General features: G+C 42.8%; 52 protein-coding genes, 2 pseudogenes and 2 riboswitches. Of the genes and pseudogenes, 45 read left to right on the top strand and 9 right to left on the bottom strand.

Annotated elements, in window-relative coordinates; genetic code table 11:
- Nucleotides 1-317: 317 nt before the first annotated feature.
- From OCV99_RS14860 to OCV99_RS14815, 10 genes are all read left to right on the top strand, one after another.
- Nucleotides 318-1598, top strand: coding sequence for an ABC transporter substrate-binding protein (locus tag OCV99_RS14860; RefSeq protein WP_158371623.1), 1281 nt, complete (start codon nucleotides 318-320; stop codon nucleotides 1596-1598).
- Entirely contained in the window at nucleotides 1595-2440 is an 846-nt protein-coding gene (locus OCV99_RS14855) for a response regulator transcription factor (protein WP_158371621.1), read from the top strand. The genes OCV99_RS14860 and OCV99_RS14855 overlap by 4 nt, the downstream gene beginning before the upstream one ends.
- Before the next feature lie 140 nt (nucleotides 2441-2580).
- Complete coding sequence (locus tag OCV99_RS14850; RefSeq protein WP_227191744.1) at nucleotides 2581-4194, top strand: sensor histidine kinase; 1614 nt, start codon at nucleotides 2581-2583, stop codon at nucleotides 4192-4194.
- A gap of 93 nt (nucleotides 4195-4287) precedes the next feature.
- Nucleotides 4288-8427, top strand: a complete 4140-nt coding sequence (locus OCV99_RS14845) for a glycoside hydrolase family 2 TIM barrel-domain containing protein (protein ID WP_158371617.1) — start codon at nucleotides 4288-4290, stop codon at nucleotides 8425-8427.
- 175 nt (nucleotides 8428-8602) lie between these two features.
- A complete protein-coding gene (locus OCV99_RS14840) occupies nucleotides 8603-9190 on the top strand; it encodes a 50S ribosomal protein L25 (protein ID WP_158371615.1) in 588 nt (195 codons plus the stop codon).
- A gap of 139 nt (nucleotides 9191-9329) precedes the next feature.
- Entirely contained in the window at nucleotides 9330-9866 is a 537-nt protein-coding gene (locus OCV99_RS14835; RefSeq protein WP_158371613.1) for a methylated-DNA--[protein]-cysteine S-methyltransferase, read from the top strand.
- A gap of 5 nt (nucleotides 9867-9871) precedes the next feature.
- Nucleotides 9872-10549, top strand: a complete 678-nt coding sequence (locus tag OCV99_RS14830) for a response regulator transcription factor (protein WP_158371611.1) — start codon at nucleotides 9872-9874, stop codon at nucleotides 10547-10549.
- An 83-nt stretch (nucleotides 10550-10632) separates the two neighbouring features.
- Nucleotides 10633-11547 carry an ABC transporter ATP-binding protein gene (locus OCV99_RS14825; RefSeq protein ID WP_158371609.1) on the top strand — a complete coding sequence of 305 codons (915 nt, stop codon included), beginning with the start codon at nucleotides 10633-10635 and terminating at the stop codon, nucleotides 11545-11547.
- Nucleotides 11540-12400, top strand: a complete 861-nt coding sequence (locus OCV99_RS14820) for an ABC-2 family transporter permease (RefSeq protein ID WP_158371607.1) — start codon at nucleotides 11540-11542, stop codon at nucleotides 12398-12400. The genes OCV99_RS14825 and OCV99_RS14820 overlap by 8 nt, the downstream gene beginning before the upstream one ends.
- Nucleotides 12401-12412: 12 nt before the next feature.
- Entirely contained in the window at nucleotides 12413-13309 is an 897-nt protein-coding gene (locus OCV99_RS14815) for a sensor histidine kinase (RefSeq protein ID WP_158371605.1), read from the top strand.
- Nucleotides 13310-13333: 24 nt separating this feature from the next.
- Here the strand turns inward: OCV99_RS14815 and OCV99_RS14810 are convergent, their stop codons facing one another.
- The 3 genes from OCV99_RS14810 to OCV99_RS14800 all read right to left on the bottom strand — a co-directional run bounded on the left by OCV99_RS14810 (nucleotide 13334) and on the right by OCV99_RS14800 (nucleotide 16292).
- Nucleotides 13334-14707 (bottom strand): MATE family efflux transporter, encoded by a 1374-nt coding sequence (locus tag OCV99_RS14810; protein ID WP_158371603.1) that lies wholly within the window; start codon nucleotides 14705-14707, stop codon nucleotides 13334-13336.
- Between the two features lie 81 nt (nucleotides 14708-14788).
- Nucleotides 14789-15217, bottom strand: a complete 429-nt coding sequence (locus OCV99_RS14805; protein WP_158371601.1) for a MarR family winged helix-turn-helix transcriptional regulator — start codon at nucleotides 15215-15217, stop codon at nucleotides 14789-14791.
- A gap of 187 nt (nucleotides 15218-15404) precedes the next feature.
- Nucleotides 15405-16292, bottom strand: coding sequence for a LysR family transcriptional regulator (locus OCV99_RS14800; RefSeq protein WP_158371599.1), 888 nt, complete (start codon nucleotides 16290-16292; stop codon nucleotides 15405-15407).
- Nucleotides 16293-16412: 120 nt separating this feature from the next.
- Here OCV99_RS14800 and OCV99_RS14795 point away from each other — a divergent pair, with 120 nt between their 5' ends.
- From OCV99_RS14795 to OCV99_RS14735, 15 genes are all read left to right on the top strand, one after another.
- Nucleotides 16413-16967 (top strand): flavodoxin, encoded by a 555-nt coding sequence (locus OCV99_RS14795; protein WP_158371633.1) that lies wholly within the window; start codon nucleotides 16413-16415, stop codon nucleotides 16965-16967.
- On the top strand, nucleotides 16933-17688 hold the full coding sequence (locus tag OCV99_RS14790; protein ID WP_158371597.1) for a carboxymuconolactone decarboxylase family protein: 756 nt from the start codon (nucleotides 16933-16935) through the stop codon (nucleotides 17686-17688). The genes OCV99_RS14795 and OCV99_RS14790 overlap by 35 nt, the downstream gene beginning before the upstream one ends.
- 19 nt (nucleotides 17689-17707) lie before the next feature.
- Entirely contained in the window at nucleotides 17708-18547 is an 840-nt protein-coding gene (locus tag OCV99_RS14785; RefSeq protein WP_158371595.1) for an SDR family oxidoreductase, read from the top strand.
- 22 nt (nucleotides 18548-18569) lie between these two features.
- Nucleotides 18570-18728 carry a hypothetical protein gene (locus OCV99_RS14780; RefSeq protein ID WP_227191748.1) on the top strand — a complete coding sequence of 53 codons (159 nt, stop codon included), beginning with the start codon at nucleotides 18570-18572 and terminating at the stop codon, nucleotides 18726-18728.
- A 6-nt stretch (nucleotides 18729-18734) separates the two neighbouring features.
- Entirely contained in the window at nucleotides 18735-19139 is a 405-nt protein-coding gene (locus tag OCV99_RS14775) for a cupin domain-containing protein (protein ID WP_158371593.1), read from the top strand.
- 250 nt (nucleotides 19140-19389) lie between these two features.
- Nucleotides 19390-20625: an iron-containing alcohol dehydrogenase gene (locus tag OCV99_RS14770; RefSeq protein WP_331490759.1), complete on the top strand. Its 1236-nt coding sequence runs from the start codon at nucleotides 19390-19392 to the stop codon at nucleotides 20623-20625.
- 69 nt (nucleotides 20626-20694) lie between these two features.
- Entirely contained in the window at nucleotides 20695-21108 is a 414-nt protein-coding gene (locus tag OCV99_RS14765; protein ID WP_158371591.1) for a cupin domain-containing protein, read from the top strand.
- A gap of 14 nt (nucleotides 21109-21122) precedes the next feature.
- Nucleotides 21123-21413 (top strand): DUF4405 domain-containing protein, encoded by a 291-nt coding sequence (locus tag OCV99_RS14760; protein WP_158371589.1) that lies wholly within the window; start codon nucleotides 21123-21125, stop codon nucleotides 21411-21413.
- A 3-nt stretch (nucleotides 21414-21416) separates the two neighbouring features.
- The gene (locus OCV99_RS14755; RefSeq protein ID WP_158371587.1) at nucleotides 21417-22760 is read left to right on the top strand and encodes an MATE family efflux transporter; all 1344 of its coding nucleotides are present in this window, start codon (nucleotides 21417-21419) and stop codon (nucleotides 22758-22760) included.
- Nucleotides 22761-22788: 28 nt separating this feature from the next.
- Nucleotides 22789-22890, top strand: coding sequence for a flavodoxin (locus OCV99_RS18415; RefSeq protein WP_158371585.1), 102 nt, complete (start codon nucleotides 22789-22791; stop codon nucleotides 22888-22890).
- Nucleotides 22866-22991: a flavodoxin gene (locus OCV99_RS18410; protein WP_416810597.1), complete on the top strand. Its 126-nt coding sequence runs from the start codon at nucleotides 22866-22868 to the stop codon at nucleotides 22989-22991. The genes OCV99_RS18415 and OCV99_RS18410 overlap by 25 nt, the downstream gene beginning before the upstream one ends.
- 112 nt (nucleotides 22992-23103) lie before the next feature.
- Nucleotides 23104-24231, top strand: coding sequence for an ROK family transcriptional regulator (locus OCV99_RS14750; RefSeq protein ID WP_158371583.1), 1128 nt, complete (start codon nucleotides 23104-23106; stop codon nucleotides 24229-24231).
- Nucleotides 24232-24451: 220 nt separating this feature from the next.
- Complete coding sequence (locus tag OCV99_RS14745; protein ID WP_158371581.1) at nucleotides 24452-25501, top strand: NAD(P)-dependent alcohol dehydrogenase; 1050 nt, start codon at nucleotides 24452-24454, stop codon at nucleotides 25499-25501.
- A 56-nt stretch (nucleotides 25502-25557) separates the two neighbouring features.
- On the top strand, nucleotides 25558-26934 hold the full coding sequence (locus OCV99_RS14740) for an MFS transporter (RefSeq protein ID WP_158371629.1): 1377 nt from the start codon (nucleotides 25558-25560) through the stop codon (nucleotides 26932-26934).
- Nucleotides 26927-27886 (top strand): carbohydrate kinase family protein, encoded by a 960-nt coding sequence (locus OCV99_RS14735; protein ID WP_158371579.1) that lies wholly within the window; start codon nucleotides 26927-26929, stop codon nucleotides 27884-27886. The genes OCV99_RS14740 and OCV99_RS14735 overlap by 8 nt, the downstream gene beginning before the upstream one ends.
- A gap of 139 nt (nucleotides 27887-28025) precedes the next feature.
- Here the strand turns inward: OCV99_RS14735 and OCV99_RS14730 are convergent, their stop codons facing one another.
- Nucleotides 28026-28379 (bottom strand): winged helix-turn-helix transcriptional regulator, encoded by a 354-nt coding sequence (locus tag OCV99_RS14730; protein WP_158371577.1) that lies wholly within the window; start codon nucleotides 28377-28379, stop codon nucleotides 28026-28028.
- Nucleotides 28380-28523: 144 nt separating this feature from the next.
- On the opposite strand from OCV99_RS14730, the gene OCV99_RS14725 reads away from it, so the two are divergent.
- The 7 genes from OCV99_RS14725 (at nucleotide 28524) to OCV99_RS14695 (ending at nucleotide 31902) form a co-directional block, all read left to right on the top strand.
- Complete coding sequence (locus OCV99_RS14725) at nucleotides 28524-28919, top strand: pyridoxamine 5'-phosphate oxidase family protein (protein WP_158371575.1); 396 nt, start codon at nucleotides 28524-28526, stop codon at nucleotides 28917-28919.
- A gap of 30 nt (nucleotides 28920-28949) precedes the next feature.
- A riboswitch (FMN riboswitch) is annotated at nucleotides 28950-29070 on the top strand.
- Nucleotides 29071-29145: 75 nt separating this feature from the next.
- A complete protein-coding gene (locus OCV99_RS14720; RefSeq protein WP_158371573.1) occupies nucleotides 29146-29361 on the top strand; it encodes a hypothetical protein in 216 nt (71 codons plus the stop codon).
- Complete coding sequence (locus OCV99_RS14715) at nucleotides 29309-29662, top strand: hypothetical protein (protein WP_262575832.1); 354 nt, start codon at nucleotides 29309-29311, stop codon at nucleotides 29660-29662. Before OCV99_RS14720 ends, OCV99_RS14715 begins: the two co-directional genes overlap by 53 nt.
- A 5-nt stretch (nucleotides 29663-29667) precedes the next feature.
- The gene (locus tag OCV99_RS14710) at nucleotides 29668-29964 is read left to right on the top strand and encodes a 4Fe-4S dicluster domain-containing protein (protein ID WP_262575831.1); all 297 of its coding nucleotides are present in this window, start codon (nucleotides 29668-29670) and stop codon (nucleotides 29962-29964) included.
- A gap of 327 nt (nucleotides 29965-30291) precedes the next feature.
- The gene (locus OCV99_RS14705) at nucleotides 30292-30744 is read left to right on the top strand and encodes a flavodoxin (RefSeq protein ID WP_158371567.1); all 453 of its coding nucleotides are present in this window, start codon (nucleotides 30292-30294) and stop codon (nucleotides 30742-30744) included.
- 132 nt (nucleotides 30745-30876) lie between these two features.
- Nucleotides 30877-31356 (top strand): flavodoxin, encoded by a 480-nt coding sequence (locus tag OCV99_RS14700; RefSeq protein WP_158371565.1) that lies wholly within the window; start codon nucleotides 30877-30879, stop codon nucleotides 31354-31356.
- A 126-nt stretch (nucleotides 31357-31482) separates the two neighbouring features.
- On the top strand, nucleotides 31483-31902 hold the full coding sequence (locus tag OCV99_RS14695; protein WP_158371563.1) for a hypothetical protein: 420 nt from the start codon (nucleotides 31483-31485) through the stop codon (nucleotides 31900-31902).
- Nucleotides 31903-31985: 83 nt separating this feature from the next.
- Here OCV99_RS14695 and OCV99_RS14690 read toward each other — a convergent pair whose 3' ends face one another.
- The 4 genes from OCV99_RS14690 to OCV99_RS14675 all read right to left on the bottom strand — a co-directional run bounded on the left by OCV99_RS14690 (nucleotide 31986) and on the right by OCV99_RS14675 (nucleotide 35052).
- Complete coding sequence (locus OCV99_RS14690) at nucleotides 31986-32690, bottom strand: riboflavin kinase (protein WP_158371561.1); 705 nt, start codon at nucleotides 32688-32690, stop codon at nucleotides 31986-31988.
- An 11-nt stretch (nucleotides 32691-32701) separates the two neighbouring features.
- Entirely contained in the window at nucleotides 32702-33346 is a 645-nt protein-coding gene (locus OCV99_RS14685) for an ECF transporter S component (protein ID WP_158371559.1), read from the bottom strand.
- A gap of 99 nt (nucleotides 33347-33445) precedes the next feature.
- A riboswitch (FMN riboswitch) is annotated at nucleotides 33446-33595 on the bottom strand.
- Between the two features lie 148 nt (nucleotides 33596-33743).
- Entirely contained in the window at nucleotides 33744-34166 is a 423-nt protein-coding gene (locus tag OCV99_RS14680) for a DUF2000 domain-containing protein (protein WP_158371557.1), read from the bottom strand.
- Nucleotide 34167: 1 nt separating this feature from the next.
- Nucleotides 34168-35052 carry a MerR family transcriptional regulator gene (locus OCV99_RS14675; protein ID WP_158371555.1) on the bottom strand — a complete coding sequence of 295 codons (885 nt, stop codon included), beginning with the start codon at nucleotides 35050-35052 and terminating at the stop codon, nucleotides 34168-34170.
- Nucleotides 35053-35443: 391 nt separating this feature from the next.
- Between OCV99_RS14675 and OCV99_RS14670 the strand changes: the two genes are divergently transcribed.
- The 12 genes and pseudogenes from OCV99_RS14670 to OCV99_RS18290 all read left to right on the top strand — a co-directional run.
- The gene (locus OCV99_RS14670) at nucleotides 35444-36127 is read left to right on the top strand and encodes a response regulator transcription factor (protein ID WP_158371553.1); all 684 of its coding nucleotides are present in this window, start codon (nucleotides 35444-35446) and stop codon (nucleotides 36125-36127) included.
- Nucleotides 36124-37155: a sensor histidine kinase gene (locus tag OCV99_RS14665; RefSeq protein ID WP_158371551.1), complete on the top strand. Its 1032-nt coding sequence runs from the start codon at nucleotides 36124-36126 to the stop codon at nucleotides 37153-37155. Before OCV99_RS14670 ends, OCV99_RS14665 begins: the two co-directional genes overlap by 4 nt.
- 108 nt (nucleotides 37156-37263) lie before the next feature.
- On the top strand, nucleotides 37264-37929 hold the full coding sequence (locus tag OCV99_RS14660) for an ABC transporter ATP-binding protein (protein ID WP_158371549.1): 666 nt from the start codon (nucleotides 37264-37266) through the stop codon (nucleotides 37927-37929).
- A gap of 15 nt (nucleotides 37930-37944) precedes the next feature.
- Nucleotides 37945-40362 carry an ABC transporter permease gene (locus OCV99_RS14655; RefSeq protein ID WP_331490757.1) on the top strand — a complete coding sequence of 806 codons (2418 nt, stop codon included), beginning with the start codon at nucleotides 37945-37947 and terminating at the stop codon, nucleotides 40360-40362.
- 100 nt (nucleotides 40363-40462) lie between these two features.
- Nucleotides 40463-40819 (top strand): winged helix-turn-helix domain-containing protein, encoded by a 357-nt coding sequence (locus OCV99_RS14650; protein ID WP_158371547.1) that lies wholly within the window; start codon nucleotides 40463-40465, stop codon nucleotides 40817-40819.
- A gap of 222 nt (nucleotides 40820-41041) precedes the next feature.
- On the top strand, nucleotides 41042-41716 hold the full coding sequence (locus tag OCV99_RS14645; RefSeq protein ID WP_158371545.1) for a response regulator transcription factor: 675 nt from the start codon (nucleotides 41042-41044) through the stop codon (nucleotides 41714-41716).
- Nucleotides 41713-42900: a sensor histidine kinase gene (locus tag OCV99_RS14640; protein ID WP_158371543.1), complete on the top strand. Its 1188-nt coding sequence runs from the start codon at nucleotides 41713-41715 to the stop codon at nucleotides 42898-42900. Before OCV99_RS14645 ends, OCV99_RS14640 begins: the two co-directional genes overlap by 4 nt.
- A gap of 145 nt (nucleotides 42901-43045) precedes the next feature.
- Nucleotides 43046-43726: an ABC transporter ATP-binding protein gene (locus OCV99_RS14635; protein WP_158371541.1), complete on the top strand. Its 681-nt coding sequence runs from the start codon at nucleotides 43046-43048 to the stop codon at nucleotides 43724-43726.
- A gap of 5 nt (nucleotides 43727-43731) precedes the next feature.
- Nucleotides 43732-45933: an ABC transporter permease gene (locus OCV99_RS14630; RefSeq protein WP_158371539.1), complete on the top strand. Its 2202-nt coding sequence runs from the start codon at nucleotides 43732-43734 to the stop codon at nucleotides 45931-45933.
- 77 nt (nucleotides 45934-46010) lie between these two features.
- Nucleotides 46011-46370 (top strand): winged helix-turn-helix domain-containing protein, encoded by a 360-nt coding sequence (locus OCV99_RS14625; protein ID WP_262575822.1) that lies wholly within the window; start codon nucleotides 46011-46013, stop codon nucleotides 46368-46370.
- A gap of 65 nt (nucleotides 46371-46435) precedes the next feature.
- Entirely contained in the window at nucleotides 46436-46858 is a 423-nt protein-coding gene (locus tag OCV99_RS14620) for a hypothetical protein (protein WP_158371535.1), read from the top strand.
- Between the two features lie 20 nt (nucleotides 46859-46878).
- Nucleotides 46879-47031 (top strand): annotated as a pseudogene (locus tag OCV99_RS18290) (winged helix-turn-helix domain-containing protein); the annotation flags it as partial.
- 240 nt (nucleotides 47032-47271) lie between these two features.
- Here OCV99_RS18290 and OCV99_RS14610 read toward each other — a convergent pair.
- A complete protein-coding gene (locus OCV99_RS14610; RefSeq protein WP_158371533.1) occupies nucleotides 47272-47802 on the bottom strand; it encodes a PadR family transcriptional regulator in 531 nt (176 codons plus the stop codon).
- A gap of 212 nt (nucleotides 47803-48014) precedes the next feature.
- Here OCV99_RS14610 and OCV99_RS14605 point away from each other — a divergent pair.
- Nucleotides 48015-48233 (top strand): annotated as a pseudogene (locus tag OCV99_RS14605) (MATE family efflux transporter); the annotation flags it as partial.
- Nucleotides 48234-48308: the final 75 nt, after the last annotated feature.

The following is a 48308-nucleotide window of genomic DNA, read 5'->3' as shown; positions in this document are numbered from 1 at the left end:
CTCTTTTTATTGCAGATTTCCCTAAAAATCAAGGTTTTTATTAGATTTTAGTACAAAAAAACAGGTAGTTTTTGACACTACCACGAAATCATTGAAGGAAAAGAAAATGAAGACGGTACCTGGCGCCTGGATCCGCAGGGTAATACGAGCCGCGCAGAATGTGCAATTATTATTATGAGATTTTTAGAGAAATATAAATAGAAAGACTGAAGGAAAAGAGCATGTTTACACGCATGCTTTTTTCTGTTTATTCTAGTCTGTAAGAAATTGGTGTGTTATACTTAAAAAAGATATATTATGGGAAAAGAGAAAATGAAATGAAGAGAAAAATATGGATTGGGTTGGCGGGCATCCTGTGTGCGGGATTGCTTGCAGGCTGCGGAAAAGAAGGAGAAAATTCCGGAAGCAAAGATGCAGGAGAAGAGGAAAAGAAGGTATTAACTGTATTGCTGAATGGAACGGCTTCAGATGCTTTTGTTGACGATTATCAGGAAATTATAGATAGATTTAATGAAGAAAATAATTATGATGTAACGATTGAACCTGAATTTGTCGGCAATGCGGAGTATAAAGCAAGGCTTGCAACTATGATGGCGACAGATACCCAGCCGGATATTATTTATACATGGGAGTTGGGGTATCTGGAGAATTTTGTAAATGCCGGGAAAATTGTAAGCCTTCAGGAATATCTGGATGCCGACCCGGATTGGAAGAAAAGCTTTCAGGCAGGAACACTTGAGCTGGAGACTTATGGAGGGGAAGCGTATGGGATACCGACAGCCCGCTGTATTGCCGTTATGTATTATAATAAGGAGATTTTTGAGAAATATTCGCTGGAAGTCCCTGAGACGTATGAGGAATACTGTCAGGTCTGTGAAACATTGCTTGCCAATGGCGTCACGCCGGTTGCTATGGCGGCGGCTGCCGATGATGCGTGGATGGTATCCCAGTATATCCAGCAGTTGAGTAATGGAATCGCCGGGGTGGAATTGTATGAAGGAATTAAAAACGGGACGCGCGGATGGAACGATGAAGGCATGGAAGAGGCCGCAAAACTTTTTCAGGAAGAGGCCGCAAAGGGATATTTTGCGGATGGATTCGCGGAACTCAGTTCAGGTGGAGCGAAGTGGCTTTTTCAAGAAGAGAAGGCAGCGATGTATTTTAATGGTTCCTGGGATGCTTCTAATCTTGATAATCCAAATATCGGCTGTTTTATACTGCCAGCTGTGAAGGAAGAATACCAGAATATAGTAGTAGGGGCTCTCGATAATTCTTATGCGGTTACATCCAATTGTGAAGATGTAGAGGCGGCAGTTGCTTTTTTGAAGTTCTGGTCAAATGAGGAAAATGCTTCGATGCTTTTATATGAATGCGGACGGATTCCCGCTACTGATATTCGGATGGACGAAGGCAGGCTTTCTTCCTTGTGTCAGGATGTGCTTGCCTGTTTTGAACAACAGAAGGTATTGACTCCATGGTTTGACCGCGTAGATGCCGGCAGCGGAAATCGTTTTAATCAAAGCTGCGTAGAAATTGGGCAGGGGAAAGATGTGAAAACGGTACTGGATGCTTTGCAGAAGGAGGATGTAAGAGAATGAGATTATTAATAGCAGATGACGAAAGCGTAATTCGTAAAGGGCTGCTCAGCCTGGATTGGAAGTCCATTGGGATAGAAGAGGTGCTTTCAGCCAGTAATGGGGCGGAAGCTAAGAGAATTCTTTTATCTCAGCCGGTTGATATTGGTATCTTCGATATTCGTATGCCGGGAATGACGGGGATTGAACTGGCACAGATGCACAAAAAGTATTCTCTTGATATGGCAATTGTGATTTTGTCAGGCTTTTCGGAATTTGAATATGCCCGTGAGGCAATCCGCAGCGGCGTATATGAATATTTATTGAAACCGGTAAGCCCAAGAGAAATCCTGCAGACCATTGCAGAAGTAAAGAACAGACTGGAACAGGAACGCTATCAGAAGCAGCTTGTAAGAGAACACGAGAGAAGTGAAGGAACCTTTGATACCGTGACACAGGTGCGGAATCGTTTTCCAAGGGTGTCGAAGGTTGTTATGGAAATGCTTACGGATATGGCGCAAGAATTTGCAGAGCCCATTACTCTGAATGAATTATCCGAAAAGTATTATTTTACAACCAGCTATGTATCGAAGAAGATAAAGCAGGAGACGGGCTATTCTTTTGTGAATATCCTAAACGCTATCCGTTTGATGAACGCGGCAAAACTTCTTCAGGAAGGCGAAAGAATCAATATTGTATGTGAAAAATCAGGATTTCGCGATCAGAGGTATTTTTCCCAGGTGTTTAAAAAGGCATTCGGATGCAGCCCATCTGAGTATAAAAAGGCAGACCAGAAGCTTTCCGATATTCGCTTTCCAGTTATATTAGAAAATGCAGCAGGCGGGCAGGTGGGGTTGTCTCTATGAAATGGAAGAAGCAATCCGGCAGTATTTCGGCAAAATTATTTTATATATATATGGTGTTGTTCCTGGTGACTGGCATTGTACTTTTTTCCTCTTTTTTTCTCAGGTTTGATCATATATACAGACAGCAGGCGGATTCACATATGGCAGATATTACGGATATGTCTGCTGAGAATATTCGTAATATGGAGGAACAGATTGATCAGTTTTCTGTGTCGGTTCTGACAGACCGGGTGGTGCAGGAAAACCTGAAAATAATCAATGAAAAAAATGCTGTCCCAGATGCCGTGTCCGAGGAAGGGAGTATTTTTAATTACGAGACGGAAATCTCCCAGCAGGTCCGAGGAAATGTTTTTAATATGGAGGGCATCATTTCCTTCCGAATCTACCCCAGAGAAGGAGGCGAAATTTTTGTCGGAACAACCAACCGTGAGTATCTGGAGTATTCTATGACAGAGGAGGCGATTTATGAGGCAAATGGAGCTTCATTATGGGGGATGGCGGGAGAAGAGCATTGTATTTGTATGGGGCGGGCAATTTTAAATCTGGAGAACATGGAACCGCTGGGATACATGGTGATTATCTGTAAAAATGGATATCTGGGCAATCAGCTGTCAGCAGTTTCGGACACTTATTCAGGGAAGATTTATCTTGTCAACGATAAAAACGCAATTGTGACATCTAATGAAGAGAATGTTCTAGGAAAAACCTTTCCGTACGACCTGCGTGAACTCTTGAGAGAGGCTCCGCAAACAATTAAGGATCCTGTTTCCGGGGAAAAAAGCTATTATTATATAGAAGATGCAATGGAGAACGGTTGGGCCTTGGTTACAACTGTCAGCAGCAGTCAGTTTTGGAACAGTATTCTTACGGTTGCCTGGCAGATGGCGCTGATGTTGTGTATCGTGCTGGTGGTGTCATTGATTCTGATTGTGGTAGCAATACAGAAACTTTTGAAACCTGTGGGTGAACTGCTGGAGAGCATGTCTCAGTTTGGAGCCGGGAAACTGGATTCCCGTGTGGAGGTGCAGACAGAGGATGAGATTGGACAGATTGGAGAAGCATACAATCACATGGCTGATAGTATCCAGAAGCTTATGGAGCAGGTATATCTGCTGGAATTGGAGAATAAGGAGGCAGAGATTAGTTTCCTGAAAATGCAGATTAATCCTCATTTCCTTTATAATAGCCTGGATACGATAAGCTGGCTGGGATTTGCTGCCGGAAATGAAAAAATATCAGAGATTTCTGTGGCTTTGGCAAAGATACTCCGCGCCAGCATCAAACGTGCGGACATGGTTACGATTGAGGAAGAGATGCAGATTGTAAAGAACTATCTGTTTATCCAGGAAAGCCGTTTCGAAGATAAAATCAGGGTTGTATACCAGGTGGATGAAGAGACGAGAGGCTTTTATATGCCAGGCTTTTTACTGCAGCCTCTTGTGGAGAATAGTATCATACACGGGATGGAACAGGAGATTAAAGGGAGCTGCCTTACCATTTCGATTTCCCGGGAAGGAGAATGGGTGTACTTCCAGGTTAGTGATGACGGCAAGGGAATGGAGAAAGAACAGTTGGAGTTGTTAAAGCAGCAGTGTCAGGGAGAGCAGGGAGAAAAAGGGATTGGCCTGAAAAATGTATACCGGCGGCTTCAGCTTTTATATGGAGAGTCCTGTGAATTTCAGATTATTAGCGAGCCGGGGCAGGGAACCAGCATTTCCTTCCGTATTCCTGTCATAAAGAAACAAGAAAGATGACAAAAAAACAAACAAAACCATCCCAAAAACCATCTTAAAACTTTTGCGGAAATTTTATAGAATGTAGAAGTATGAGAAAGGAGGAGAGAAATTATGAAACAAAGAAGATGGCTGGCTCTGCTGCTTGGCATATTGATGGCAGTGACTTGTATTCCTGTAAGCGGAATGCAGAAAGTAAGTGCGGCAGAAGCCTCCGGGAGAGAAGTGCTGAACTTTGATACGAACTGGCTGTACAGTAGTGTCGACTATTCAAACGGAGAGAGTGTGAATCTGGACGACTCCGGATTTGAACAGGTTTCCGTTCCCCACGCTAACACCATTTTACAGGGACATAAGGGAAATGATTTTCAGAAAGAGATTGACTCTTACCGTTTTGTTTCCTGGTATCGGAGACATTTTACACTTTCCGAGGAGTATGCGGGAAGAAATATTATGGTGGAGTTTGAAGGGGTAGCGACCGTTGCGGAAGTTTATCTGAACGGACAGCTTCTTGCAGAGCATGATGGGGCATATACCGGCTTTACCGTTGATATTTCTGATGCGGTATATACAGACGGGAAGGATAATGTGCTGGCGGTTCGTGTGGATTCGCAGAAACAGACGCAGATTCCGCCGGAAGGAGGCAATGTGGATTACTGTCTGTTTGGCGGAATTGTCAGAGATGTCCATATGACAATTACCGAACCGGTTTATGTAGAACGGACATTTGTGACAACACCGGGACTGGAAGACGGCAGCGGTGTTGTGAATACCCAGGTAGATATTTCCAATAAGCTGGCGCAAGACAAGACTTATACGATTGAAACTACAGTGAAGGATAAAGAGGATAAGACTGTAGCAACGGCACCTGTGAAGGAAGAGCTGGCTGCAGGAAAAGAGACGACCGTGACAGTTGAGACGGATAAAATTGCGAATCCCCATCTCTGGGATGTAGATGATCCATATCTGTACACTTTAGTAACTACTGTGAAAGACGGCGATGCGGTCATTGATACCTATGATACTGTTTTTGGTATGCGTTATTTTGAGTTTAAGGAAGAGACGGATAACAGAAGCTTCTATCTGAACGGAGAGAAGCTGGAGATTGTGGGAATTAACCGTCATGAACAGTGGCCATGGATTGGACGGGCAGTGCCGGACAAATTGCAGGAACAGGATGCCGATCTGATTAAGGCAAATGGAATCAATGCGGTGCGCTGTTCGCATTATCCGCAGGATCCGGCCTTTATGAACCGTTGTGATGAGATAGGGCTTCTTGTATTTACTGAACCGCCGGGATGGCAGCATGTGGGAGACTCTGAGTGGAAGGAGAATTTCAAGACGAATTTGCGGGAACTGATTTTGCGTGACCGGAATCACCCTTCCGTTATCAGCTGGGGCGTGGTGCCGAATGAATCAGAGGCACAGACTGCTGATGTCCAGGAATTCAATCAGGAATGTCAGGCAATTGCGAAAGAGCTGGATCCTACACGGCCTACCCATGGCGTGCGCTGGGAATACTTTTTCGATAATCATGTAAAGAATGGAAAGCTGGAGGATATTGCTACAGACCTTCTGACGGTGAATTATCGTTATCCCGGAATGAACAACAACAGAGATGAGAATCTTTTGTCAACATTCAGCAAGTCCTATCTGGTAACAGAGCATTCCAATGAGTGCTGGTTTAACGGCGGCGGGGTTGCGGGAACTTCTGATGCCCTGGCACAGCAGTTTGTAGATTCTTTCATGAAATACGTAGATTACTTTTATGCAAATGATACGGTAGCCGGTGGCTTTGGCTGGAGCATGTTTGACTATAATAATGAAGTAAATTATACCAGAACAGGGCACGTATTCTACAGTGGATTATATGATATTTTCCGTCATGAAAAGCCGGTTGCATGGGCGTACCGTACGCAGCAGGATGCAGAGGAAGTCGGACCGATGGTCTATATTGCGAACAACTGGACGAAGGATACGACTTCAACCGTCTATGTATTCAGCAATTGTGATGAAGTAGAATTGTTTGTAAATGGCGTTTCCAAAGGAAGAATTACGCCGAATAAATACACGAATCTGCCGCATCCGATTTATGAATTTAAAAATGTTTCCTATGAAGAGGGAGAGATTAAGGCAGTTGGTTATATTGACGGCGAAGCAGTGGAAGAACAGGTAAAGAAGACACCGGGTGAAGCTGTCAGATTGGTTGCAAAGGCAGATTACAGTACATTGACGGCAGACGGAACGGATATGACGAGTGTGACAGTGACAGCGTTGGACGCAGAAGGAAATGAAGTCCCGTTTGCAGATAATGTGGTAAATGTGGTACAAAAGTCAGGAACAGAGACTACTTTGATTTCTGAAAAAGACGTAAAGCTGGAAGGCGGAAAGATTGCATTCCTGGTGCAGTCCGTATATGGAAAGACCGGAACGGCAGAATTTGAAGTGGTTTCCGATGGCCTGGAATCTGCTGCGTGCAGTGTAGAAATCAAGGCATTTGAAGCAGATAACCTGGTTCCTGCTTCCACAGGTTCCGGATATGAGCAGCCGGAACTTCCGTCGCAGTACAATATTAACGACAGCATGGCAGGCAGCGGATTGTATCAGTTTAATTTCCAGGGAACCGGCTGGGAATATGGAACAGAGTCAACTGCATATAAGGGAGATAACCACTGGACGAATGTGGCAGGAGATACCTGCGAAATCCGTTTTGAAGGACCGAACATCCAGTATTACGGAGCAAAGGCTCCGGCGCACGGAATTGCGGCATTTTCCATTGATGGCGGCGAAGAAGTGCTGGTAGATTGTTATTCAGCTTCCAGACAGGGTTCTGTGCTGCTCTTTGATTCAGGACTTCTGAAGGACGACGGGGAACATGTGCTGAAGGTACGTGTAACCGGAGAGAAGAATGCAAGTGCTTCCGGATATTATGTGAATGCTGACCGGGTAGTGATTGATTTTGATTATACGGCGCCTAAAAAGGTAGTAAATGATTCAGATATGGGAACCGGCGAATTCCAAATCAATTATGCAAGCAGAGAGTGGGATACTACATTGACGGAAGGATGCTATCAGGGAGATGAAAAATGGTCTGATGTGCAGGATGAATATCTGACCTTTGCTTTTACAGGCACTTCTGTGAAGTACTATGCTTCTGTGGCGGCTCATCACGGTATCGGGGCATTTTCCATTGACGATGGCGAAGAGACGATGGTAGATTTTTACAGCGCTTCCAGAGCGAATCAGGTTCTCCTTTACGATTCGGGAAATCTGGAAAACGGTAAACATGTGTTAAAGGTGCGTGTAACCGGAACCAAACCGATTACGGTAGATAAGATTGAAGTTTACGAGAAAATTCCGGCGGACAAGACATCTTTGATGGAAGCTATTAAAAATGCAGTTCCGACATCCGACAAGGATAAATATACGGAAGAAAGCTGGAGCGCATATGAAAAAGCACTTGAGGCAGCAGTCGAAGTAAATGGCCGGGAGGATGCAACGCAGAAAGAAGTGAACAGAGTGTTGCAAGTACTGACAGAGGCACAGTCTGCCTTGGAAGAGAAACCTGTTACTCCGCCGGATCCAACACCAGATCCAACACCAGATCCAACACCAGATCCAACACCAGATCCAACACCAGATCCAACACCAGATCCAACACCAGATCTTGAACCGGATGTTAAAGAACGGGTAAAAGACATATTCGATGATGTAAGGGAAGGCGACTGGTTTGAGGATGCGGTACAGTATGTCTATGATAATAGGATTATGACCGGCCTTACAGGCACACATTTTGGACCGAATGATACGCTGGCGCGCGCCCAGTTTGCAACGACACTTTATAGAATAAACGGTACACCGGCAGTAGAGTACAAAAATGTCTTTCCGGATGTTCTGAAGACGGACTGGTTTGCAAATGCAGTCTTATGGGCGGCGGATACAGGCGTTGTAAAGGGGTACGATGACACCAAATTGTTCGGACCTTCTGATAGAATTAACCGTGAACAGATGGCAGTTATGATGTACCGTTATGCAAATTACAAAGAGTATGACACCAGTATAAAAGCAGATTTCAGCAAGTTCCAGGATGCGTCAGCAGTCAGTGAATTTGCAAAAGAAGCAATGCGGTGGGCTGTAGGCAACGGTATTATCGTCGGAAAATATAACGAAACGCAGATTGACCCGCAGGGAAATGCAAACCGTGCAGAATGCGCTACAATTATTCAGCGTTTTATGAAGTTGTATGATAATTAGATTTTTTATGAAAAGATACTTAAATTTCCCGTAAAAAAGATGCAAGTTTGTGCAGTATTTTCTTGTTTGCGGTGTTATAATACATATGTAACAAAAAAGGAAATACTTAACTGGACCTGCTGTATAAGAGATGGAACAGGCCCGCTAAGCATTCAGTTTTAGGAGGAAAAGATAAATGAATACTTTAAAAGCTGAAAAAAGAAACTTGGAAACGAAAGCAAAAAGACTTAGACGGGAAGGATTTGTTACAGGAAATTTATTTGGAAAGAAAATTGAAAAATCTATACCGCTGAAATTGGACAAAAAAGAAGTTGATAAACTTCTGAAAGAGCACGGCAAAGGCAGTCAGATTATGCTGGATGTAGAAGGTGAAAAGTATGATGTATTACTTAAGGATATCCAGTTTAATGCGCTGAAGGGCCAGGTAGATGAAATTGATTTTCAGGCTCTGGTCAAGGGTGAAAAGGTACATTCTGTTGCCGAGGTTGTCCTTCTGCATCATGACAAAGTGACGACAGGCGTTTTACAACAGTTATTGCATGAGATTGAGTACAAGGCAGCTCCTGACGCATTGGTTGAAAAAGTAGAAGTCGATGTAAGCAATATGCGTGTGGGTGATACGATTTTTGTGAAGGATCTGGCAATTGCTTCTGACAAAGATGTTGATTTACACACAGATTTGGAGACTGTAGTAGCCACTGTGTATGAGGTTCACAATGCGTCTGCAGAAGAACCGGAAGAGAGTGCCGATGCAGCAGAATAATACAGGCAGATAGAGAAATAAAAAGAAGAAGCCATGGCTTTCGTAAAAGGGAGCCATGGCTTTTGTATGTTGATAATATTTTTTCGCGGGCGTATAATTGAGACATGCGGCAGTAGAAAACAGGAATTGAGGGACGGATATGTATTATCAGGAAGTGTATGATTCCCCTGTGGGAAAAATGATCATGGTAAGCGACGGAGAACATTTGAACGGATTATGGATAGAAGGACAGAGTGGATTTACAGATGCTGTGAAGGAAGGAATGCAGCCAAAGGAGGAGCTTTCGGTTTTTATTATGACGAAGGAGTGGCTGGATCGCTATTTTGCGGGGGATAAGCCGAAGATTTCCGAACTTCCGCTGCAGCTTTCCGGCACAGAATTCAGGAAGGAAGTCTGGAAACTGCTCTGTGAGATTCCTTATGGAGAAACAACTACTTATGGAGAAATTGCAAAGAAAATGGCAAAAAAGCGGAATAAGGCGAAGATGTCTGCACAGGCAGTCGGAAACGCAGTGGGGCACAACCCTGTATCAATCATTGTTCCCTGCCATCGTGTGATCGGTTCAGATGGCGGCATGACAGGATACGGTGGAGGGATTGCGAAGAAGGTGTGGCTTCTGAATCATGAAGGGGTGTCAGTGGAAGAGAAGCGTTGTGTCGGGATGAAAAGGAGATGATGAAAATGAGAAAGATACTGGTGATAGAAGATGACACGGACATCAATCATGTGATAGCGAGGGCTTTGCAAAAGTCCGGATATAGCTGTACGCAGGCTTTTTCCGGTACGGAAGGACTGTTGTATATGGAAAGGGAAGCATTTGCGCTGGTAATTCTTGATTTGATGCTTCCTGGGATGAACGGAGAAATGCTGCTGCCTAAAATCAAAGAAAAACAGCAGATTCCTGTTATAATTGTTTCTGCAAAAGACAGCCTGGACAGCAAAGTAAATCTTCTGACGCTGGGGGCGGAAGATTATATGACGAAACCTTTTGAAATCCAGGAGCTGGTTGCAAGAGTCGGCGTACAAATCCGGCGTTTTTCCGATAAGGAAGGGCAGCCGAAACAGATGCTCCGCTATAAAGATCTGGTTCTGGATCAAGATTCTTTTTCTGCCTTTGTGAACGAGACGGAAATTGTTCTTACAAAACAGGAATTTAAAATACTGGAACTTTTGCTTACGTACCCGAATAGGGTATATTCAAAACAGGATATTTATGATTATGCATGGGACGGTATTTATATAGGAGAGGATAAGACGATAAATGTGCATATTAGCAATATCCGCAAAAAGCTGAAAGCGGTGAGCCCGGAAGAATATATTGAGACGGTGTGGGGGATTGGATTCCGGCTGGCAAAATAACTTTAACTTTTCTTTAACTTTACTTTGCGTTTCATTAGTAGCTTCCTTATAAACTAAGAGCATAAAGTAAAGGAGGTTATGAAATGGAGTACTTACTTACTACAAATGGACTGACAAAACAGTATGGCAGGCATAAAGCGGTTAACGCAGTGAATCTTCATATCCGTCAGGGGGACATCTATGGTCTGATAGGACGCAACGGTGCAGGCAAGACAACCATTTTGAAAATGCTCAGCGGACTTGCTGCGCCTACGGAGGGAGAGTTTTCATTATTTGGCAAAACAGGCAGGGATTCATATGAATATATGTCCCGTGTAGGAACGCTCATTGAAGAACCGGGGATTTATCCGAATATGTCTGCGGCAGAAAATCTCAGGCTGAAATGTCTGGCAGTGGGTGTACGGAAGAAAGGAACAGTTGATGAGCTTCTGAGAACAGTCGGACTCGCAGATGTCGGCAAAAAGAAGGTGAAGAAATTTTCCCTGGGCATGAAGCAGCGGCTGGGCATTGCGCTGGCGTTGGCTGGTAATCCGGATTTGGTTATTCTGGATGAACCGATTAATGGTTTGGATCCGCAGGGGATTGCGGAAATAAGAGAAACACTTTTGAGACTCAATAAGGAGAAAAATATTACCTTTATTATTTCCAGTCATATTCTGGAAGAGTTATCAAAGATTGCATCAAATTACGGCATGATTCATGACGGCGTGCTACTGCAGGAAATGACTCGTGAGGAACTGCTTTCAAAATGCAGTGAGCGTATTGAACTGAAAACAAATGATACCCGGAAAGCTTGTACGGTATTGGAAGGTATGGGGATTGAAAAATACAAGGTTGTTGATGCTGATACCATTCAAATTTTCGAGCGGCTGAATGATGGTGGTGATATTACCATGGCACTTGCCGGGAATGGAGTGAAGACAATGGGAATCACTGTAAAGAATGAAGCACTTGAAGATTATTATCTGAACTTAACGGGAGGTACTGCAAATGTTTAATTTATTAAAAATGGAAATACACCGTCTCATACATTCGATGTTTGCGTGGGTAATTCTTCTTTTTACTGTTGCTGCTGCAATCTTCAGTATTGTGATGACAAATCTTGATATTCAGGCATCAAAGGAGGAACCGCCGGTGGGGCTTGTGATTGAGGAACAAACGGATGAATCGCAGACAGGGCTGGAGGCCGGCATTTATGTAACAGGAAATGAGGAATGGGCAGATGGAAAAATTGAGCTTGGAGATTTAATCAGTGTAGAAATGCAAAGTGGGCTTATGGCAATCTTGTGCGTAATATTTGCCGCATTGTTTGCAAATGCTGATCAAAAGAATGGGTTTATCAAAAATATTGCAGGGCAGTTTCCGTGGCGGGGAAAGTTGATTTTGTCAAAGTTTATAGCAATTGCTGCCTGGATTTTTGTTTTGATGGCTGTTTTCTCTGTGGTAATTGTAACCGCAGGTCTGCTTTTTTGGAGTGATAAAGTATATCTGGCGTCTATGTTTCCTTTGGTGAAGCTTTTAAGCGTTCAATATTTGCTCCACTTAGGGCTTGCTGCGCTGACGATGTTTTTTACCGTACTTACGCGGAGTACAGCGTTCAGTATGGCCGCCGGTATTATGATATGTTCAGGCTTGACTGCCATCCCGTATTCCGGTGTAAATCAATTGATTTCGAATGTGAAGCCGCACTGGAATTTTGATATAAACAATTATGTGATGGAGAGCAATATAAGGATGATTGACGTGGCTTCCGCCCAGGAGGTCCTGGTGCGCGCTGCTGTTGTGGGAATAGTATTTGTCATCTTTTCTATTGTATTGGCGATGGTAACGATGAAGAAAAGAGATATTTGATAGGAGTCTGTTATGGCTGTATGGACGATAATTGCTGCAGTCGCAGCAATTGTTACAATTTTGATATTTATGGCTTATCGGCGACAGGTCAGAAAGACCTGCCGCCAGTTGGCGTTTCTGAAAGAGCACCAGACAAACCTTCGTCTTACCACGGACTTCCCGTTTAAGGAGTTAGGTGATTTGGCTGATGGTATCAACGATATTCTGGATTTATCCTCTGAAGTACAGAAGGCTTCCAGACAGAGTGAAGAAAGCCTGAAAGAAACGATCACAAATTTATCGCATGATATCCGAACACCATTGACTTCTATGGATGGTTATTTTCAGCTGCTTGCCCAGAGTAATTCTGAAGAAGAGCGGCAGCATTATATTGCTGTCATTCAAAGCCGTATAGCCAGTCTTAAGGATATGCTGGAGGAGCTTTTTACTTATACAAAACTTCAGAATGAAATCTATGAGCTGAAGATGGAGCCATTAGATTTTGGAAAATGTGTGTATAGTACAGTGTTTTCTTTTTATGATGAATTTCAGAAAAAAGGCATTGAACCCAGGATTGATTTTTGCGAAGGTTATTTATTGATGAATGGAAATTATGAGGCAGTTCGCAGGACGCTCCAGAACATTATTAAAAATGCTCTGGAACATGGATACACCCGGATTGAACTAGAACTGCTGAAGCAGGATGGAAACATTGTTTTTCGGTGTTTCAATGATGTCCAATACCCGGGTGAGATTGATATCGGCCAAATTTTTACCCGGTTTTATAAAGCAGATTCCGCCAGAACCCATGCATCTACAGGTCTTGGCCTCTCAATTGCAAAGGGGCTGACCGAGAGGATGAATGGCTCGATATCTGCAAAATTAGAGGGCTCTTTGTTTTCCATTGAAATTCAATTCATAGCAATATGATTTTTCCGTGTCATAATACATTTTTCATTCCGTGATAAGAGTATTTTCAGGCGAAACATCCGCCATTTGGTAAAGCTGCCGTTTTTCCCGAATGACGAGAACAACGGAAAGTATCAGCGCCAATGCGTCGCTGACAGGCTGCGCTGCAAAAATGCCGTTAATATCCCAAAACATTGGGAAAAGATAGATGAACGGTATTAAGAATAGAATTTGCCTTAAAAATGTAATTATGATTGAGGGGATTGGCTTTGCAATAGACTGAAAGAACGTCGTTACAAGCATTACAAATCCCAGGATCGGTGTAATACAAAAGTTTGTTCGCAGTCCGGTAACGCCAATTTCCAGCATTTTTTCAGAAGCGCCGAAAGTTAACAGGATTGCTTCCGGAAACAACATAACAATGAGCCAGATTATACAGGTAATACCAACTGAGAGGGCAGAGGCCTGATATAAGACCGCCATAACTCTTTTATAATTCCCTGCGCCGAAGTTATTGCCGACAATCGGTTGAATTCCCTGGCTGATACCGCTTGCAGGCATGATTACGAAAGTCATAATACTTGCAACCACAGCATACACGCTGATAGCGGTATCTCCGCCATATTTACCCAATTGACTGTTATAGACAAGACTGATTAGTCCCATAGCCATTTGTGCAATCCAAAAGGCAAAACCACAGGAAATAATTTTTTTGGAAAGTCCCCAATCAAAAGAAAAGGTTTCTTTTTTGATTCCTGCTTTTGTGTAACCTTTCAAAACAAGGAAGGCACCAAATAGAGCGGAAAGAATTTGCCCTATTACCGTTGCCCAGGCCGCTCCTGTAACGCCCCAGCCTAAAACGGCTACGAACACTGCGTCAAGGATAATATTTGTTATGGCACCGATGCTTGTGACACACATACCAAGAACAGGCCTTCCGGAAACACGTACATAATCACAAAAAACCTGTGTAAGTCCCTGAAACAGACAGCCTAGTGTAACAATTCGATAATATGCGAGCGCATACTCGTATGCCGTTTCTGTTACTCCGAATATTTTGAGGATAGGATTTGAAAAAATAAGCAAAAATACAGACAGAAAAACCTCAAAAACAACAACTAATAGCAACGCATTTCCAAAGGAACGGTTCATATTTTTCTGTTCGCCTTTTCCTGCAAATAAGCTGAACAGAGAAGAACCGCCGGCACTGCAGGTAAGCCCGAAAGCCATCATCATGTAGGAAAGAGGAAAGCAGATTGATAATCCGGCCAATGCGGAGGTGCCGTTAAAATTCCCCACAAAAATTCGGTCAACGATGTTATAGATTGCTGTAATCAAAAGCGAAATAGCTGCCGGAATAGAATACTTTAAAATCATAGGAAATAATTTTCCCGTTGAAAAATCATTTGTTTCATTCATTTGGTGTACCTCTCTTTCATTCTTTGTAAGTTAGTTTCCTAAGTATTTGTGCAAAAATAAGGGATAACGCATCTAAAATTTTCATTCAGACAGGTTATCCATCATTTTTTCAGTTACTCTAAAAAAGACCTGCAAATCCGTTTCCGAAATCCCCTTTATAAGCGTTTCCTCTAATGTTGTCAAATCTTCTATAACCTGCTGTTTATACAGCAAGGCTTTATCTGTTACAACAATCTTTTTCAATCGGTTGTCATAAGCTTCCGGTTCGCGGATGATAAGCCCGTTTTTTTCCATTTGCTTTAACAATTGCGTTGCGGTAGACGGACGTATACTGTATTCTTCTTCAATATCTTTTTGGTAGATATCTTCTGTTTGAGAAAGCAAAAAGCGAAGTGTTCTGCCTTGTGATCCGCTAAATTCCTTCCGTGAAGAAAGCATATCAAATTTTCTGCGCAGTTTGTTGGATAATTTGCTAATATATCTTGTCGCATTTTGGGTAAAGGAAATCATAAGGCCCTCCTTTCTTAGGTTCCTAAGCAATTCTAAGCCTAATTTTCTTATTTGTCAAGTGGTTATTATGATGGTGCAGGTGGATGAAATAACAATATAGAAAGAGTAGCGAATGTATGCGGGAAATCGCATTATTTGCTACTCTTTTATAGTGTTCTCCTGAAAATATAAGTATGATATCTTGCGCTTAACTTAAGATTTTTACCGCATTTACAAATTTTGCCACATCTTCCGGTGGTTCCAGCGCATACAGAAGTCCATAGGGAGAACTGTAATTCCAATTTACCGGAATAGTTACAAGTGCGGGATGGACGTCTTTCCAACATTCCAGAATTAAAAGGACATTCCCGGTTTCCGCGCAGCGGTTAAAAACAGAAATATCATAAAAATGCGGTGTGTCCTCAATCTGAATCGCAGGATGATTGTGGGTTAAATCTTCACGGATGCGGTCGTTCACTTCGGAATCTCCCTGCTTTACCATCATCAAGGTTTCGCCATACAGATCGGAAATTTCAAGTTGCTTTTTCTGTGCCAGTGGATGTTCTCTGGAGACTGCACACATTTTTCTGTATCTTCCCAAAGGCAGCATATTGCATTTGTCGAGCCAGAGCTTGGAATCACAGACGCCCAGAAGAAAATCAAATTTTTCTCCAAGCTGTGCGATTTCGGAAAGGATGCCTTCATGGTCATCCTCGAAAGGAACCAGATGCAGCTTGTAATTCGCAAATTCTTTATTGACGCGGTACCATAAATCCATAAAAGGTTTTGCCGGATTCAGCAGAGAAGTTCCGACACAGAAGGTAGTGTCGCAGACATTCATGGCCTGTCTTGCGTTTTCTATGGAACGCCTGGAATAGTCAAAGAGAAATTTGGCGTCCCGGTAAATCACATCGCCCGCAGGGGTTAAAAGGATTCCGCGGGGTGTTCTTTCTATCAATTTTAAGTTCAAATGCTTCTCCAAAGAATTAATCTGTTTCATCACGGCAGTGGCGGAGATAAACAGCTTTTCCGCTGCTTTTGAAAAGCTGCCGCAGTCTGCAACACAGACAAAAACCGTTAGCTGGCTGTTATACATACAGGTTACCTCACAAGATACTTTAAACTTTAAGTTAAAACTATGGTAACATACCGGAGATTCTCAGTCAAGAAAAAAGAGCTTATAATAGAGACAGAAGAAAAGAAAGGAGCTGGTGAGATGGCAGAGATTATTGTGTACTTCTCGCGCAAGGATGAAAATTATGTGAGCGGTACGATCAAAAAACTGGACATAGGCAATACAGAGGTTGCAGCGGGGTTCCTTCAAAAACTGACTGGTGCGGAATTGTTTAAGCTGGAGCCGATGCAGGAATATTCTAAAAATTATAATGAATGTATTGCACAGGCACAGGCCGATCAGCGGAGAGATGCAAGACCGGAACTGAAAACCTATCCGGAAAATCTGACACAGTACGATACCATATATCTGGGTTATCCCAACTATTGGGGGACAATGCCGATGGCGATGTTTACCTTCTTGGAGCATTTTGATTTTACAGGAAAGACGATTTTCCCATTCTGTACCCATGAGGGCAGCGGTATGGGAAACAGCGAGGCAGATATTAAGAGGCTGTGTCCGGGGGCGCAGATTGGAAAAGGACTTGCACTAAAGGGCGGAAGCGTGAACTATGCGCAGCCGGAAATCAAAGAGTGGTTAGAAGAAATAAGGAGGGAAAGAAATGGCAATTACAGAATTTGCAAAGAAGTATCATAACAAAATGTTCCCGGAGCGGCAATCCTCTTTGCAGGAGACTGACCCGGAATTTGTGGAGAGATTTGACAATTTTGCGTTTGATGAAGTAGTGCGTCAGGATGATCTGGATGATAAGACACGCTTTATGGCAATCCTGGCAGCGCTCATTGGATGCCAGGGAAGCGATGAATTTCGGGTTATGCTTCCAGCGGCGCTGAATTTTGGTGTTAAGCCGGAAGAAGTCAAGGAAATTGTCTATCAGGCGGTGGCTTATCTTGGAATCGGCAGAGCATTTCCTTTTTTGAAGATTACCAATGAAGTGTTTCAGAAACTGGGGATTGCACTGCCGCTTCCCCCGCAGGCCACTACGACAACGGAGAACCGCAGAGAGGCAGGAACGCAGGCGCAGGTAGATATTTTCGGGGAGAATATGCGGGATTTCTGGAAATCCGGCCCGGAAGAAAGCAGACATATCAACTGCTGGCTGGCGGATAACTGTTTTGGAGATTACTATACTCGGAAAGGGCTTGATTACAGGCAGAGAGAAATGATTACCTTTTGCTTTCTGGCAGCACAGGGCGGATGCGAGCCGCAGCTTACCAGCCATGCGGCGGCTAATATGAAGATTGGAAATGACAAATCCTACTTGATTAAAATTATTTCTCAATGCTTGCCGTATATCGGTTATCCCAGAAGTCTGAACGCTTTGCAGTGTGTGAACAATGCAATAAAAAATAAGTAAAAATAGGAGGTACAGTATAATGAAAGATGTCATGATCTTAACCGGAGCCGGACAGATTGGTATGGCGATTGCCAGAAGAATGGGCTACGGGATGAAAATTGTGGTTGGTGATAAGAAACTGGAAAACGCAGAGGTGATTTCCAAAACCATGAACGATGCGGGATTTGATACAGTCCCGGTGGAAATGGATTTATCTTCCCGTGAATCTATTCTGAACTTGATTGCGAAAGCACAAGAATATGGGGAAATATCCATGCTGGTTAATGCGGCAGGCGTTTCTCCCAGTCAGGCGCCGATTGAAGCGATTTTGAAAGTGGATCTGTACGGTACAGCGGTACTGCTTGAAGAAGTCGGAAAAGTGATTAAAAAAGGCGGCGTTGGCGTGACGATTTCCAGCCAGTCCGGGTGGCGTATGCCTGCGCTGACAGCCGAGGAAGATGAACTTCTGGCTACTACGCCAACGGAAGAATTGCTGAATCTTCCCCTGTTGCAGCCAGAAAACATCCGGGATACGCTGCACGCTTATCAGATGGCGAAACGCTGCAATGAGAAGCGGGTAATGGCAGAAGCTGTTAAGTGGGGCAAGCGGGGCGCCCGTATCAATGCTATTGCCCCCGGCATTATTGTGACGCCGCTGGCGATTGACGAATTTAACGGTCCACGCGGAGACTTCTATAAAAATATGTTTGCAAACTGCCCGGCGGGACGTCCGGGAACCGCAGATGAAGTGGCAAATGTGGCGGAGCTGTTAATGAGCGACAAGGGAGCCTTTATTACCGGTTCCACCTTCCTGATTGACGGCGGGGCAACGTCCAGCTATTTCTACGGCCCGTTAAAGCCGCAGGCGCAAAAAGAATAAGTTAGATGAAAGGATTCAGAAAATGAACAGACCTTATATTTTTTGTCATATGATGACTTCCCTGGACGGGAAAATCATGGGAAAATACATGGAAACGCCGGTCAGCTTTGCGCTGCAGAGCGCGAAGGTCAAGGACGGCGGAAGCGTATGGCTGCGTTATCTTGTGAAAGGAAAGGAATAAAAAATCATGGAAAAAATAACAAGTGTATTCCCTATGGGAGATAAGAACGAAGCGTTTGCAAAATATTTTATCGGGCAGAGCTATCTGAATATGCTCTCCACCGAGCAGGTAATGATTGGTAATGTGACCTTTGAGCCGGGCTGCCGCAATAACTGGCATATCCACCATGCAAAATCCGGCGGCGGGCAGATTCTGCTTGTCACCGCAGGTAAAGGTTACTATCAGGAATGGGGAAAGGAACCCCGCGAGCTGCATCCCGGCGATGTGGTAAATATTCCTGCGGAAGTGAAGCACTGGCATGGCGCAGCGCCGGATAGTTGGTTTGCGCATTTGGCTGTAGAGGTTCCGGCAGAGGGGGCTTCCAACGAATGGCTGGAGCCGGTCAGCGATGAAGAATACGGTAAGCTGTAATAAGGCTCCTTCGGATTGGAAAAAGCAGCAGCCATTTAGTCTGGCAGCGACGAAATTCATAGAGTGAAGAAAATGCTTTTTAGGCATAATCTATGCGTATAAACTAAGTATTTGATATAACCTGTATCCGTGTTTATAATGTAGGTGTAGAAAAAAAGTGCAGCGCACTTTCCTCTACACCTACATTTTTTACGCAAGCATCGATAAGAATGCTTTGAAATTTGCTTTCTATAGGTATAAGGAGGCGGAAATGACGTTAGCGGAAGTAACAAAACAGTTAGAAAAGTATGGGAATACAAAGGAGGATTTTTTTATGAGTTATCAGTTTTATGTACCCACCCGCACCTTATTCGGCGCTGGAAAATTAAATGAATTGCACACACAGACAATACCTGGAAAGAAGGCAATGGTCGTAATTTCAAATGGTAAATCCATGAAAGAAACCGGAACACTTTACCGGGTATTAAAGGAACTGACTTATGCAGGCGTGGAGACGGTGGTGTTTGACTATGTACAGGCAAATCCCCTTCGCTCTACCGTCATGGATGGTGCGGCTTACGCAAAGGAAAATAGATGCGACTTTATCGTTGCTTTGGGCGGTGGCAGTGTGATGGACGCATCGAAGGCCATGGCTGCCATGGCAACCAATGACGGCGATATTTGGGACTATATGAATGGCGGCACCGGCGGCGGGAAAACCCTCACAGAAAAAGCATTGCCGGTAATCTGTATTACAACGACAGCCGGAACTGGCTCCGAGGCGGATCAGTGGGGCGTGATTACCAATGATGAAACCAATGAAAAGATTGGCTTTGGCGGCTATGACTGCCTGTTCCCGGTATTGTCCATTGTTGACCCGGAGCTGATGGTTTCGGTTCCGCCGAAATTTACGGCATATCAGGGGTTTGATGCACTGTTTCACAGTACAGAGTGCTATATTTCCAAAGCGCATAACCGTATGGGGGATATGCTGGCCTTGACTGCTATTGAAAATATCGGAAGGTATCTTGTCCGGGCTGTAAAGGATGGAAACGATCTGGAAGCCCGCGAGGGCGTGGCCTTTGCCAATAACCTGTCCGGGCAGGTGATGACCGTGAGCTGCTGTACCAGTGAACACTCTATGGAACACGCCATGAGCGCCTACCATCAGGGGCTGCCTCATGGGGCAGGTCTGATTATGATTTCTACTGCATACTATCAGCATTTTGTGGACTGCCATGCCTGTGATGAACGGTTCGTTACCATGGCGAAGGCGCTTGGAAAGCAGGATGCAGACTGTGCGCAGGATTTTGTGGATATGCTGGTGCAGCTTCAGAAAGACTGCGGTGTGGCAGACCTTAGAATGTCCGACTTTGGGATTCAGGAGGATGAGTTTGAACGGCTGGCAGAAAATGCCCGTGAAACCATGGGAGGTCTGTTTACTGCTGACCCGAAAGAGTTATCTCATGAGGAATGTGTGGCAATTTATCAGAAGTCATTTAAATAAGAAATACCCTTCGGGTATATCAAAATGGCCGGAAAGTACGGCCGATGAATAAGGAAAGGCGGTTTTATTATGAACGAATTAGAACATGGAACCATTTTTGAAAAAGGCGTTCCGAACCCTTTTGGAGAATATTTTTCCGGCCAGTCTTATCTGGCGATGCTGACACAGTTAAATGGCGTGGGCGTTGCAAATGTGACCTTTGAACCTGCCTGCCGGAACAATTGGCACATCCATCACGGTGATAAAGGCGGCGGACAGATTTTGCTTGTCACCGGCGGGCGCGGCTGGTATCAGGAATGGGGCAAGGAGGCACAGGAGCTTCATGCGGGAGATGTGGTTGCCATTCCTGTGGGTATCAAGCACTGGCATGGGGCGGCAAAGGATAGTTGGTTTGCGCATATTGCAATAGAGATTCCTGGCGAGAATACTTCAAATGAGTGGCTGGAGCCGGTTTCAAAGGAAGAATACGGGAAGTTGAAGTAAAGGAGGCGTTTCAGATGGCAAAGGTTACTGCGGGACGTGATGAATTAGGCGCTTTTGCCCCTAAATTTGCAGAATTGAACGATGATGTGCTGTTCGGTGAGGTTTGGTCGCGGGAGGATAAGCTGTCTGCCAGGGACAGAAGTGTGGTTACGGTAACGGCACTGATGGCAAGAAGTATGCACATGGCAGCCTCCTATTGGGGATTTGTGCTGATGAGCGTTCATTTAGGGATGCACTGGGGAATGATTGTGGGAATGTTCCGCAGGCTTTTGAAAGGCAGGAAATTCTTGTATAAAGGAAGGTGAAGCATGGACGAGCAAATGGAGTTGTTTTCAAATAAAGCATTAAAGGAGATGATTGTCCCACTTTTTTTAGAGCAGTTGTTGATTATGCTTGTGGGGCTGGCAGATACATTGGTGGTCAGCTATGCCGGAGAAGCAGCGGTTTCAGGTGTTTCTCTGGTAAACCAGTTCAATACGATTTTTATTTACCTGTTTACGGCGCTGGCATCTGGCGGAGCGGTGGTGATCAGCCAGTACATTGGCAGAAAGGCAATGGATGCCGCAGGGGAATCCGCAAGCCAGCTCCTGCTGTTCTCTGTGATTTTTTCCGCATTGGTTTCGGCACTTGTACTGATTGGGAATGAGGGAATGCTTCGTTTAATGTTTGGAAAAGTGGAAAGCGATGTGATGCAGGCATGTATTACCTATCTTAGAATTTCCGCTTATTCCTACCCGGCTTTGGCGGTTTATAATGCCGGCGCCGCGCTTTTTCGCAGCATGGGAAAAACCAGCGTGACTATGTACCTGTCAGTGGCGTCCAATATCATTAATGTCATTGGCAACTTGATCGGTGTGTTTGTGCTGCACGCAGGCGTTGCCGGTGTCGCCTGGCCTTCCCTGATTGCCCGGACATTTTCGGCTGGGGTCATCACAGTGCTTTGCTTCCGCAGGAAAAACGATGTATTCTATGCCGAAAAGTGGATTTTTCAGTGGAATGGGGAACTTATGCGAAATATTTTAAGGATTGCCATTCCCAATGGGCTGGAAAACGGCGTTTTCCAGTTGGTAAAGGTGGCTCTCAGCAGTATGGTGGCGCTTTTTGGTACTTATCAGATTGCCGCAAATGGCGTGGCGCAAAGTATCTGGTCTTTGGCTGCCCTGGCCGGTGTTGCTATGGGACCGGTGTTTATCACAGTCATTGGACAGTGTATGGGAAACCGGGATATACAGGCTGCGGAAGTCTACTTTCAGAAATTGACGAAGATCACGCTGGTGCTTTCATCGGTATGGAATCTTCTGATTTTTCTGCTGACTCCCTTATTTATGAGATTCTATGCGTTGGAGCCGGATACAAAGCAGCTTGTGATATGGCTGGTTCTAATCCACAATCTATTCAATGCCATTGCATATCCTTTTTCCGGGGCACTCAGTAATGGGTTGCGAGCTGCAGGTGATGTAAAGTTTACCATGTATGTTTCGGTCATATCCACCATAGCGGTGCGTTTATTGTTGTCCTGGCTTTTAGGGGTTATCCTGCAAATGGGCGTCATAGGAATTGCGATTGCAATGGTCAGTGACTGGATCATCCGGGCGATTATTTTCTTCTGGAGACAGAAGTCCGGAAAGTGGAAGACTTTTCAGGTAATATAATTGTGTGTAAAAATGATGGAGGTATATTATGAGCAAGAAAATTTTAGTGACGTATTTTTCAGCAAGCGGCGTAACTGCGAAAGTTGCTTGGAAACTGGCAGAGGTATGGGAAGAACAAATGATAAATTGAAACCAAGCTGTCCCGGTGCAATACTGTTAAAAGGAAAACTGTTGAACGGAGAGGTGTCAGAAGGTACTATAAAGAGATGGTTGAAAGATTTAAATCTGTAAACCGATGCCATGTGTTGGAGGCAGTCCGAAAAGACGAAACGGTAAAGTTGCTTTTTGGAAGGCGAGGTGTTATACTAAAAAAAACACTTTAATAAAGTATAGGCGGTATAACATGGAAGGAAAGCAGACAACAAACATAGAGGTAAAGAAAAAAAACAGGAATCGCGTTTTCCGATATATCTGCAAGCATGGAACGGTTTCGAATCCGGATATTTCATATGATATGAAGATGAGCCTTCCCACTGTAACGCAGATTACAAAGGAACTGATTGAGAAAGGATTCATTGAAGAAACTGGGGAATTGCAGTCCACAGGAGGAAGGCGCGCAAAGGCGCTGTCGGTTGCGGTTAATGTAAAGCAGGCGGTTGGGTTGGATATTACAAAAAACCATATTGGTTTTGTGCTTACCAACCTTACCGGTGAGATTTTAAAATATGTGCGGATTTTTCTTCCCTATGCTCATGAGGATGCTTATTATCGTAGGGTGAATGATGAACTGGAATCTTTTTTGGAAGAAAGTAACATTGACCGCAAGAGGATTTTGGGTATAGGAATTTCTTTTCCTGGAATTATTGATTTGGACAGACGATTGATCACATATTCGCATATCCTTGGTGTAAAAATGATATCTTTTGATTCTATAAGTGGCTTTTTCGGATACCCTTGCTGTTTCCTAAATGATGCAAATGCAGGAGCTTATGCGGAAGGAATCCATTCCGATGAACGGGAACGGTTTTTCTACTTGTCTTTAAGCAATACAGTTGGAGGAGCGATTTTTGATCATAATGGACTTGTACAAGGAAGTCATTTTCGATGTGGGGAAGTTGGGCATATGACCGTAATCCCGGATGGAAAGAATTGTTATTGTGGAAAAAAAGGTTGTCTGGATGCCTATTGCAGCGCGGCGATTTTGTCGGGTACGACAGAGGGAAAATTAGAAAAGTTTTTTGGATTGCTGGAAAAGAAAGATCAAAAAGCGGTAGAAATGTGGGATGTCTATACAGGCTATTTGGCTGTGGCATTGAATAATATCCATATGCTTCTTGACTGTGATATTATTCTGGGAGGATATGTGGGGAGCTATGCAGAACCTTATTTGTCGGATATATGGAATAAAGTATCGGAACGGAACACATTCACAGAAGATCAGCAATTTGTAACTAGCAGCAGATATAAGGTTGGGGCAGCGGCGCTTGGAGCGGCAGTGGAAGTAATTGAAGATTTCGTAAGACTAATATAAGGGAGATACGGTGTTTCAGAAGGAGATTTCAGAAATGAAGTCTCCTTTTTTTGATGCAGTTTTACTAAAACACAAGATGTGTTTTTAGATATAACGACGAAATAATGCTTGATTATTAGGAGTGTATTGACAGAATTGAAGAGCAGATGTAAAATAAAAAACATAATAAAACTGTTTAATAAAGTATAAATAAAAGTAAGAAAAAAAGGAGAGAAAACATATGGAAGGAAAAATGAAAGTTGCTGTAATGCTGGGAGTTGGAAAGATGGGGTTTGAGGAACGGGATATTCCAAAAGCGAAAGACGACGAGGTACTGGTAAAACTGGAATATGTAGGCATCTGCGGAAGCGACCTGCATTATTATGAAACAGGAGCTATCGGAGATTATGTGGTGAAGCCGCCCTTTGTACTGGGACATGAGCCGGGAGGTACGGTTGTTGAAGTCGGAAAGAATGTAAAACATCTGAAAGTTGGAGACAGAGTTGCACTGGAACCAGGAAAGACTTGCGGCCATTGTGAATTTTGCAAAACGGGGCGCTACAATCTGTGCCCGGATGTGGTGTTTTTTGCGACACCCCCAGTGGACGGTGTATTTCAGGAATATGTTGCCCATGAAGCAGATCTGTGTTTCAAACTGCCGGACAATGTAAGTACATTAGAAGGCGCTTTGATCGAGCCTTTGGCGGTAGGATTCCATGCTGCAATTCAGGGAGAGGCACATCTTGGACAGCGTGCCGTTGTTATGGGGGCAGGCTGCATAGGTCTTGTTTCCATGATGGCATTGAAAGCAAGAGGGGTATCAGAAGTATATGTGGTAGACATTATGGAAAAGCGTCTTGAGAAAGCTCTGGAACTGGGCGCAACGGGAGTGATTAACGGAGCAAAGGAAGATGTTCTGGAACGGGTGAAAGAACTGACAGGTGGAGCCGGTATGGATCTGGTTATTGAAACAGCAGGCACAGAAATTACAACAAGACAGGCAATCCATATGGCGAAGAAAGGATCCAATATCGTTCTTGTGGGATATAGCAAGAGCGGTGAGATGACACTTCCCATGAGTCTTGTGCTGGATAAAGAACTGACTTTTAAAACGGTATTCCGGTACCGCCATATTTATCCGATGGCGATTGATGCGGTTGCGGCAGGAAAGGTAAATCTGAAGGGAATTGTAACGGACGTGTTTGGGCTGGATGAGGCACAGAAAGCGATGGATTACAGCGTGAATAATAAAGCTGATATTGTGAAGGCGGTTATCCGCATTGCGGAATAAGAGAAGAGTCAAAAGCAGAGTTCGGCCAGTATTTATAAATGGTAAAGGGGATTGTAATGGATCAGAAAGATACAAACGTAAAAGTGCCGTTGATTAGTAAAATTGCATACGGTATGGGCGATGTAGGATGTAATTTCAGTTGGATGTTTGTAGGAAATTTCCTGATGATTTTCTATACAGATGTTTTTGGGATTAGTATGGGAGCCGTAGCAGGCTTGATGTTGTTCTCACGATTTTGGGATGCGATTAATGATCCGGTTATTGGCGGGTTAAGTGATAAAACGCATACAAAATGGGGGAGATACAGACCGTGGCTGCTGATTGCGGCACCATTGACAGCAATTGTATTGATTCTGACATTCTGGGCGCATCCGGATTGGCCATCTACTGCCAAGATTATTTATATGGCAATTACTTATTGCATTCTTGTTTTAGGCTATACTTGTGTGAATATTCCTTATGGCACGTTGTGCGGAGCAATGACGCAAAATATAGAGGAACGTGCTAAAATCAATACATTTCGATCTGTCAGCGCAATGATTGCGATTGGTATTATCAATATCGTGACGGTTCCACTGATTGCGGTACTTGGTAATGGAAATGATAAAAGGGGATATTTGCTGATCGCTGTTTTATATGGATGTATTTTTGCGGCATGTCATATCTTCTGCTTCGCTAAAACAAAGGAAGTGGTGGACGTACCGGAGAAAGAAAAAATTCCCTTAAAGGTTCAATTAGGAGCTGTGATAAAGAATCGTCCTTATATGATTGCTGTTGCAGGGCAGTTTCTGTTTGGTGTGACACTTTATGGGAGAAATGCGGATGCATTATACTATTTTACCTATGTGGAGGGGAATAAAGCGCTATTCAGCACCTATTCCATGTTTATCATTCTTCCATCCATTATTGGTGCAGCCTGTTTCCCGTTTGTATTTCGGCTTACAAATAATAAAGGCCAGTCTGCATCCATTTTTGCACTGTTGACGGGAATCAGTATGTTCAGTATGTACTTTTTTACAGTTGGAGAGTCCCCTGTTCCATTTTATGCGTTTTCTTGTCTGGCACAATTTTTCTTTTCGGGTTTTAATACTGCAATCTATGCGATTGTTCCGGACTGTGTGGAGTATGGAGAGTGGAAGACCGGGCTTAGAAATGACGGATTTCAGTATGCATTTATTTCACTGGGAAATAAAATCGGAATGGCGATTGGAACTTCCGTGCTTGCAGGAATTTTAGGTGTGTTCGGATATGCTGCAAACCAGCAGCAGAATGCAGCAGTACTGTCGGTTATCAAGCATTCGTTTACAACGGTTCCGGGGATACTTTGGATTGTAACGGCTGTAGTCTTGTATTTTTATCGGTTAAATAAGAAAACATATAATAAGATTGTGCAGGAAATACAGGTAAGAAAGGGAGGGAGCAATCATGTATGATGTTGTTGCATTAGGCGAACTGCTGGTTGATTTCATTCAAAATGGCAGCAGTTCCAATGGAAATCCGATATTTGAAGCAAATCCGGGAGGAGCGCCATGTAATGTGCTGTCAATGTTGGCTGGTTTAGGCTATAAGACTGCTTTTATAGGGAAAGTAGGAGATGACTATTTCGGGAAGATGCTTGGGGGTACGATTAAAAGAATCGGCATTTCTGATAAAGGCTTGATTTATGATAAAGGAGCGAATACTACACTCGCGATTGTACATACGATGGCAGATGGAGACAGGGACTTTTCATTTTATAGAAAACCGGGGGCTGACATCATGCTGGAGGAGAAAGATGTTTGCAAAGAACTGATCGAAAATTGCCGCATTTTTCATTTTGGATCCCTTTCGTTGACAGATGAACCAGCCGCTTCAGCGACAAAGGCTGCAGTTAGATATGCAAAAGAATTAGGAAAGTGGATTTCTTTTGACCCTAATTTAAGAAAACCATTGTGGGCCGATTTGGAGCAGGCAAAGACAGCCATCTGGTATGGAATACGAGAGTGCGACATTCTGAAGATTGCTGACGATGAAATAAAATGGCTCACTGGGACAAATGATTACGATCAGGGCGTAAAGATAATAAGGGAACATTCCAAGGCAAAACTGATTAATGTGACATTAGGTAAAAACGGAAGCATTTCGTATTATTCTAATGAAAAAATCTTTGGGCAGCCGTTTCTTAGCAAAGATACTGTTGATACTACAGGGGCGGGGGATACGTTTTGTGCCAGCGTTCTTGGTTTTATATTGGAGCATGGGTTAGATAATTTGAAAAAGGATCAATTGAAGCAAATGCTGTTGTTTGCAAATGCTGCCGCATCTATTGTTACAACCCGGAAAGGTGCAATTTGTTCTATGCCAAATAAAGAAGAAGTTTGCTCCCTTATTTTTAATCGTATTTGAATGGTGAATCATTAAGTTGGTAATGCGGATTGAAAAAGCGAATAAATGGAAGTGGTTGATGGATTTGCTTTCAGATGGAGTTTACCCCTTTGGATGGAAAAGGGGTGAAAACTCTATCGTCAATTTAACCGGATGTTGGTTATTGTGAATTATTTGCTTTGTAATTTTCTCCCCACTCCCACATTGCATCTAAAATGGGTTTGAGGCTGTAGCCAAGCTCTGTCAGTGTGTATTCTACATGGGGAGGAACTTCCGGGAAAACGGTACGGGTAACCAGACCGCTTTCTTCCATCTGACGAAGCTGCGTAGTCAGAACTTTCTGTGACACATGCCCGATGGATTTTTTTAATTCTCCGAAGCGTTTGGTTCCGGGCAATAAATCCCTCAGGATTAATACTTTCCACTTATCACTGATTAAGGTTAAAGTTGTCTCTACCGGACAATCTGGTAATGTTTTTGCCGGTTTACTGGCAATTTCTTTCGTGGTTTCCATATAATGAACTCCTTTCATAGTATCCTATAGGTAACTATACCACAATATTGTGCGTACTTCACAGAAAAAAGAAGGATTGCTACAATATAATCAACAAAGGCGAAAGCCTAAAAACAAAATAAAATAAATTTGGAGGTAGATCCCATGAAGAAAGTAATTGAATTTTTAAATGAGAACCCGGTTCAGTATCTGGCAACGGTAGGCCGTGACGGAAAGGCAAAATGTCGGCCGTTCATGTTCGCAGGGGAAATGGACGGTAAGCTGTGGTTCTGCACTAACAACACAAAGGATGTTTACAAGGATATGCTGGAGAATCCTGAAATTGAGATTTCTGTTTCCAGTCCGTCTTACGCGTGGATTCGCCTGCATGGCAAGGCGGTATTTGAAAACAACATGGCGGTAAAGGAAATGTGCATCGCAAACCCGATTGTCAAGGGACAGTATCAGACCGCGGATAACCCGATTTTTGAGGTTTTCTATCTGGAAAATCCGCATGGTGTAATCGCAGATTTTTCCGGTAATCCGCCTTATGAATTTTAAGAAAATGTTGATTGATTAAAGTAAAAGAGAAGTAATCTTCGGGGCAAGGTGTAATCCCTGACCGGCAGTAAAGTCTGCGAACCGCTGGTAAACGGCTGATGTGGTGAAATTCCACTACCGACGGTAAAAGTCCGGATGGAAGAAGATATGACAGGAGAAGCCCCGCAGAAAAAAGAACCTGCGGGGTTCTTCTCTTAATCCAAATCATATCTCAAAGAGGAGAATTATGAGTAAGACAATTTCATTATCAGTAAAAAAACAGAATACAACGCCGACAGTAAGAAAAGTCACTATGACGGCCATGCTTGCCGCAATATCGTATATTATGGCCTTTGCGGAATTTTCGGTTCCGCTTATGTCCGATTTCCTGCATTGCCGGGAGCGTAGTCATGGGGATTACGGCAGCGATTGCAAATTATTTTATTCTGCTTCCTATGTTTGAAGTGTTTATGCCAATAAATCAGCTCATTGAATCTTTCGGAATGTTTCTTCCGTTTATCAATATTCTGGATATATTTCTGAAAATCCTTGTAGGTCCGTCCAACGCGAAATTCTTTTGCTGTAAGGCTAATCTGGGTTATTTTTTTCGTGGTTTACATTATAATTGTACCATCGGTGTTGTTGCCCCGGTATACGGGCATGAAGTGCCGCCTATGGTTAAGGAATTTTTGGAAAAAGGCGCTTTTTTTCAGAGGTCACGGATACAGACCGTGCTGCACACCAACAGTTCCTTAACCGCATGAGCCGGATGCCCGCAGATGCATGGCAGCATCTTCTTCGGATAACGGAAGGTTGTGTTGGCTGCGGTATCTGTGAAAGGGTATGCCCTTCTTTCTCCATTCATATGGCAGATGGAAAAGTAGTGCATATTTCGGGAAATTGCCAGACCTGCCTGGCCTGTGCACATGCCTGTCCGCAGAAGGCAATTCGGCTTACGATTCCGGAGGTAAATCCGGCTGCCCGTTATCGTAATGAGCATATTTCCCTTGGTGAGATTATGGAAGCAAATTGCCAGTTGTCACAGGAAAGTGAGGTAGTGAAATGAACGATGAAGTGAAAAAGAAAAGAGAACCTTCTATTTATTTGATGACGTAGAAAGTACTCTGCAAAATACTGACCCGGAATGTGTAGATATTGTAGCAAATTTTTCTCAGATGGTATAAAAATATTCCCAAAGGAAAGTATTCTGGCTTTCGGAACATGATGCGGATCATCAATCTTTTAACGCTGCTCTGTATGTTAACAGCCATGGGAACAGGAATCTATCTGTCCCAGAGCGTTTTTGCACCCTTGTTGGGAATGAGAGAGGCATATGTAATCCGGCCATGGCAGGTGGCTGCGGGTGCATGGGGAATGATCCTGGTATCTTTTCATGGAGGCATGCATATCCGAATTTCCGGGAAGAAAAAGCCTTTTATTTCTTACTTTAGTGATGTCTTTTGGCTTCGTGCTGGCCGCCTGTGGCAACAGCAATTCTTCCGCAGAAACATCTTCTGCGGCGGATGAAACTGTAAGTGAGGAACCTGCAGAAGAACAGGAGACAACAGATACAAATGGTGAAAATGTTTTGATTGCATATTTCTCCTATACAGGAAATACGGAGGAAGTAGCGCAGATGATTGCGGAATATACCGGTGGAGATCTGGCGGAGATTCAGCGGGCTGAGGAATATGGGGATTTACAGGAAGAAGCGGAAACTGAAATTCTGGATGGCGTACACCCGGAGATTACTGTATCCGTGGATAATGTCGAGGAATATGACACGATCTTCGTGGGATATCCCATCTGGCTTGCGTACCATAAATTGATACAATGCACCCTTTGAGCGTTTGAGGGTGCATTTTTAACGATTACCCATACTCAAAAAACGATAGGGTGCATTTGCCTCGGATTTATGGTATTCTATGGTAAAACACAGAGATAAAATATGATTTTCAGGAAAGGTGAGGTATTGATTATGAGCAAAGTATTAGTAGCGTATTTCAGTGCCAGTGGCGTAACAGCGAAACTGGCAGAACGGCTTGCAAAAGCAATCGGAGCAGATTTACATGAGATTCAGCCGGAGGTTCCATACACGGACGCTGATCTGGACTGGATGAATAAAAAGAGCCGCAGCAGTGTGGAAATGAATGATAAGTCATTCCGGCCCACTGTTGCAAATAAAGTGGAAAACATGGAGATGTATTCCTTGATTTTCACAGCCTTCCCTATCTGGTGGTACGTCGCCCCGACTATTGTGAACACGTTTCTGGAGCAATACGATCTGACTGGAAAGACGATTATTCCTCTGGCAACTTCAGGTAGCAGCGGTATGGGGAACACAAACAAGGAACTGGCGGTTTCTTATCCGGGAGCAGAATTAAAGGAAGGAAAGCGATTCCCTGCGGACGCAAGTGCGGAAGAACTGAAAGCATGGGCAGAAGGGTTCGGCATTTAAAGAAAAGACCGATAAACTTATCAATATAGACCCATAAAGTTATCTTCCATGACAACGAATAATAAGAAATCTATGGTAACATCCTACCCGTAGTGGTAAATTATTCTACAGGAAAGGGTGCGAATCATGGAAAACGAAATATATGAAAAAGACTATGGAGAAGAATTCCGGGAGCGAAGCGATAAGTCAGAGGGGAAGGATTTTCTGGACACGTTGATGGAGGTTGGGTTCTTTCAGAAGTACCAAGAAGAAATGAATAAAATACCAAAGCGTGTGGTTCCAAAGGAAAAAGCAGATTATGAATATCTGCTTGGGGAGTGTGATGCTTATGTCCGGCAGTTCGGAGGAAGAATCCGGGGCGAGGTGGATTATCAGAAATGGCAGACGACCATTGATCTGTACCTGGAGCATTTTGAGTTCTGTGACCGGGAGGCGTTGACGCTGTTAAAGGAAATCGCAGAGCGGGCGGAGAACGTGACGTTTTCTATTAAGGATGGGCTGCTCCGGATGTCGGTGTTCATTGGGTATTTTGATGAGGTGTATTAAAATAAAGGCTGCTGGCACATGGGAAAGCTTCATGTATCAGCAGTCTGCTTAAAGAGCGTTTTGCAAAATGACGGGGATAGCTGTTATTCTTTGTTGGCGGGGTCGAATTTGTATCCATATCCAACTACAGTTTTAATGAAATTCAACCCATCTTCGTATGCTGCAGTTTTCTTCCTCACTTGAAAAACTGTGTTTTCCACAGCATGGAAGTGGTCGTTTGCTGCTTCGTGCCAGACCGATTCATAAATCTGTTCCTTTGTGAAGATAATGTCAGGGCTGGAATAGAGCAGATATAAAACATCAAATTCTTTTGGAGATAAGTATAAAGCGTGGTTGTCAATTTTCACCTCATGTTTTTGAGCGTTCATATAAAGCCGTGAGCTGATCCGCCGGATGCCATAAAACTCTTGCACAGCAATACAGTCCAGACGGATTTGTTCCAGTAGCAGGGTAAGATTGTCAAATTTCTGCGGAGTGCGCAGCCTTTTCATAAGTTGAATCTCCATCTCCAATCCATAGATATCCTTATTGAAATTCAGGAGATGGGTTTCCACAGATATTTTTTTATCATTGCTGATGGTAGGCTGGGGACCAATGTGCGTAATGCCGTAGTAGGTTTTATTTTCCAAAGTGGCTGTGGCAATATAAACGCCTTCGGGAGGAAGGGCTTTTTTGTCTGCGATTTTTAGATTTGCAGTCGGCATTCCAATTAGTTTTCCAATTCCACGTCCGTGTATGATGGTTCCTGCTGTTACAAAAACGGGGACAGGGCTGTTTGATTTTTCCATAGACTTTGACCTCATATGATTTCATTCATGGACAGAATGAATAATGTACAGGTGACAATAACGAGCATTGAAAAAAGGAATAATCCAAGATGTCTCTTGCCAGAGGCATTGACGGGGGTGGCAAGGTATCCTGCTTTTCTCAGCGCTGTTATCACTGGTTTATATAGCAGAAACGTGAATCCAGAATTCAGTCCTGCCTTTAAGAGATTATATGGAAGAAATGCCGGGAGCAGCAGTCTGGCAACGGCTTCTCTGGGGTATCCCATATAAAACGGAGTGATGAGGTAATTCCACAGCAGCATGACAACAACCATTGTAAGGCTGCCAACGAACAATCCGGTAACAGCGCCTGCTAACGTATGCTTCTTTTTATAAATCAAAGAGGTGGTGCAGGCAAAGGAGCAGGTGGATAAGATATTCATTAAGCACCCTAATATGCCGGTTTCACTTATGGTTAACATTTCAATCAGAGATACAATGACGGACACAAAGCAAGAGGTCATCGGTCCCCAGATCAGACCTCCTAATGTGATGATGACATCTTTGGGATCGTACTTCAGAAAAAGCACGACGGGTATCCGACAGGCAGCAACGGCTATGTAGGCGATGGCGCACAGCATGGCAGTTGAGGTAAGCATTTTTGTTCTTGTATTCATTCAGATTTTCTCCTTGAAAAAAATTAACACCTTAAAGAATGTCTTTCAGGTGTTAAGGAATATTTACAGAATATCAAGAAACATATATTCTGTGATATGCACGATCTTCTTCTATCCAGGCTATACTGTTGGTTTTGGAATTGCACCAAATCATGCACATATGTGCTTGCGGACTGTACCGCCAATCGGGAATTCTTGCCCATTGGATATCTTTTATCCAATAAGAGTCACCCTGCCCTGAAGACTTCTTATTCAGCTGTCGGAATCAATCATACCTCTTAAAATGCTGTAAGGCAATAGAAGAAGGGGATTTCGGAAGTATTTCGGAAGTATCAGAAGATGGAGTGGATATAGGAAAAAGATACTTCCATGGCGGATTCTTTTTAAGGGATTATTACTATCGCAGTAAAGGTATACTGCCTGTGAGCTCATTGACCTTTTTCTTAGGACCGCAGATATCAAGACCAGAGTATTGCAGGGTGCTTTCTGGTACGTTCCCCATCTTAGAAATAAATTCATCATAGGTTTTACAGCCCTGTGCCAGATCGGAAAAATCAACTACGGTCAAATCCTGAAAGTCGGGTTGATAGAGCTTCTCACGGATTGCTTTGATGATTTCCGGTGAACCTTTCAAAATTGGCACGGGGAACTCAATGATGCCGAGATGCTCGTTTCCACTCTGGTCTGTGACATTTGCACCGACCACCTCCGGCATCTCTTTTCCCAGGGTGATTCCCATGATAGCCGCTGTATTTGCGATAATACCAAGCGGCAGATTCTCGTCAATGATCATGACGCATTTTTCATTCTGTAAATCCATTTCAGATTTCCTCTTTGTTTTCACTTTTATGCAAATAATAGCGAAAAGATTTTACAATATAATCACAACTGCCTGTCCCGTATTTGGTGTCGGTTACTGTTTTTAGATAATCATTGGAATAGAGTTCGATAATCATTTTGCAATAGCTGTCCTCTGTACCAATTAATTGAGCTGTTGAGGAATTTCCATAAGCATGAGCAATAATATCTTTCACTAGATTCTGTACGTTGTCCGTAGCAACATTTTCCCCTTTATGGCGGGCTAATTCAAGGAATCTGTCCTCTGCTCTCATTTCTTCTGGTATTTGTGCATACCAGTTTTCCATGATATCAGAGAAATGTTCTAAGTTATGCTTCATGGCTTCCGTATATTTTTCTATACTTCCAAATTGTTTAATAGCAAGTTTCGCTACCTCGGATTCATCATCTTTGATTTTCTGAATGAACATATCAAAATTTTCAACACTTCCCCAGTGCTTGATAACTTCCTCTGTCTGATTGGACTTAAAATCCTCCAAAGTATGGATATAATCGGATAAATCAAATTCTTTAAAACTCATACATTGCTCTCCTTTCTCTAAGCGGCTAAGAAGCTGTATGAGCCTGTCTGTCCGATTGCGCTTTAGGAGAAGCAACTCTTTTTGCTTTTTGAAAGCGGCAATCCTGTCGAAGTCGGGTTTTTCAATAATTTCCCGAATATCCTTTAGTTTAAAGTCTAATTCCCTGAAAAACAGGATTTGCTGCAGCTTTTGCAATGCTTCATCATCATATAAGCGATAGCCGGACTGTGTTAGTTCACTTGGTTTTAACAGTCCGATTTCATCATAGTATTGCAGCGTGCGTATACTAATACCTGTTAATTCTGCGACTTGGCTTATGGTTCTCATACTTACCAGCTCCTTTGATTTGTGGAGAAGCAAGATAGAGATTGCCGGCATGTATCTATTCTGCTTCCATGAGAATAGAATACAGTATCACGTTACGTTGGAGTCAATAGTTTTTTGCTATTTTTGTTCTTGCTATTTTTCTGTATATATTTTTACTGCTTTATTTGTGTAATAAAACGGAAAATGCGGTTGTACCTTTTCGCAAAAGAGGAAATATGGGCTGATAGTGAACATCTGGAAATAGATGGGCTATCGGCTCCTTTTTATATTCGTGAGGATGGAGTTGAGATAAAACGCTTTCAGAGGTAAGATAAATTCAGCAAAATTTATTATCATCGTGAGGTTTTGGTGACATTTGGTTGATACTATAAAAGAAAAAGGATGTGGTTTTATGCGAATATTAGTGGTCGAAGATGATCGGCTTTTAAATAGTACGCTCTGTTACAATTTGACTACGGCTGGCTATCTGGTGGAAGCAGCTTTGACAAAAGCGAATGCAATTGGACAGACTGAAAAACAGAATTATGAATTGATTGTATTGGATGTCAATTTGCCAGATGGAAATGGATTTGATTTTTGCAGGGAAATTAAAGAGCGCCGTCCCGATACGGCGGTCATTTTCCTAACCGCAAACGATATGGAAAGCGATATGCTCAAAGGTTTTGAATTGGGCGCGGATGATTATGTCACAAAACCGTTTCCAATCAGCGTATTTCAAAAGAAAGTATCTGCATTACTGTCCCGCATTACAAGACAATCTGGCGGTGACTTTTATGACGATGGAAACCTGCTTATCAATTTTTCAGAATTGACAGCAGCACTTGCAGGTCAGGTGGTCACATTCACACCATTGGAGTATCGTCTGTTAAAATTGCTGACAAGTAACTCAAAGCAAGTGCTGACTCGTGGACAGCTTTTAGAAAAATTGTGGGATGCGGAGGAGAACTATGTGGATGAACACGCCCTTACCTCTGCAATCAGCCGGATCAGAGGAAAAATTGAGGTCAACGGATACCAATATATAAAAACAGTCTATGGCATGGGATATATGTGGATTGGAGGGCTGAAAAAATGAATACGCAAAAACTCTCAGTCAATAGAGCCTGTGTTGCGATAGTGGCTTTTCTTATATCGCTCTCGGCAGTACAGTTTTGTATCCTTTATTTGCTGATCGATAGCCGAATGCTAATACTATGTGGTCTGCTTTATATTGTGCTTGTTCTGCTTAGTGTTTTCGTGTTTATTTCAATTATACGCCGGAAACTTGTTCTGTTCTCTGATACATTTTGTGAATTACTGGATAATATGATGACCGGTGAAATGGAGCCGTTGCAGGCCACAGAGGAAGAAAGTCTGTTTTATAAAATCAACCATCGTCTGGTGCGGCTTTATGAAGTTATGATGGAAAACAGAAACAGTGTCGCAAAGGAGAGAGCTGATCTGCAGGAGTTGATTTCAGACATTTCCCACCAAGTAAAAACTCCAATCACAAATTTAAAAATGGTAAATGCCATATTACTTGAACAGTCCATGCCAGAAGAAAGATATAAAAGATTTTTAAGGGATAGCGGGGTTCAGCTTGATAAACTGGATTTTCTTATGCAGGCTATGATTAAGACATCCCGCCTGGAAACTGGTGTTATTTCATTGGAAAAGAAAGCGCAGCCGATTTATGACACACTGGCGGCGGCATTAGGCGGGATTTTGCTGAATGCAGAAAAGAAAAATATCCATATCAGCGTTGAGTGTCCGGAAGATCTGAAAGTTTCCCATGATAGAAAATGGACAAGTGAAGCACTGTTCAATATTCTGGATAATGCGGTCAAGTACACACCAGATGACGGTAATATTTATATAACTGTTGCAAGTTGGGAGTTTTACTTGAAGATTGATATTGCTGACACGGGAAAAGGCATTCCAGAAAAGCTGCATGGTACGATTTTCAAAAGGTTTTACCGTGAGGATGAAGTACACGATATAGAAGGAATTGGTATCGGTCTGTATCTAGCACGTGAGATCATCGCCATGCAGGGCGGATATATCAAGGTGGCATCAGAGGTAGGCAAAGGCTCTACATTTTCAATTTTTCTCCCGCATAAATGAAATGTCACGAGATTGTGACATTTCAAGGGGGATAATCAGATGGTTGGTGACATTTCTGTGAGGATTGGTTGTTACAATGGGCCTATTAAACGAAAGGATGGTATTCATATGAATATTTTAGAAACGGCTAATCTTAAAAAATATTATGGCACCGAGCCGAATATCACAAAGGCATTGGATGGTGTAACGCTTTCAATCGAACAGGGGGAATTTGTTGCGATTGTGGGAACCTCCGGTAGCGGCAAGTCTACATTGCTCAATATGATGGGCGGCCTGGATGTACCGACTTCCGGCAGCGTTAAGGTAAAAGGAAAAGAATTGTCTCATATGAAAGATGAGCAGCTTACCATCTTCCGCAGAAGGAACATTGGTTTCGTGTTTCAGAATTATAATCTTGTCCCCATATTGAATGTATATGAAAATATTGTTCTTCCGGTTGAACTGGATGGCGATACGGTAGACAAAGTTTTTCTGAATGAGGTTGTGCGAATGTTGGCATTAAGTGATAAGCTGGATAATATGCCTAATAGTTTGTCTGGTGGCCAGCAGCAGCGTGTCGCTATTGCCCGCGCTCTCGTGTCGAAACCAGCCATTGTTCTCGCTGACGAGCCTACGGGAAATCTCGACAGCCGGACAAGTGGGGATGTTTTGGGGCTTTTGAAAGCCACCAGCAATAAATTTAATCAGACACTTGTGATGATTACGCATAATAATGAAATTGCCCAGCTTGCGGATCGCATTATCCGTATTGAGGATGGCAGGATTTTAGAGTGACAGGGGGTGTAAACCGTGAATGACCTTTTATTTGGTAATAACAATCAGGCGGTAATCAGAAAGCTGGCGGATAGAAGTATTAAGTCAGATAAAAGGAGCAGGGCATTTCTTCTCCTTACAATTGCACTCGCTGTTTGCATGGTTTTTTCTATCTTTTTAGTTTCTACTGGAACGCAGGAGGAATATAAAAATATGCAGCGGGGTAAAGCTCAGATTGGTATTTTAGGAATTACGGATGAACAATTAGCTTTACTACGTCAAAATGAAAATGTTTCATGGGTTGGAGAATACTCTGCGATTGGACTGTTTTATGAGGAAGGCAAGACGATCACTGTTGCCTATGGAAATGAAGAATATTTTCTTCAACAGGAGAAAATAACATTTCAAGGAAATATACCTCAGAGTAAAAATGAAATTATGCTACCTCAGAATTATTTGGATTTTCTTGGCGAAGCATATAAACCTGGTGACACGATTTTGCTAGATTTAACTGGAACAGGACATGAAGCATATTATACGCTTTCAGCTATATTGGATGAGGACAAAGAGAGCAACGGTTACTTTGTCTATGTGAGCAAAGAACTGGCACATGACCTGGCAGGAGATACTTTTCAGGTTACAGGATATACGAGGCTTAACACGGATGCAATTGATTCAGCGTCTATTCTTGATTTTTCTAATAGGGCAATAAAGGATACGGGTATTGAAGAAGGGCAGGTAAACCTAACGGAGTATTTTGCTGTTATGTCTGGTGCGATAAAATCGGGGATGCCTATTCCAGTGCCGTTGCTGGCTGCATTAACTGCTGTATTGGCTGCAACAATTGTTTATGGCGTTTTTTATAGCAAGATTACAAAAAATGTTCAAATGCTTGGACAACTTCGGACAATTGGAATGACAAAGCGCCAGATAAAAAGAATGGCAGGAAAGGAAGGACGCAAATATGCAATAAGGGGTATTCCTTTGGGGCTGCTGTGTGGTGTGTTGATTGGATTTATCGGATGTCCAGATGGATTCCGGTTGAAAACAGCAATCTTTTATGCCGCCGTGATTAGCGTAATGGCTTTTATAACAGTAAATATTGCTATATTTAAACCTGTCCGTGTTGCAATGAATATCTCTCCAGTAGAGGGAAGTAAATATATTATGTATGCAGGGAAAAAGAAACGGAGCCGTAAACTACACAGAAAACTTACACCATTCAATTTGGCAAAGATAAACATTCAGAGAAATAAGCAAAAAGCTGTTCTTACGATTCTAATGCTCGGATTGAGTGGGGCGATTTTATTAGTTACTGCTACTGTTGCGGGTTCTATTGATCCGGAGAAGCAGGCAAAGTTCAAATACTATCCTATCGGTGAAATTCAGATACAAGTAAAAAATACTATAGGAAGTTCTTTTGATAAAGAAGCAGAACCATATGGAAGTTCAAAATTGCAGCTAGAAGGAAATCCACTGGCGGAACAAGCGTTGATGCAGGAGTTGATAAAGATAGATGGAGTAGAAAAAATCACTTCCTCCGATTGCGTTTATATGACGATCACATTTCCAGGCGGAAACGGCTCCATCACAAGCATTTCAAATTTCTTTCCGACACTAAATAAGGAACAGATAGAAGAAAAACAGTTTGTTTTGTCTTCTGGAACTGTGAATTACAATGATATGGTCGCACAGAATGGAATACTGGTTGCAGAGGATATTGCTAAAGTGGGGGATACACTAAAAATAGAAGGCAGGGCCTCAGATGGTAGCACGTATGCGGTGGAAGCTGTTGTTGTCGGCACATACAATAGAGCTAGTCTGATGGAAAGCAGCCCAGTAATTCCTGGCAGTCCTTATTTTATTATGGCATATGATACTGCTAAAAAATTGACTGGTATTATAGACCAAACAGGCGTACTAACACTTGAAGTATCGGATGAACATTTGGAAGATGTCTTGTCCGCAGTTCAGAAAATTGCGGATGAAAATGGAAAAATTGAAGTGAACACAATCAAACAGACAATATCAAGTATTCAAAAGTATTACGATCCATCCATAAAAACCTTTTATATGATTTCAGCAATTTTGTTCGTTTTTGGAGCAATAAGCCTTATGAATATGCTGATGGTGGACTTTCAGAATAGAAAGCGTGAGTTTGGGTTGTTTGAGGCTGTGGGGACAACACAAAATCAACTTAAAGGAATGCTGAATAGAGAGATTGGTATTTATCTTTCCGGTTCACTGATAATTTCCCTTTTGGGAGGCAGTGTTTTAAGTGTCATTGTATGCGGACAACTGGATGCTGTAAATCATTGCATTACTCTAAAACTTCCGTGGATATTTCTGTTGTTACTGATTGCTGTACTGATGGTAATATATTTTGTTTTTTCAATGTATGCAAAATCGGAGTTGAAGAAAACGAGTATTCTTTCTGCTATACGAGATGAGTAAATGTTAAGCCACCGAGTTTTGACTCAAACTGAATCATAGGGGGTGATAACTAATAGGAAAAATCCTCATACTAGCATTTTCGGATTCGGAAGAACCCATCATGGATAAAATCCTCACTGCAGTGGAAGGCGAGCCGACAATGGAACATATCTCAAATCCTTATAATCCATCTGTCCTCACTTTCCCCAACCTGGAAATCCGCATCAACGAACAGATTATCTACCACGATAACCACCCCGTCCCTCTCACCCACCATGAGTTCTTCACACTGCTTTACCTAGCCCAACATCCATCTTGGGTTCTTAGCAAAGAGCAGATCTACGAAGCGGTCTGGAAAGAGAACCCGGAGCATTGCGGGGCGGCGGTGGCGAATGTGGTGTATTCCCTTAGACGAAAGATCGGGGACGCGTACATAGAAACAGTGGTTGGGAGTGGGTATAAGTTTCAGATTGTGTGATTGTGAGCCGATAGCAGGCATTTGGAAACAGATGCGACTATCGGCTCTAGTGTTGTGTTAATGATTAGAGAGTTGAGATAACCAGCTTTTAGAGGTAAAATAAAAGAACCAGAATGTTTGCTTGAGATAAATCAAGTCGAATGGAAGAAAAGCTATTAAGGGGGAAATACCCTTCGGGTATACCAGTGTGCGTTGAAAATACACGCAATAAGGAGAAAATCAATGACCACCATATATTATGTTGAGGATGATCGGGATATTGCGGAGAATGTAAAAACATATCTGCAAATCCGGCAGATGGAAGTACATTTATTTTATAGTATCGCTGATGCGAAACAAGCATTGCTGAGAAAATGTCCAGACCTCCTTTTGTTGGATCGGAATATGCCGGATGGAAATGGGGATGAATTGTGTAAATGGATTCGCCGCTTATGGGGAAATCAGCTTCCGATTCTTTATTTAACGGTTCGGGGGGAAACAGCAGATATTGTTCAGGGATTTCAGGATGGAGCGGATGATTATGTGGTAAAACCGTTTGAGTTGGAAGTGTTGTATTCCCGTATTCTGGCATTGCTGCGCCGGAGTGGGCAAACAAAGGAAACCCGGCTTTTCTGCGATCATCTTTCGCTTGACACAGATAAAATGTCTGTTTTTTGGGAACAGGAAGAAATTCTGTTGAGTCAGCCGGAATATCAGTTGCTCCTTCTGCTGATGAAGAACAAAGGGAAAACGGTAACCAGAAGACAGCTATTGGAACAGGTGTGGGACAGTAACGGAAATTATGTGAATGACAATACATTGACCGTGACAATGAAGCGCCTGCGGGAGAAATTACACAATCCAACCTGCCTGAAAACCATACGCAGTTTTGGGTATCGACTGGAGGAGAGCATATGACAGAGATAAGGAAACAAAGACTAACGGTTTTGATTCCGGTGCTGGTGTGCGTTGTCAGTATCATTGGTATAACAGTTTTCTGGCAGTATGAATACCGGCAGACTGCCTTTGAGCATGTGTCCCAATTTTGTGAGATTATCATAGAAAACCATCCGGAAGGAGAGGAGCAGGTGCTTTCTGCGTTGAAACAATATCATACGCTGGCAGAGCAGGAAGTGAAAGGAAATCAGTTCCTGAAGCAGTATGGATATCGAAATAATGAATTCTGCGAAGGTGTTCCGTGGAACTTTTTCATTCCTTCTGTAATTTTAATATTTCTGGTGATCTGTGGATTTCTGCTTACTGTATGGCGTATGAATAAACGTAATCGAATGAGAATAGAGGAACTGACGAGTTATTTGGAGCAGGTCAATGTTGGTGCTGCCGGAACAGTCATACAGGTGAAAGAAGATGAATTTTCCCATCTCCAGGATGAAATATATAAGACAGTTACATCTCTGTATCAGACAAGGGAGGCAGCGGTGCAGGCAAAAGTGAATTTTGCAGATAATCTGGCAAATATAGCCCATCAATTAAAGACACCGATTACTTCCGCCTTTCTTTCTTTGCAGCTTATGAAGAATACAACACCGAATATTTATGGAGAACAGATCGAGAGACAGTTGGATCGGTTGAACAGATTAGAAGAATCATTGTTGACGCTTTCTAAGATTGACGCTGGGACTTTACATATGGAATTTTCACAGGTGGACATCTATACTGCTTTGAACCTTGCAGCGGAGAACCTGAATGATCTACTGTTGAAAGAGAATGTTTCTGTGGATATTCCAGATCATGGGTGCATTGAAATCTATGGAGACATGGAGTGGATAATGGAAGCCCTTATGAATCTGATGAAAAATTGCATGGAGCATTCTAAGCATGGAGGAACGATACATTGTGATTATTCCAGCAATCCGCTTTATGCGGAGATCTTGATATGGGATGATGGAGAGGGTTTTCAGGCAGAAGATATACCACACCTTTTTGAGCGGTTTTATCGGGGGAAAGGTGCTGCCGGAAATGGAATAGGGATCGGATTGTCCCTGGCGCATTCTATTTTTGAGCTGCAAAACGGCAATATCACTGCCCGGAATCTGCCAGAAGGCGGAGCGTGTTTTGAAATAAGGGTGTACAGTCACTGAGATGTCACTTTCCTTTGTTATAATATGACTTGTAAGGAGGATGCTCTGCATACAGAAGTATGCTGTGCAAGTCAACGAGGAAAATGCAAAGCATTTTTTTTGAGTGGCAGTGAATGCCAGCCTATAACAAGAAGGAGAGGACGTCATGGAAATATTAAAATGCGAAGGGGTCCGAAAAGTATATGGTTCGGGCAATAATCAGGTTACGGCTTTAGACAGGATTGATTTGTCTGTGGAGAAAGGAGAGTTTGTTGCTATTGTAGGCGCATCTGGTTCAGGAAAATCTACGCTTTTGCATATTCTTGGAAGTGTGGATCAGCCGACAGAAGGAAAAGTTGTAGTGGAAGGAACAGATATTTCTACCATGAACCGGACACAGTCGGCTATTTTCCGGAGAAGGAAAGTGGGGCTGGTCTATCAGTTTTATAATCTGATTCCTACGCTTACCGTTCGGAAGAATATCCTCATGCCGCTTTCTCTGGACAAAAGGAAACCGAACCAGGAGTATTTCGAGCAGGTCATAAACACATTGGGCATTGCTGATAAGCTGGACTTTCTTCCAAACCAGCTATCCGGCGGACAACAGCAGCGGGCAGCCATAGCAAGGTCTTTGATCTACCGGCCAGCTCTTTTACTCGCTGATGAGCCGACTGGGAATCTGGATCAGAAAAACTCAAAGGAAATCATTGATATGCTGAAATTGTCTAACCGCAATTTGAACCAGACAATTCTGCTGATTACTCATGATGAAAAGATCGCGCTGGAAGCAGACCGTATTGTAACAATAGAGGACGGGCGCATTATCAGTGATCAGAAACGGGGGTAAGCAAAATGTGGAAAGATTACTCGGCAAGTTTTATTAAACAGAACCGCGCTTCCAGTATATCTATCATGGTTGCTGCATTCATCTCGGCGCTGTTTTTGTCTTTACTGTGCAGCCTTTTTTTCAATTTCTGGAACTATGATGTGGAACAGATTGTTTTAGAAGAAGGCGGCTGGCAGGGGCGTATCACAGGTAAGATTGATGAAGATGATCTGGCCATGATACAGAATTTTGCAAACGTGGAGAGCGCATCAGTCAATGAAGAACTATCGGAAGAACCGGAAATAGTGGTAGATGTGTATTTTCAAAATACCAGAACCATTTACCGGGATATGCCGCTCATCACAAAGAAACTCGGGTTAGATGCAAATGCGGCATCCTATCATGAACTGCTGCTATCCAGATATCTGATCCACGATCCGCAGGATGCAGAACCACCGCTTCTGATGGCATTTTATCTGATGATACTGATGATCATGTCTCTGGCATTGATTCTGATTATCCACAATTCTTTTGCGGTGACCATGAATGCGAGGATTCATCAGTTTGGGATTTTTTCCAGTATTGGGGCTACACCGGGACAGATCCGCACCTGTCTGATGCAGGAGGCAGCAGCACTTTGTGCAGTGCCGATACTGGTTGGGAGCATCATTGGGATTGCTCTTAGCTTTGGAGTGATTCAAGCAATTAATTTATTGGCGGCAGATGTGGTCGGACGGCATGAAGCAGTTTTCAAGTACCATCCTCTGATATTTGTGATTACCATTCTGGTATCCGTACTGACTGTATTTATTTCTGCATGGCTGCCAGCGAAGAAGTTAAGCGGACTGACGCCGCTTGAGGCGATACGAAATACAGGTGAACTGCGGCTGAAAAAGAAAAAACATTCCCGTATCCTCTCCTTGCTGTTTGGAGTGGAAGGTGAACTGGCCGGTAATGCATTGAAAGCACAGAAGAAAGCACTTCGCACATCCACACTGTCTTTGACCCTTTCATTCCTGGGATTTACCGTTATGCTGTGCTTTTTTACCCTTTCTGGTATCAGCACAAACCATACCTATTTTGAAAGATATCAGGACGCGTGGGATGTGATGGTAACAGTGAAAGACACAGGAATAGAGAATATAGAGCAGGCGGAAGAAATCAACGAATTACAGGGAGTAAAGAGCAGCATTGTGTATCAGAAAGCTGAGGCAGTATGCTTCATTCCAGAAACGTATATCAGTGAGGAAGTGAATACACTGGGCGGTCTGGGAGCAGTGGCAGGCAGTTCCGTAACTGTGGGAGATGGTTCCTATTTGGTAAAGGCTCCTATTGTGATTATGGATGATGCAGGTTTTAAAGCGTATTGTGAGCAGATTGGCATAACGTCAGAAGGTGCCGGAAGTGTTGTACTGAACCGTATCTGGGACAGTGTAAACAGCAATTTCCGATACAAAGAATATGTTCCCTTTATCAAAGAGGAGCAGAGTACAATCGTCTTACAGAACGCCGGGCAGGGAGAAAATTCAGTAGAACTTCCAGTGCTTGGGTTTACACAGGAAAGTCCGGTTTTAAGGGAAGAGTATGCGAACTATACGCTGGTGCAGTTCATTCCCCTGTCTATGTGGAAAAAAATCGCCGGACAGATTGGAAATCCAGAGGCAGATACCTACATCCGGGTACTTGCCGAGGACGGAATAACGCTTACGGAATTAAATGCATTAGAGAAAGATATCGTACAGGTTATCGGCCGTGAATTTACGGTAGAAAGTGAAAACCGTATCCAGGAAAAAGTATCAGACGAGAATATGCAGAAAGGCGCCATGCTGATTTTGGGAGCGTTCTGTGCTTTGCTTGCTGTCATTGGAATTGCAAATGTATTCTCTAATACATTGGGGTTTCTGCGTCAGAGAAAGAGGGAATTTGCACAGTATATGTCCGTTGGTATGACGCCAGAAAGTATGCGGAAAATGTTCTGCATTGAAGCATTGGTTATTGCCGGCCGTCCATTACTGATTACTTTGCCGCTCACAGTATTGTCTGTTGGTTTTATGATAACTGCAAGCTATCTGAATCCGATGGAATTTTTGGTGAAGGTTCCGATTGTGCCGATTGTAATATTTATTCTGGCTATTTTCGGATTTGTTGCCCTGGCTTATTATATTGGCGGAAAACGGATGATGAATTGCAGCATGGTAGATGCTTTAAGAAATGACAGTGTAGGATAATATGCTTTGGACAGGAAATGATGGAGTGATGGCATGGGAAAATAATGGTTGTAACTTTTTCTGATTCAGAAGAGCATATGATACAAAAGATTATGGATGTTTTAAGGGATGAGCCAGCAGTGGAACATTCCTTAGAACCATCTTATGCTTCAAATGTTCTTACTTTTTCTGGTTTGGTAGTTCACATGAAGGAGCAGACTGTTTACAAAAATGGAGAGGAGGTATCACTGACGCATCATGAGTTTTTCACATTGGCTTATCTGATTCAACATCCGGGATGGGTGTTTTCCAAAGAGCAAATTTATGAAGAAGTCTGGAAAGAGAACCCGGAGCATTGTGGGGCGGCTGTGGCAAATGTGATAAGCCAGATCAGAAGGAAGTTAGGAGAAGGATATATTAAGACGGTGATTGGCAGCGGCTATAAGTTCGAGCAGTAGAATAGAAAATCGAGAAATATGACTGTGGGAGCTAATTTAGAGAAAAATATGGGAGGGAATATTGCATGGGAAAAATATTTATTATACTTATGATTTGTTATATGGGTATTTTCCATATCTCCAGTGTTTCGCAAGTGCATTCTAATGAGACATCAAATGAAAGCGTTATAAGTGAATTTGAATCACTGCCTTTTCAGGTGGTAGTGGATAAAACCTCTTTGGAAACCGGGCAATCTGAAAAAGTGACCTGTTATGTTGTATCGGCAGTTGATGATTTTAGTTATAGTGTTTTCGCAGAAAATGGTAAAATTAGCAACAAACATTTATCATCTTTTGATTATTCTAAACCGGGGGAGGAACTTACAGATACGCTTAACGTTGAGTGTGTAGATAAAACGACAGGACAGGAATATTATTTCTCTATTACGTTGTTTTTTTCTGACCATACGTCAATAAATGAATTAGATGATTTGTATATAAATGATTAGTTTGATATCCATCCTGGGTTCTCTCACAATCCATGATCTACGAAGAAGTATGGAAAGCACCTCCAGAGCATTGCGGGGCGGCGGTGACGAATGTAATAAGCCAGATCAGGCGGAAGATCGGAGATGGGTATATAGAGACTGTAGTGGGGAGCGGGTATAAGTTTGTGGGATAAAGAGATCTCCCGAAACAGTACGAAGAGAAACTGTTCCGGGGGATTTTATCGTATATACTGAACTGCTTGGAAACAAAACCTTAGAACATTGCGGGGCAGCAGTGGCGAGCATAATGTGTTCGCTTAGAAGGAAGATCGGAGATGGGTACATAGAAACGGTGGTTGGGAGTGGGTATCGGTTTGTGGTGTAAAAGAACATCCCAGGGGAGCAATGTGAGCTGCTACCCTGGGATATTTTTATTAATTTTCCAATCTCGCTTTCACTGAACAAATCCATGTTTCGATTGCCTGGGCCAGTATTAACTGCTGCTGCAATACGGCCATCCCTGTTTCTGGTATTTCTGGAATATTCTCTTTGGCAAGGATATTCTCATCTAAGTATGATTTCAGAATTTTTACATTTTCTTCAATATTGGATAAACAGGACTTCTGTTTTTCTATTGGGAGGCTGTCCAGATTGACAATGACAGCATTAAAATCCAGAAAGATGCTGATTGGTTTACAGGAAATTTCCATCATAAGTTTTTCAAATTGCCGTTCTCCAGCTTCCGTTAAAGAATACACCGCCTTTTCAGGCATTTTTCCTTCCTTAACTGTTACACCTTTGATAAGACCCTTTTCTTCCAGTTGAATAACTTTTTTGTAAATAGAGGGGGTGCTGATTTTTACCCATCTTGATATATTGCGGTATTCAACTAATTTCTGTATATCGTAAGCGCTTAACGATTCTTTTTTTAACATTCCCAACACGATCAAATCTATTGTTGCCATAATTTCTCCCTTTATGAGTGCCTTTATACTACTGTAATTTATACTAATTTATTTCGTTGAGAGTGTCAAGCGAAAAAATCAACAGAGTACTATAAATTATAGTAATAATCCTGTTGACAGTTACTATAATTTATAGTAGTATAATTGCTGTGCGATTTTGCTATAAATTATAGCACAATAATTTATACTATCAGTATGAAAGGAGCATTTCAATGAAAGAACGTAACAACAAAATGGAACTCTTGGGGAGCGCACCTGTTCCCAAAGCACTTATGGCACTTGGTATTCCGATTATGATCGGTATGTTGATTAACGCCCTGTATAATTTGGTAGATGCCTACTTTGTAGGAGGACTGGGAGAAAGTCAAATGGGTGCGATTTCGATTGTGTTTCCACTGGGGCAAGTGGTTGTAGGATTAGGTCTGATGTGGTATAAAAAAAGTTGACACCCCATTCTCAAGGATTTGAGATATAATCTAGAGAATAAGGAGTGAACAAAATGGCAG

Origin of the sequence: Dorea acetigenes (assembly GCF_025567385.1) — a bacterium.
GTDB lineage: Bacteria > Bacillota > Clostridia > Lachnospirales > Lachnospiraceae > Claveliimonas > Claveliimonas acetigenes.
This window is presented reverse-complemented; position numbering and strand designations above follow the sequence as displayed.

Excerpts from the sequence above, each read along its gene's own strand:
- OCV99_RS14810 (WP_158371603.1), bottom strand. The coding sequence starts at position 14,707 with ATGAATGAAACAAATGATTTTTCAACGGGAAAATTATTTCCTATGATT.
- OCV99_RS14690 (WP_158371561.1), bottom strand. The coding sequence starts at position 32,690 with ATGGAAAAATCAAACAGCCCTGTCCCCGTTTTTGTAACAGCAGGAACC.
- OCV99_RS14680 (WP_158371557.1), bottom strand. The coding sequence starts at position 34,166 with ATGGATTTACAGAATGAAAAATGCGTCATGATCATTGACGAGAATCTG.
- OCV99_RS14710 (WP_262575831.1), top strand. The coding sequence starts at position 29,668 with ATGCCCGCAGATGCATGGCAGCATCTTCTTCGGATAACGGAAGGTTGT.
- OCV99_RS14765 (WP_158371591.1), top strand. The coding sequence starts at position 20,695 with ATGAACGAATTAGAACATGGAACCATTTTTGAAAAAGGCGTTCCGAAC.
- OCV99_RS14805 (WP_158371601.1), bottom strand. The coding sequence starts at position 15,217 with ATGATTTCCTTTACCCAAAATGCGACAAGATATATTAGCAAATTATCC.
- OCV99_RS14795 (WP_158371633.1), top strand. The coding sequence starts at position 16,413 with ATGGCAGAGATTATTGTGTACTTCTCGCGCAAGGATGAAAATTATGTG.
- OCV99_RS18410 (WP_416810597.1), top strand. The coding sequence starts at position 22,866 with ATGGGAAGAACAAATGATAAATTGAAACCAAGCTGTCCCGGTGCAATA.
- OCV99_RS14705 (WP_158371567.1), top strand. The coding sequence starts at position 30,292 with ATGGAGGCATGCATATCCGAATTTCCGGGAAGAAAAAGCCTTTTATTT.
- OCV99_RS14755 (WP_158371587.1), top strand. The coding sequence starts at position 21,417 with ATGGACGAGCAAATGGAGTTGTTTTCAAATAAAGCATTAAAGGAGATG.
- OCV99_RS14635 (WP_158371541.1), top strand. The coding sequence starts at position 43,046 with ATGGAAATATTAAAATGCGAAGGGGTCCGAAAAGTATATGGTTCGGGC.
- OCV99_RS14675 (WP_158371555.1), bottom strand. The coding sequence starts at position 35,052 with ATGAGAACCATAAGCCAAGTCGCAGAATTAACAGGTATTAGTATACGC.
- OCV99_RS14835 (WP_158371613.1), top strand. The coding sequence starts at position 9,330 with ATGTATTATCAGGAAGTGTATGATTCCCCTGTGGGAAAAATGATCATG.
- OCV99_RS14625 (WP_262575822.1), top strand. The coding sequence starts at position 46,011 with ATGATACAAAAGATTATGGATGTTTTAAGGGATGAGCCAGCAGTGGAA.
- OCV99_RS14820 (WP_158371607.1), top strand. The coding sequence starts at position 11,540 with ATGTTTAATTTATTAAAAATGGAAATACACCGTCTCATACATTCGATG.
- OCV99_RS14720 (WP_158371573.1), top strand. The coding sequence starts at position 29,146 with ATGAGTAAGACAATTTCATTATCAGTAAAAAAACAGAATACAACGCCG.
- OCV99_RS14825 (WP_158371609.1), top strand. The coding sequence starts at position 10,633 with ATGGAGTACTTACTTACTACAAATGGACTGACAAAACAGTATGGCAGG.
- OCV99_RS14610 (WP_158371533.1), bottom strand. The coding sequence starts at position 47,802 with ATGGCAACAATAGATTTGATCGTGTTGGGAATGTTAAAAAAAGAATCG.
- OCV99_RS14750 (WP_158371583.1), top strand. The coding sequence starts at position 23,104 with ATGGAAGGAAAGCAGACAACAAACATAGAGGTAAAGAAAAAAAACAGG.
- OCV99_RS14770 (WP_331490759.1), top strand. The coding sequence starts at position 19,390 with ATGACGTTAGCGGAAGTAACAAAACAGTTAGAAAAGTATGGGAATACA.
- OCV99_RS14790 (WP_158371597.1), top strand. The coding sequence starts at position 16,933 with ATGGCAATTACAGAATTTGCAAAGAAGTATCATAACAAAATGTTCCCG.
- OCV99_RS14685 (WP_158371559.1), bottom strand. The coding sequence starts at position 33,346 with ATGAATACAAGAACAAAAATGCTTACCTCAACTGCCATGCTGTGCGCC.
- OCV99_RS14860 (WP_158371623.1), top strand. The coding sequence starts at position 318 with ATGAAGAGAAAAATATGGATTGGGTTGGCGGGCATCCTGTGTGCGGGA.
- OCV99_RS14695 (WP_158371563.1), top strand. The coding sequence starts at position 31,483 with ATGGAAAACGAAATATATGAAAAAGACTATGGAGAAGAATTCCGGGAG.
- OCV99_RS14640 (WP_158371543.1), top strand. The coding sequence starts at position 41,713 with ATGACAGAGATAAGGAAACAAAGACTAACGGTTTTGATTCCGGTGCTG.
- OCV99_RS14700 (WP_158371565.1), top strand. The coding sequence starts at position 30,877 with ATGAGCAAAGTATTAGTAGCGTATTTCAGTGCCAGTGGCGTAACAGCG.
- OCV99_RS14630 (WP_158371539.1), top strand. The coding sequence starts at position 43,732 with ATGTGGAAAGATTACTCGGCAAGTTTTATTAAACAGAACCGCGCTTCC.
- OCV99_RS14800 (WP_158371599.1), bottom strand. The coding sequence starts at position 16,292 with ATGTATAACAGCCAGCTAACGGTTTTTGTCTGTGTTGCAGACTGCGGC.
- OCV99_RS14845 (WP_158371617.1), top strand. The coding sequence starts at position 4,288 with ATGAAACAAAGAAGATGGCTGGCTCTGCTGCTTGGCATATTGATGGCA.
- OCV99_RS14735 (WP_158371579.1), top strand. The coding sequence starts at position 26,927 with ATGTATGATGTTGTTGCATTAGGCGAACTGCTGGTTGATTTCATTCAA.
- OCV99_RS14850 (WP_227191744.1), top strand. The coding sequence starts at position 2,581 with ATGGCAGATATTACGGATATGTCTGCTGAGAATATTCGTAATATGGAG.
- OCV99_RS14730 (WP_158371577.1), bottom strand. The coding sequence starts at position 28,379 with ATGGAAACCACGAAAGAAATTGCCAGTAAACCGGCAAAAACATTACCA.
- OCV99_RS14620 (WP_158371535.1), top strand. The coding sequence starts at position 46,436 with ATGGGAAAAATATTTATTATACTTATGATTTGTTATATGGGTATTTTC.
- OCV99_RS14665 (WP_158371551.1), top strand. The coding sequence starts at position 36,124 with ATGAATACGCAAAAACTCTCAGTCAATAGAGCCTGTGTTGCGATAGTG.
- OCV99_RS14715 (WP_262575832.1), top strand. The coding sequence starts at position 29,309 with ATGGGGATTACGGCAGCGATTGCAAATTATTTTATTCTGCTTCCTATG.
- OCV99_RS18415 (WP_158371585.1), top strand. The coding sequence starts at position 22,789 with ATGAGCAAGAAAATTTTAGTGACGTATTTTTCAGCAAGCGGCGTAACT.
- OCV99_RS14815 (WP_158371605.1), top strand. The coding sequence starts at position 12,413 with ATGGCTGTATGGACGATAATTGCTGCAGTCGCAGCAATTGTTACAATT.
- OCV99_RS14725 (WP_158371575.1), top strand. The coding sequence starts at position 28,524 with ATGAAGAAAGTAATTGAATTTTTAAATGAGAACCCGGTTCAGTATCTG.
- OCV99_RS14855 (WP_158371621.1), top strand. The coding sequence starts at position 1,595 with ATGAGATTATTAATAGCAGATGACGAAAGCGTAATTCGTAAAGGGCTG.
- OCV99_RS14650 (WP_158371547.1), top strand. The coding sequence starts at position 40,463 with ATGGATAAAATCCTCACTGCAGTGGAAGGCGAGCCGACAATGGAACAT.
- OCV99_RS14775 (WP_158371593.1), top strand. The coding sequence starts at position 18,735 with ATGGAAAAAATAACAAGTGTATTCCCTATGGGAGATAAGAACGAAGCG.
- OCV99_RS14785 (WP_158371595.1), top strand. The coding sequence starts at position 17,708 with ATGAAAGATGTCATGATCTTAACCGGAGCCGGACAGATTGGTATGGCG.
- OCV99_RS14780 (WP_227191748.1), top strand. The coding sequence starts at position 18,570 with ATGAACAGACCTTATATTTTTTGTCATATGATGACTTCCCTGGACGGG.
- OCV99_RS14830 (WP_158371611.1), top strand. The coding sequence starts at position 9,872 with ATGAGAAAGATACTGGTGATAGAAGATGACACGGACATCAATCATGTG.
- OCV99_RS14740 (WP_158371629.1), top strand. The coding sequence starts at position 25,558 with ATGGATCAGAAAGATACAAACGTAAAAGTGCCGTTGATTAGTAAAATT.
- OCV99_RS14840 (WP_158371615.1), top strand. The coding sequence starts at position 8,603 with ATGAATACTTTAAAAGCTGAAAAAAGAAACTTGGAAACGAAAGCAAAA.
- OCV99_RS14745 (WP_158371581.1), top strand. The coding sequence starts at position 24,452 with ATGGAAGGAAAAATGAAAGTTGCTGTAATGCTGGGAGTTGGAAAGATG.
- OCV99_RS14645 (WP_158371545.1), top strand. The coding sequence starts at position 41,042 with ATGACCACCATATATTATGTTGAGGATGATCGGGATATTGCGGAGAAT.
- OCV99_RS14760 (WP_158371589.1), top strand. The coding sequence starts at position 21,123 with ATGGCAAAGGTTACTGCGGGACGTGATGAATTAGGCGCTTTTGCCCCT.
- OCV99_RS14660 (WP_158371549.1), top strand. The coding sequence starts at position 37,264 with ATGAATATTTTAGAAACGGCTAATCTTAAAAAATATTATGGCACCGAG.
- OCV99_RS14670 (WP_158371553.1), top strand. The coding sequence starts at position 35,444 with ATGCGAATATTAGTGGTCGAAGATGATCGGCTTTTAAATAGTACGCTC.